Annotated in this window: 47 protein-coding genes and 1 pseudogene (2 of these 48 cut by a window edge); 36 read left to right on the forward strand and 12 right to left on the reverse strand. The window is 71.7% G+C overall.

Features of this window, described 5'->3' with window-relative positions:
- The 5 genes and pseudogenes from ACZ7LU_RS31430 to ACZ7LU_RS31450 form a co-directional block, all read left to right on the forward strand.
- Positions 1–300 carry the 3' portion of a hypothetical protein gene (locus tag ACZ7LU_RS31430; protein ID WP_471918658.1) on the forward strand. 441 nt of this gene lie to the left of the window's left edge, so the window shows 300 of its 741 coding nt (coding positions 442–741); its start codon lies off the left edge, out of view; the stop codon is at positions 298–300.
- Positions 301–354: 54 nt separating this feature from the next.
- The gene (locus tag ACZ7LU_RS31435) at positions 355–1,200 is read left to right on the forward strand and encodes a DegV family protein (protein ID WP_398297696.1); all 846 of its coding nucleotides are present in this window, start codon (positions 355–357) and stop codon (positions 1,198–1,200) included.
- Positions 1,201–1,770: 570 nt separating this feature from the next.
- Positions 1,771–2,414, forward strand: a pseudogene (locus ACZ7LU_RS31440) (ComEA family DNA-binding protein).
- Positions 2,411–5,059, forward strand: coding sequence for a ComEC/Rec2 family competence protein (locus ACZ7LU_RS31445; protein ID WP_471918659.1), 2,649 nt, complete (start codon positions 2,411–2,413; stop codon positions 5,057–5,059). Before ACZ7LU_RS31440 ends, ACZ7LU_RS31445 begins: the two are co-directional and overlap by 4 nt.
- Positions 5,060–5,342: 283 nt before the next feature.
- Positions 5,343–6,227, forward strand: coding sequence for a YceI family protein (locus tag ACZ7LU_RS31450; RefSeq protein ID WP_398298505.1), 885 nt, complete (start codon positions 5,343–5,345; stop codon positions 6,225–6,227).
- 18 nt (positions 6,228–6,245) lie between these two features.
- Here ACZ7LU_RS31450 and ACZ7LU_RS31455 read toward each other — a convergent pair whose 3' ends face one another.
- Positions 6,246–6,491 (reverse strand): hypothetical protein, encoded by a 246-nt coding sequence (locus ACZ7LU_RS31455; protein ID WP_471217748.1) that lies wholly within the window; start codon positions 6,489–6,491, stop codon positions 6,246–6,248.
- Positions 6,492–6,568: 77 nt separating this feature from the next.
- Between ACZ7LU_RS31455 and holA the strand changes: the two genes are divergently transcribed.
- Complete coding sequence (gene holA / locus ACZ7LU_RS31460) at positions 6,569–7,561, forward strand: DNA polymerase III subunit delta (protein ID WP_398297688.1); 993 nt, start codon at positions 6,569–6,571, stop codon at positions 7,559–7,561.
- A 417-nt stretch (positions 7,562–7,978) separates the two neighbouring features.
- Here the strand turns inward: holA and rpsT are convergent, their stop codons facing one another.
- Entirely contained in the window at positions 7,979–8,245 is a 267-nt protein-coding gene (gene rpsT / locus ACZ7LU_RS31465) for a 30S ribosomal protein S20 (protein ID WP_365355753.1), read from the reverse strand.
- Between the two features lie 217 nt (positions 8,246–8,462).
- On the opposite strand from rpsT, the gene lepA reads away from it, so the two are divergent.
- A complete protein-coding gene (gene lepA / locus ACZ7LU_RS31470) occupies positions 8,463–10,334 on the forward strand; it encodes a translation elongation factor 4 (RefSeq protein ID WP_471918660.1) in 1,872 nt (623 codons plus the stop codon).
- A 294-nt stretch (positions 10,335–10,628) separates the two neighbouring features.
- A complete protein-coding gene (locus ACZ7LU_RS31475; protein ID WP_468083017.1) occupies positions 10,629–12,518 on the forward strand; it encodes an AMP-dependent synthetase/ligase in 1,890 nt (629 codons plus the stop codon).
- 58 nt (positions 12,519–12,576) lie between these two features.
- On the opposite strand, the gene ACZ7LU_RS31480 is transcribed toward ACZ7LU_RS31475, so the two are convergent.
- Positions 12,577–13,161, reverse strand: coding sequence for a response regulator (locus ACZ7LU_RS31480; protein WP_471918661.1), 585 nt, complete (start codon positions 13,159–13,161; stop codon positions 12,577–12,579).
- 12 nt (positions 13,162–13,173) lie between these two features.
- Positions 13,174–17,277, reverse strand: a complete 4,104-nt coding sequence (locus tag ACZ7LU_RS31485; RefSeq protein WP_398297682.1) for a HAMP domain-containing protein — start codon at positions 17,275–17,277, stop codon at positions 13,174–13,176.
- 234 nt (positions 17,278–17,511) lie between these two features.
- On the opposite strand from ACZ7LU_RS31485, the gene ACZ7LU_RS31490 reads away from it, so the two are divergent.
- Both ACZ7LU_RS31490 and hemW read left to right on the forward strand, forming a co-directional pair.
- The gene (locus tag ACZ7LU_RS31490) at positions 17,512–19,509 is read left to right on the forward strand and encodes a SpoIIE family protein phosphatase (protein ID WP_471918839.1); all 1,998 of its coding nucleotides are present in this window, start codon (positions 17,512–17,514) and stop codon (positions 19,507–19,509) included.
- Positions 19,510–19,549: 40 nt separating this feature from the next.
- The gene (gene hemW, locus ACZ7LU_RS31495; protein WP_468303567.1) at positions 19,550–20,782 is read left to right on the forward strand and encodes a radical SAM family heme chaperone HemW; all 1,233 of its coding nucleotides are present in this window, start codon (positions 19,550–19,552) and stop codon (positions 20,780–20,782) included.
- 16 nt (positions 20,783–20,798) lie between these two features.
- Here hemW and ACZ7LU_RS31500 read toward each other — a convergent pair whose 3' ends face one another.
- Positions 20,799–21,617 (reverse strand): DUF3097 domain-containing protein, encoded by an 819-nt coding sequence (locus tag ACZ7LU_RS31500; RefSeq protein WP_468715913.1) that lies wholly within the window; start codon positions 21,615–21,617, stop codon positions 20,799–20,801.
- Between the two features lie 35 nt (positions 21,618–21,652).
- The gene (locus tag ACZ7LU_RS31505; RefSeq protein WP_471918840.1) at positions 21,653–22,387 is read right to left on the reverse strand and encodes an MBL fold metallo-hydrolase; all 735 of its coding nucleotides are present in this window, start codon (positions 22,385–22,387) and stop codon (positions 21,653–21,655) included.
- A gap of 155 nt (positions 22,388–22,542) precedes the next feature.
- On the opposite strand from ACZ7LU_RS31505, the gene hrcA reads away from it, so the two are divergent.
- From hrcA to ACZ7LU_RS31585, 16 genes are all read left to right on the forward strand, one after another.
- The gene (hrcA, locus tag ACZ7LU_RS31510) at positions 22,543–23,559 is read left to right on the forward strand and encodes a heat-inducible transcriptional repressor HrcA (RefSeq protein WP_398297676.1); all 1,017 of its coding nucleotides are present in this window, start codon (positions 22,543–22,545) and stop codon (positions 23,557–23,559) included.
- Positions 23,560–24,699 carry a molecular chaperone DnaJ gene (dnaJ, locus tag ACZ7LU_RS31515; RefSeq protein WP_398297674.1) on the forward strand — a complete coding sequence of 380 codons (1,140 nt, stop codon included), beginning with the start codon at positions 23,560–23,562 and terminating at the stop codon, positions 24,697–24,699.
- 294 nt (positions 24,700–24,993) lie between these two features.
- The gene (locus tag ACZ7LU_RS31520) at positions 24,994–26,067 is read left to right on the forward strand and encodes a nitronate monooxygenase (protein WP_398297672.1); all 1,074 of its coding nucleotides are present in this window, start codon (positions 24,994–24,996) and stop codon (positions 26,065–26,067) included.
- Complete coding sequence (locus ACZ7LU_RS31525) at positions 26,064–26,804, forward strand: 16S rRNA (uracil(1498)-N(3))-methyltransferase (RefSeq protein WP_471918662.1); 741 nt, start codon at positions 26,064–26,066, stop codon at positions 26,802–26,804. Before ACZ7LU_RS31520 ends, ACZ7LU_RS31525 begins: the two co-directional genes overlap by 4 nt.
- Before the next feature lie 123 nt (positions 26,805–26,927).
- Positions 26,928–27,554 carry a hypothetical protein gene (locus ACZ7LU_RS31530; protein ID WP_470976295.1) on the forward strand — a complete coding sequence of 209 codons (627 nt, stop codon included), beginning with the start codon at positions 26,928–26,930 and terminating at the stop codon, positions 27,552–27,554.
- A gap of 71 nt (positions 27,555–27,625) precedes the next feature.
- The gene (locus ACZ7LU_RS31535) at positions 27,626–30,871 is read left to right on the forward strand and encodes a S41 family peptidase (protein WP_471918663.1); all 3,246 of its coding nucleotides are present in this window, start codon (positions 27,626–27,628) and stop codon (positions 30,869–30,871) included.
- An 88-nt stretch (positions 30,872–30,959) separates the two neighbouring features.
- A complete protein-coding gene (locus ACZ7LU_RS31540) occupies positions 30,960–31,313 on the forward strand; it encodes a histidine triad nucleotide-binding protein (RefSeq protein ID WP_398297664.1) in 354 nt (117 codons plus the stop codon).
- A gap of 14 nt (positions 31,314–31,327) precedes the next feature.
- A complete protein-coding gene (locus ACZ7LU_RS31545) occupies positions 31,328–32,233 on the forward strand; it encodes a ribonuclease Z (protein WP_471918664.1) in 906 nt (301 codons plus the stop codon).
- A 31-nt stretch (positions 32,234–32,264) separates the two neighbouring features.
- Positions 32,265–33,266 carry an adenosine deaminase gene (locus ACZ7LU_RS31550; protein ID WP_471918665.1) on the forward strand — a complete coding sequence of 334 codons (1,002 nt, stop codon included), beginning with the start codon at positions 32,265–32,267 and terminating at the stop codon, positions 33,264–33,266.
- A gap of 166 nt (positions 33,267–33,432) precedes the next feature.
- Entirely contained in the window at positions 33,433–34,623 is a 1,191-nt protein-coding gene (locus tag ACZ7LU_RS31555) for a macrolide family glycosyltransferase (protein ID WP_471918666.1), read from the forward strand.
- Positions 34,624–34,688: 65 nt separating this feature from the next.
- Positions 34,689–36,002 carry a glucarate dehydratase family protein gene (locus tag ACZ7LU_RS31560; protein ID WP_471918667.1) on the forward strand — a complete coding sequence of 438 codons (1,314 nt, stop codon included), beginning with the start codon at positions 34,689–34,691 and terminating at the stop codon, positions 36,000–36,002.
- A gap of 24 nt (positions 36,003–36,026) precedes the next feature.
- Entirely contained in the window at positions 36,027–37,130 is a 1,104-nt protein-coding gene (locus ACZ7LU_RS31565) for a carbohydrate kinase family protein (protein WP_398297655.1), read from the forward strand.
- Between the two features lie 148 nt (positions 37,131–37,278).
- A complete protein-coding gene (locus tag ACZ7LU_RS31570; protein ID WP_362995693.1) occupies positions 37,279–38,295 on the forward strand; it encodes a PhoH family protein in 1,017 nt (338 codons plus the stop codon).
- A 12-nt stretch (positions 38,296–38,307) separates the two neighbouring features.
- Positions 38,308–38,805, forward strand: a complete 498-nt coding sequence (gene ybeY / locus ACZ7LU_RS31575) for an rRNA maturation RNase YbeY (RefSeq protein WP_398297653.1) — start codon at positions 38,308–38,310, stop codon at positions 38,803–38,805.
- A 4-nt stretch (positions 38,806–38,809) separates the two neighbouring features.
- Entirely contained in the window at positions 38,810–40,123 is a 1,314-nt protein-coding gene (locus ACZ7LU_RS31580) for a hemolysin family protein (protein ID WP_471144851.1), read from the forward strand.
- A complete protein-coding gene (locus ACZ7LU_RS31585; RefSeq protein ID WP_471918668.1) occupies positions 40,120–40,476 on the forward strand; it encodes an MmcQ/YjbR family DNA-binding protein in 357 nt (118 codons plus the stop codon). Before ACZ7LU_RS31580 ends, ACZ7LU_RS31585 begins: the two co-directional genes overlap by 4 nt.
- 206 nt (positions 40,477–40,682) lie before the next feature.
- Here ACZ7LU_RS31585 and ACZ7LU_RS31590 read toward each other — a convergent pair whose 3' ends face one another.
- The gene (locus ACZ7LU_RS31590; RefSeq protein ID WP_398297647.1) at positions 40,683–40,814 is read right to left on the reverse strand and encodes a hypothetical protein; all 132 of its coding nucleotides are present in this window, start codon (positions 40,812–40,814) and stop codon (positions 40,683–40,685) included.
- A gap of 424 nt (positions 40,815–41,238) precedes the next feature.
- On the opposite strand from ACZ7LU_RS31590, the gene ACZ7LU_RS31595 reads away from it, so the two are divergent.
- Both ACZ7LU_RS31595 and ACZ7LU_RS31600 read left to right on the forward strand, forming a co-directional pair.
- Positions 41,239–42,138 (forward strand): helix-turn-helix domain-containing protein, encoded by a 900-nt coding sequence (locus ACZ7LU_RS31595; RefSeq protein WP_398297645.1) that lies wholly within the window; start codon positions 41,239–41,241, stop codon positions 42,136–42,138.
- Between the two features lie 157 nt (positions 42,139–42,295).
- A complete protein-coding gene (locus ACZ7LU_RS31600) occupies positions 42,296–42,508 on the forward strand; it encodes a DUF397 domain-containing protein (protein ID WP_471918669.1) in 213 nt (70 codons plus the stop codon).
- A gap of 33 nt (positions 42,509–42,541) precedes the next feature.
- On the opposite strand, the gene ACZ7LU_RS31605 is transcribed toward ACZ7LU_RS31600, so the two are convergent.
- A complete protein-coding gene (locus ACZ7LU_RS31605; protein WP_471918670.1) occupies positions 42,542–43,981 on the reverse strand; it encodes an MFS transporter in 1,440 nt (479 codons plus the stop codon).
- 91 nt (positions 43,982–44,072) lie between these two features.
- Between ACZ7LU_RS31605 and ACZ7LU_RS31610 the strand changes: the two genes are divergently transcribed.
- The 3 genes from ACZ7LU_RS31610 (at position 44,073) to era (ending at position 46,440) form a co-directional block, all read left to right on the forward strand.
- The gene (locus tag ACZ7LU_RS31610) at positions 44,073–44,978 is read left to right on the forward strand and encodes a helix-turn-helix transcriptional regulator (protein WP_471918671.1); all 906 of its coding nucleotides are present in this window, start codon (positions 44,073–44,075) and stop codon (positions 44,976–44,978) included.
- Positions 44,979–45,040: 62 nt separating this feature from the next.
- Positions 45,041–45,394, forward strand: coding sequence for a cytidine deaminase (locus ACZ7LU_RS31615; protein WP_398297637.1), 354 nt, complete (start codon positions 45,041–45,043; stop codon positions 45,392–45,394).
- 83 nt (positions 45,395–45,477) lie between these two features.
- Positions 45,478–46,440 carry a GTPase Era gene (gene era, locus ACZ7LU_RS31620; protein ID WP_372459912.1) on the forward strand — a complete coding sequence of 321 codons (963 nt, stop codon included), beginning with the start codon at positions 45,478–45,480 and terminating at the stop codon, positions 46,438–46,440.
- A 7-nt stretch (positions 46,441–46,447) separates the two neighbouring features.
- Here era and ACZ7LU_RS31625 read toward each other — a convergent pair whose 3' ends face one another.
- The 4 genes from ACZ7LU_RS31625 to ACZ7LU_RS31640 form a co-directional block, all read right to left on the reverse strand.
- Complete coding sequence (locus ACZ7LU_RS31625; RefSeq protein WP_471918672.1) at positions 46,448–47,686, reverse strand: MFS transporter; 1,239 nt, start codon at positions 47,684–47,686, stop codon at positions 46,448–46,450.
- On the reverse strand, positions 47,683–49,041 hold the full coding sequence (locus ACZ7LU_RS31630) for a GH1 family beta-glucosidase (protein ID WP_471918673.1): 1,359 nt from the start codon (positions 49,039–49,041) through the stop codon (positions 47,683–47,685). Before ACZ7LU_RS31630 ends, ACZ7LU_RS31625 begins: the two co-directional genes overlap by 4 nt.
- 87 nt (positions 49,042–49,128) lie before the next feature.
- The gene (locus ACZ7LU_RS31635; RefSeq protein ID WP_398297632.1) at positions 49,129–49,395 is read right to left on the reverse strand and encodes a protealysin inhibitor emfourin; all 267 of its coding nucleotides are present in this window, start codon (positions 49,393–49,395) and stop codon (positions 49,129–49,131) included.
- Positions 49,396–49,446: 51 nt separating this feature from the next.
- On the reverse strand, positions 49,447–50,523 hold the full coding sequence (locus tag ACZ7LU_RS31640) for a M4 family metallopeptidase (protein WP_398297630.1): 1,077 nt from the start codon (positions 50,521–50,523) through the stop codon (positions 49,447–49,449).
- Positions 50,524–50,814: 291 nt separating this feature from the next.
- Between ACZ7LU_RS31640 and leuA the strand changes: the two genes are divergently transcribed.
- From leuA to ACZ7LU_RS31665, 5 genes are all read left to right on the forward strand, one after another.
- Positions 50,815–52,536 (forward strand): 2-isopropylmalate synthase, encoded by a 1,722-nt coding sequence (leuA, locus tag ACZ7LU_RS31645; protein WP_471918674.1) that lies wholly within the window; start codon positions 50,815–50,817, stop codon positions 52,534–52,536.
- Between the two features lie 170 nt (positions 52,537–52,706).
- Positions 52,707–53,447: a TerB family tellurite resistance protein gene (locus ACZ7LU_RS31650; protein ID WP_468083045.1), complete on the forward strand. Its 741-nt coding sequence runs from the start codon at positions 52,707–52,709 to the stop codon at positions 53,445–53,447.
- Between the two features lie 179 nt (positions 53,448–53,626).
- Positions 53,627–55,726: an MMPL family transporter gene (locus ACZ7LU_RS31655; RefSeq protein ID WP_471918675.1), complete on the forward strand. Its 2,100-nt coding sequence runs from the start codon at positions 53,627–53,629 to the stop codon at positions 55,724–55,726.
- 62 nt (positions 55,727–55,788) lie between these two features.
- On the forward strand, positions 55,789–57,042 hold the full coding sequence (locus tag ACZ7LU_RS31660; protein ID WP_471918676.1) for a sensor histidine kinase: 1,254 nt from the start codon (positions 55,789–55,791) through the stop codon (positions 57,040–57,042).
- On the forward strand, positions 57,039–57,671 hold the 5' portion of the coding sequence (locus tag ACZ7LU_RS31665) for a response regulator transcription factor (protein ID WP_471918677.1). Its footprint extends 51 nt past the window's final position; 633 of the gene's 684 nt are visible here — the first part of the coding sequence; its start codon is at positions 57,039–57,041; its stop codon lies off the right edge, out of view. The genes ACZ7LU_RS31660 and ACZ7LU_RS31665 overlap by 4 nt, the downstream gene beginning before the upstream one ends.

A 57,671-nucleotide genomic window follows, 5' to 3' on the forward strand; every position in this document is an offset into this window, starting at 1 on the left:
TCGGCGCGCGACCGGGCCCGCCGGTTCGCCAACGACGACCTGGACTCGCTGAGCACGCAGATCGACATGGAGGCGGGCGCCCTGCGGCACTGGACGACGGAGCCGCCGTCCGCCGAGGCTCCCGCTGCCTGGCCCGAGCCCGCGGCGGACACCGACAAGGACGCCGAACAGGCCTGGTCCGAGCCGTCCGGGTCCACCCGGCAGCCGGACCGGGAGCAGACGCGGCCCGCGATCACTCCGCCCACCGCCAGGCCGGCGTATCCGTGGGAGAAGAAGACCAAGCCGGAGAGCACGACCTGAGGTGCGCGGGGGCCGGGCTGCCACCCGGCGGCGCAGACAGGTAATCTCCAGCTCATGTCCCGCCATGTCGCGATCGTCACGGATTCAACGGCCTACCTGCCGCAGCCGACGATGGACCGGCACGGCATCACCGCGGTGCCCCTGACCGTGGTCCTCGGGGACCAGGCGCTGGAGGAGGGCACCGAGATCTCGGCCCGCTCGCTCGCCCTGGCGCTGCAGAAGCGGAAGCCGGTGACGACCTCCCGGCCCAGCCCCCAGCTCTTCGCCGAGACGTACCGGAAGGCGGCCGAGGCGGGCGCCACGGCCATCATCTCGCTGCACCTGTCCGCCGAGTTCTCCGGGACGTACGACGCCGCGGTCCTCGCCGCGCAGGAAGCGCCCGTGCCGGTGCGGGTGGTGGACACCGGCATGGTCGCGATGGCCCTCGGCTTCTGCGCCCTCTCGGCGGCGCAGGCCGTGGAGGCGGGCGACTCGGTGGAGGAGGCGGTGGCAGCCGCGGAGAAGCGGGCCGCCGGCACGTCCGCGTACTTCTACGTCGACACCCTCGACTATCTGCGCAGGGGCGGCCGCATCGGCGCCGCACAGGCGTTGCTGGGCTCCGCGCTCGCCGTCAAGCCGCTGCTGAAGCTGGACGGCGGCCGCATCGACATGCTGGAGAAGGTGCGGACGGCGTCAAAGGCGATCGCCCGCCTTGAGGAGATTGTGGTCGAGCGCGCGGGCAGCGGCCGGGTCGACATCGCGGTGCATCATCTGGCGGCGCAGGAGCGGGCTTCGGTGCTCGCCGAGCGGCTCAGGGAGCGGGTGCCGGGCCTCGCGGAGCTGCACGTCAGCGAGGTCGGCGCGGTGATCGGGGCGCACACTGGGCCGGGGTTGCTGGGAGCAGTGGTCTCGCCTCGATGAGGCGCCGTTCAGCCTTGGGCTCTCCCGCTTGAACCCCCTCCCTTTGGGCTCTCTTGCTTGAGCTCCCTCGTGTGGGTGACGGAGTTATCCACAACTGCCGAGTAATCCACGGAATTTGAGCAAGATCAACAGCTTTCTGCCGCTGTGCCTAACGTCGTCGGCATGGCGATTCGATCACTTTCCAGTTCCAGGACAGCTTCCGCGACGAGCGGCCCCGGCCGCGCTCCCGCGTCCGACGGCCGAGCCAACCACCGTCAGGCCCGTGAGCGGGCCCGCCGCAGACGAGCCTCGGCCGCCTCCCCGGCCGCCTCTGCGGAGGCGGTCCGGCTGCGGGCGGAAAGCCTCTTTGCCGAGCCGCAGTCGCCCTCGCGACTGTCGGGGTCTCCGCGGCTGGACGTGGCGGCTGCCGACGCCGAGTTGGTGGGCGGGGCTCCGGTCGGGGGCGGATCGGTACCGCGTGCGTCCCTGCCCGCGCCGGGGTGGGCGCGGGAGGCGGAGGTGGGGGCGAAGGTGGGGGAGCCACCTGACCCAGGTGGGGAGGCCAGGCCGGGGCCCTCGCGGCGGGAGCGGATGGGGCTCGCCCTGCGGGAGCGGCTGCCCGTGTGGCTGCAGTCGCGGTGCGGTCTGGAGCGGCGCAGCGTGGTCGCTCTCGTCGTGGTCCTCGCCGTCGCGGCGGTGTTCGCGGTGCAGCACTTCTGGTCGGGGCGGACCCAGCCCGTGCGGCCGCCCGAAGTGGTGCGTGCGGCGGGCGCCGCCACTGACCGGGGCGCGGAACCGGCTCCGTCGCCGGGCCCTCCGGCGCACGCGGGACGGGCCTCGGGGAGCGGGGGCGGTGCGGGCGGCCCGGGCGGCCCGGGTGGTGCGACGGCCGCCGGTGGCGCCGCGGGCGTGATCGTCGTGGACGTCAGCGGGAAGGTCCGCCGCCCCGGGGTGCATCGGCTGCCCGCCGGGTCCCGGGTGGCCGACGCCCTGCGGGCCGCCGGCGGGGTCAGGCCCGGCACGAAGACGGACGGTCTCAACCGGGCGCGGTTTCTCATGGACGGCCGACCGCCGAGCAGCTCGACCAACTCCCTGGCGTCGGCCCCGTGTTGGCGCAGCACATCCTCGACTACCGCGCGGAGCACGGCGGTTTCCGCTCCGTCGAAGAGCTCCGCGAGGTCAATGGCATCGGTGACCGGCGCTTCGCCGATCTCCAGGATCTCGTACGGCCATGACGCGCCCGGCAGTTCACCTCGCGTCGGGTCACCGGCTCGGTGCCTCGAACCCCCGGCAGGAAGGCCCGGTCGACCTCAGGCTGGTGCCGCCCGCACTGGCGGCATGGGGAGCGGCGGCACTGATGCTGGACGCCCCGATGCGGTGGGCGGTCACCACGGTGGCGGTCTGCGTGCTCGTGGCTGGAGCGCTGATGGTGACGTGGACGGTGGGGCGGCGGCAGTCCGTGGGGCGGCGGGAGCGGACGCGGCGGCGGCAGTGGGGAAGACTCTCGGTGGCCGCGGTTCTGCTCTGCACCGCCGGGGCGACGGTCTCCGCGGCTCTGCACGGCGCGGACCTGAGCCGTGGCCCCGTCCCCGTGCTGGCCGCTGAATACGCGGAAGCGGAGGTGGAGTTCAAGGTCATGTCCGACCCCCGGCGCTCCCGGCCTCCCGTCGCGCGTGCGCACACGATGCCACCCACGGTCGTCCTGGACGCCGAGGTCGTGCGGGTCAGGGAGGCGGACGGGACATCGACCGCGACGCGCACGCCGGTCCTGGTCGTCGTGCGGACGGGGAGCCCGGACTCCGCGAGGAGCGTGGGCAGGGGTGGTGTGGCCGCGCAGCGGGGAGCGGGCTCCGGTGGCGGCGGCGGGGTGGTGGGGCGGGGTGCCGGTCCCGGTGACGTGGCCGGGGAGCGAGGAGGCGGTCCCGAGGGAGGCTGGCTCGCGTTGTTGCCGTCGACACGGGTGCGTGTGCAGGCACGGCTGGCGCCGCCCTTGTCGAAGGGGGAGCGCGTTGCTGCGGTGCTGCGGGTGTCGGGGGAGCGGGCGCCGCGGGTGGTCGGGGCGCCGTCCGGTGCGCAGCGGCTGGCGGGGCAGTTGCGGGGCGGGCTGCGCGAGGCCACGGACGGTTTGCCGGCCGACGCCCGCGCACTGCTCCCCGGACTCGTCATCGGGGACACGTCACGGGTGCCGGCCGAGCTGGACCAGGCCTTCCGGGCGACCGACCTCACGCACCTGCTCGCCGTCAGCGGTGCGAACCTCACGATCGTCCTGGTCCTGCTCATCGGACCGCAGGGCACCGCCCAGCGGGTCGAGCGGCGCGGTCTGGCACCGAAGCTGGGCATTCCGTTGCGGACGACGGCGGTACTCGGCGGGGCGCTCACCCTCGGATTCGTCATCGTCTGCCGACCGGACCCGAGCGTGCTGCGGGCCGCGGCGTGCAGGCTGATCGCGCTCCTCGCCATCGCCACCGGGCGACGCAGGTCCCTCATCCCCGCGCTCGCCGCGGCGGTTCTGCTGCTCGTCCTGTACGACCCCTGGCTGGCCCGGAGTTATGGGTTCCTGCTCTCCGTCCTGGCCACCGGCGCCCTGCTCACCCTCGCGCCGCGCTGGGGGGCCGCACTGTGCGGCCGAGGGGTCCCGCCGCGGTTCGCCGAGGCGCTGGCCGCCGCGGCCGCGGCGCAGGCGGTGTGCGCGCCCGTCGTCGCCGTCCTCGCGGCCCGGGTGAGCCTGGTCGCGGTGCCGTGCAACCTCCTCGCGGAGTTCGCGGTCGCGCCCGCCACCGTGCTCGGCTTCGCGGCGCTGGCGGCGGCGCCGGTCGCGATGCCCGTCGCCAAGGCGCTGGCCTGGGGCGCGAGTTGGCCCACGGAGTGGATCGCGGAAATCGCCCGCACCGGGGCGGCGCTCCCCGGGAGCGGGGTCGACTGGCCGGGCGGCTGGCGCGGCGGCCTCCTGCTCGCGGTGGCCACCGTGGTCGTCGCCCTGGTGGGACGCAGGATCGTGCGGCACCCCTGGCTCATTACGGCCTGTGCCGCGCTCCTCTTCCTCGTGATCGTCCAGCCGCCACCCGTCACCCGGGTGATCGCGGGCTGGCCGCCACCGGGATGGCGCATGGCGATGTGTGATGTCGGGCAGGGCGATGCCATGGTGCTCGCGGCGGGCGACGGCGCGGGGGTGGTGGTCGACGCGGGGCCCGACCCGGTGGCCGTCGACCGCTGTCTGCGTTCGCTCGGGATCACGCGCGTGCCGCTCGTCCTGCTCACGCACTTCCACGCCGACCATGTCGCGGGCCTGCCGGGGGTGCTGCGAGGGCGAGCGGTGGGAGAGGTCCAGACGACGGGGTTCCAGGAACCGCCGGAGCAGGCCGCGTTCGTGCGGGAGCAGGCTGCGGCGGCACGCGTTCCGGTGGTCCCGGCCGTGGCGGGGGAGCGGCGCCGGGCGGGCCCCTTGGACTGGCAGGTGCTGTGGCCCACGGCGGGGCCGGTGCCGCGACCCGAGGGGCCGAACGACGCGAGTGTCACCCTGCTCGTGCGGACGGGAGGGCTGACCTTGCTGCTCCTCGGGGATCTGGAGCCGCCCGCCCAGCGAGCCCTGCTGCGCACCCCGGCCGCCGCGTCGCTCGCCTCCGTGGACGTGCTCAAGGTCGCCCATCACGGCTCCGCCCACCAAGACCCGGAGCTCCTGCGCAGGGCGGCACCGCGGCTGGCCCTCATCTCCTGCGGCGCCGACAACTCGTACGGACATCCGTCGCCGGTCACGCTGGCGGCGCTGCGGGCCGGGGGAGCGCAGGTGATGCGTACGGACACGCAGGGGGCGATCGCGGTGGTGGGGTCGGGGTCCCGGTCGGCGGCACCACGGCTCGAAGTGGCCACCCGGCCGCCTTGAGCAGGGCCTAGCCACCTCCGCGCCCCGCCCAGGCCTCTTGCCAGCGCCTCCCGCCCCCACCTCTCGCCCAGCCTGGGGCTACCGCGGGGAACCCGTCGTGAGCAGGCACGATGTGGAGGAGGGAGGGCCAATTCGGGCCAGTCGCGACACTTCGCGGCGCATCGGCAGCATTCCCGTGATCTGGGTCCGTGTTGCATCGAAAGCCGCAACGGTGATCGAATGCCTCTTCGTTGCAGTTTGCAGGTGTTGTGGTGTTGTCAAGCAAGGCGGGGGTGTGTCGCACGTGTTCGGCCGTTGGCTGGGAAACCGTACGAATCGGGCTGGACGGACGAGACCGTTGTCGGCGCTCACGGTTCCGTCGAGCGCGGGGGTGCTCAGCTGCCGGGTGCTCGACCCGGTCAACGAGCCCGTGCGGAACGCGGAGTTCGCCGTCAGCGACGCCATGGGCCGCAAGGTCGTCAGTGGGGGCACTGACCCCTTCGGATCGTTCGTCACCGCTGTTCCGGCCGGGGACTACCGTCTCGCGGTCTCGGCGGAGGGGTTCACTCCGTACCGGGCGAGCGCCACGGTCGCGGAGGACGCGCACGCCTCGCTCGGCGACGTCACCCTCCAGGTCGCCCCGCCCCCGGCGCTCCCCGAGCCCGGCGACTGGGAGATCGACCCGCTGCACTCCTCGGTGGCCTTTACCGCGCGGCACATCGGGCTCGCCCGCATTCGCGGCCGGTTCAACAGCTTCGCGGGTGCGATCAGGCTGGGCGAGCGGATGGAGGAGTCCGCGATGCACGTCGTCATCGACGCGGCCTCCATCGACACCGCGGTCACGATGCGCGACGACCATCTGCGGTCCGGTGACTTCCTGGACGTGGCGCGCTACCCGACGATGGAGTTCTACAGCGACCGCTTCGTCCACAAGGGCGGCAGCCGCTGGGCGATATCCGGCGGCCTGACGCTGCACGGCGTGACGCGTACGGTGACGCTCGACACGGAGTACCTCGGCATCGGCAAGGGCCTCGAAGGCGAGACCCGCGTCGCCTGCCGCGCCACCACCGAACTGCACCGCGACGACTTCACGATCAGCTGGCAGACGATGCTCGCTCGCGGTATCGCCGCCGTCGGGCACAGCATCACGATCGACCTCGACATCCAGGTCATCCCCAAGACCGGCTGACTTTCCCCAGCGGGGGACCTACGGGGCCTCCAGCCAGCCCTCGTGCTCGGCGGCCAGTTCGTCGAGGGCCGCGGGGTCGAGGCGGGACGCGGGGTCCTCGACGACCACCAGCCACTGGGCGTCCTCGGCGTCGTCCTCGCCGGCGAGGGCGTCGCGGACGAGCTGGGGTTCCTCGGTCACGCCGAAACGGTCGGGGAGCTCTTCGGCCACCGTCTCCGCGGCATCGCGGTCGGGCAGCACCAGGACATGTCGTACGTCGGTCACCGGACCATTCTCCGACAGGGGCCGGGCGGGGTCGGGACGGGGCGGGGTGTCAGTGCCGCGTGGGATGCTTGACCGCGATGGCCAGGAAGACAGATACCGCAGCGTCGGACCCGCTCGCTCCCCTCACGCTCGCCGTGGGGCAGGAGGAGCTGCTCCTCGACCGCGCCGTGCAGCAGGTCGTCGCGGCCGCCCGCGCGGCCGACGCGGACACGGATGTGCGCGACCTCACCTCCGACCAGCTGCAGCCCGGCACCCTCGCCGAGCTGACCAGCCCGTCGCTCTTCGCCGAGCGCAAGGTCGTCGTCGTGCGGAACGCGCAGGATCTGTCGGCGGACACGATCAAGGACGTCAAGGCGTATCTGGCGTCGCCCGTCGAGGAGATCACCCTCGTCCTGCTGCACGCGGGCGGTGCGAAGGGCAAGGGCATGCTCGACGCCGCGCGCAAGGCGGGCGCGCGCGAGGTCGCCTGCCCCAAGATGACCAAGCCCGCGGACCGGCTGTCGTTCGTGCGGAGCGAGTTCCGGACCCTGGGGCGTTCGGCGACCTCGGAGGCGTGCCAGGCGCTCGTCGACTCGATCGGCAGCGATCTGCGGGAGCTCGCCTCGGCGGTCTCCCAGCTGGCGGCTGACGTCGAGGGCACGATCGACGAAGCGGTCGTCGGGCGGTACTACACGGGCCGTGCGGAGGCCTCCAGCTTCACGGTCGCCGACCGGGCCGTCGAGGGGCGGGCCGCCGAGGCGCTCGAAGCGTTGCGCTGGTCCCTTGCGACCGGGGTCGCTCCCGTCATGATCACGAGTGCTCTTGCGCAGGGGGTGCGGGCGATCGGGAAGCTTTCGTCCGCGCGTGGTGGCCGTCCCGCCGATCTCGCCCGTGAGCTGGGCATGCCGCCCTGGAAGATCGACCGTGTCCGTCAGCAGATGCGGGGGTGGACGCCGGATGGCGTGGCTGCGGCGCTTACCGCCGTTGCGGCGGCGGATGCGGGGGTCAAGGGGGGCGGTGATGACCCGGAGTATGCGTTGGAGAAGGCCGTGGTCGCGATTGCTCGGGCGGCGCGGGCCGGGCGCCGCTGAGCGCTGCGCTTGGCTTGGGCGGGGGTGCCTTGCCTGGCTGGCAGTGCCTTGTCGTCTGCGGGCCGTCGTGGCTGTTTGCGCAGTTCCCCGCGCCCCTGGGTGGGCTGGTGGTGCCCTGTCGTCTGCGGGCCGTTGTGGCTGGTCGCGCAGTTCCCCGCGCCCCTGAAGGGGCCCAGCCGCGCCCAGTCACGGCCCCGCGCCACACAACCCCGACGCGAGACTTACCCCCCACACCCCAGCCCCCCAGACCCCCAGACCCCCGGGCACAGCAATGCCCCCGGAGTGGGTCCGGGGGCATTGGCGCAGCGTGGCGTACTGCGTGCGTCTGTCCGCGATTCGAGGTAGAGGGCTCGAATTACCCTCGCGGGAGGATTGATCACCGCCCCGGCGTACTGCGTACTAGCCGGGGAAAGGGCTTCAGCCCTTGAGGGCCGCGGCCTTCGTCGCAAGCGCCGACTTCTTGTTGGCGGCCTGGTTCTTGTGGATGACACCCTTGGAGACGGCCTTGTCGAGCTGGCGCGTGGCCTCACGCGTGAGCTCGGCGGCCTTCTGGGTGTCACCGGCGGCAACGGCCTCGCGGGCCTTGCGGATCGCGGTCTTCAGAGAAGACTTGACCGCCTTGTTGCGCTGACGCGCCTTCTCGTTGGTCTTGATCCGCTTGATCTGGGACTTGATGTTCGCCACGAAAGAGCCTTTTCAGGTTCAGGTACTGCAGAGGTACTGCAGATGAATTTGATGACACGCGCCTCGACGCTTGAGAGGGCTACGAGACACAGCTGTCCACGGTACCAGCCGCCCTCGGACCGGCCCAAACCGAGCGCAGTGCGCCACCCATGGGACGATGGAAGCTACGTATAGATCCGACCCGAGGCTACAGGCGCCTCAAGAGACAGGACCCTGCGTGCCCGCGACCCCTAACAATGTGCCCGAGCCGAGCCGTACCGACCCGGCTCTGATCCGCAATTTCTGCATCATCGCGCACATCGACCACGGCAAGTCCACGCTCGCCGACCGCATGCTCCAGCTCACCGGGGTGGTCGAGCAGCGGCAGATGCGTGCTCAGTACCTCGACCGGATGGACATCGAGCGCGAGCGCGGCATCACGATCAAGTCCCAGGCGGTGCGTCTGCCCTGGGCCCCGAACGAGGGCCCGGACCAGGGCAGTACGCACATCCTCAACATGATCGACACCCCGGGCCACGTCGACTTCACATACGAGGTCTCGCGTTCGCTCGCGGCCTGTGAGGGCACGATCCTCCTCGTCGACGCGGCCCAGGGCATCGAGGCGCAGACTCTCGCCAACCTCTATCTGGCGATGGAGAACGACCTCAAGATCATCCCCGTACTGAACAAGATCGACCTGCCGGCCGCTCAGCCGGAGAAGTTCTCCGAGGAGCTCGCCAACCTCATCGGCTGCGACCCCGCGGACGTGCTGAAGGTCTCGGCGAAGACCGGCATGGGCGTCGAGGCGCTGCTCGACAAGGTCGTCGCCGAGATCCCGCCGCCGGTCGGCGTCGCGGACGCGCCCGCCCGCGCGATGATCTTCGACTCGGTCTACGACTCCTACCGCGGCGTCGTGACGTACGTACGAGTCGTCGACGGCCAGCTCAACAAGCGTGAGCGGATCCGGATGATGTCCACCGGCGCCACGCACGAGCTGCTCGAGATCGGTGTGTCGTCCCCCGAGATGACCTCGGCCGACGGCATCGGCGTCGGTGAGGTGGGCTACATCATCACCGGCGTGAAGGACGTCCGTCAGTCCAAGGTCGGTGACACGATCACCTCCCTGCACAAGGGCGCCACCGAGGCCCTCGGCGGCTACAAGGACCCGAAGCCGATGGTCTTCTCGGGTCTGTATCCGCTGGACGGCTCGGAGTACCCGGACCTGCGCGAGGCCCTGGACAAGCTCCAGCTCAACGACGCCGCGCTCGTCTACGAGCCGGAGACGTCCGCCGCGCTCGGCTTCGGCTTCCGCGTCGGTTTCCTGGGGCTGCTGCACCTCGACGTGATCCGTGAGCGGCTCGAGCGCGAGTTCGGGCTCGACCTCATCGCCACCGCTCCGAACGTGGTCTACCGCGTGATCATGGAGGACGGCACCGAGCACACGGTCACCAACCCGAGTGAATTCCCCGAGGGCAAGATCGACGAGGTGTACGAGCCCGTCGTGCGCGCCACGATCCTCGCGCCGAGCGAGTTCATCGGCTCGATCATGGAGCTGTGCCAGAACCGGCGCGGCGTCATGCTCGGCATGGACTACCTCTCCGAGGACCGCGTCGAGATCCGCTACACGCTGCCGCTCGCCGAGATCGTCTTCGACTTCTTCGACCAGCTGAAGTCCAAGACGCGTGGTTACGCCTCGCTGGACTACGAGCCCACGGGCGAGCAGTCCGCGCAGCTCGTCAAGGTCGACATCCTGCTGCACGGCGACAAGGTCGACGCGTTCTCCGCCGTCACGCACAAGGACGCGGCGTACGCGTACGGCGTGCGGCTCGTCGCCAAGCTGCGCGAGCTCATCCCGCGCCAGGCCTTCGAGGTGCCGGTGCAGGCCGCGATCGGCTCCCGGGTCATCGCCCGCGAGACCATCCGCGCCATCCGCAAGGACGTCCTCGCCAAGTGCTACGGCGGTGACATCTCCCGTAAGCGCAAGCTCCTGGAGAAGCAGAAGGAGGGCAAGAAGCGCATGAAGATGGTCGGCTCCGTCGAGGTGCCGCAGGAAGCCTTCATCGCGGTGCTCTCCAGCGACGACAGCGGCCCCGGCAAGGGCAAGAAGTAGTCGCCCCGCCGCGGTGGAGCGGCAGCCACGCGGGCCCGGTGCGCAGACGCACCGGGCCCGCGGCGCGTTGCGGCGGGCCTGCTCGTTCCGTTTGGGTGTCTGGAGGAAGTGACAGGCAGCTGCCCCTTACGCACGACGCGTCGGAGCTCTACTCTGATCACCACTCGTAGGTTACTCACAAGTTAAACAAGTAGCCGCAGGGACATAAGCAGAGCCAAGAAGCAGACACAAGAAGCAGATACAAGAAGCAGCCGCCAGCCAGTTCGCCGCACCGTCGTGGGCCCGGAGGATGTCGTGAGCGACACACAGACCTTGATCGAGAACCGTCCGCCGTCCGTGGCGCATCTCTTCCTGGAGCGCGTGGCGGCCACGCCGGATGCCGAGGCCTACCGCTACCCCGTCCCGGCGGCCTCCGGCGAGGGCCCCGACGACTGGAAGTCGCTCAGCTGGGCGCAGGCCGCCGAGCGCGTCCACGCCATCGCCGCCGGGCTCGTCGAGCTCGGCCTGCGGTCGGAGGACCGGGTCGCCCTCGCCTCGTCCACGCGCGTCGAGTGGATCCTCTGCGACCTCGCCATCATGTGCGCCGGCGCGGCCACCACGACCGTCTATCCGCAGACCAACGCCGAGGAGTCGGCGTACATCCTGGCCGACTCCGGCAGCCGGGTGCTGATCGCCGAGGACGCCGCGCAGCTCGCGAAGGCCCGCGAGAAGCGGGCCGACCTGCCCGAGCTGCGGCACGTCGTGGTGCTCGACCCCAAGGGCGCGGACCCCGTCGACGGTGACCCCGAGGGCTGGGTGCTCACGCTCGCCGACCTGGAGGCCCGCGGCGCCGCGCACCTGGAGAAGAACCCGGAGCTCATCAAGGAGCGCATCGCGGCGATCACCAAGGATCAGCTCGCCACGATCATCTACACCTCCGGCACCACGGGCCGCCCCAAGGGCGTGCGCCTGCCGCAGGACAACTGGTCGTACATGGCCAAGGCCATCGCCGCGACCGGCCTCCTCGGCCCGGACGACGTGCAGTACCTGTGGCTGCCGCTCGCGCACGTCTTCGGCAAGGTGCTGACCTCGGGCCAGATCGAGCTCGGGCACGTCACCGCCGTCGACGGCCGCGTCGACAAGATCATCGAGAATCTGCCGGTCGTGCAGCCGACGTACATGGCGGCCGTGCCCCGCATCTTCGAGAAGGTCTACAACGGCGTCGCGGCCAAGGCGCGCGCGGGCGGCGGCGCCAAGTACAAGATCTTCCTGTGGGCCGCCGAGGTGGCCCGCGAGTACGCGAAGGTCAGCCAGGACAACTTCCGCAGGACCGGCACGGCCTCGGTGCCCTTCGGGCTGCGCGCCAAGCACAAGGCCGCCGACACTCTCGTCTACTCCAAGCTGCGCGACGCCTTCGGCGGCCGGCTGCGCGCCGCCGTCTCCGGGTCGGCCGCGCTCGCGCCCGACATCGGCTACTTCTTCGCGGGCGCCGGCATCCACATCCTGGAGGGGTACGGCCTGACCGAGTCCTCCGCGGCCTCCTTCGTGAACCCCGGCGAGGCCTACCGCACCGGCACGGTCGGCAAGCCGCTGCCCGGCACCGAGGTGCGCATCGCGGACGACGGCGAGATCCTGCTGCGCGGCCCCGGCATCATGGAGGGCTACCACGGCCTCCCCGACAAGACCGCCGAGGTCCTGGAGTCCGACGGCTGGTTCCACACCGGGGACATCGGCGAGCTGTCCGTCGACGGCTATCTGCGGATCACCGACCGCAAGAAGGACCTGATCAAAACGTCCGGCGGCAAGTACATCGCGCCCGCCGAGGTCGAGGGCCAGTTCAAGGCCGTGTGTCCGTACGTCTCCAACATTCTCGTGCACGGCGCCGACCGCAACTTCTGCGCCGCCCTGATCTCCCTCGACGAGCCCGCGATCCTGGAGTGGGCCAAGGAGAACGGCCTGGAGGGCAAGTCCTACGCCGAGGTGTGCGCGGCTCCCGCGACGGTCGAGCTCATCGACGGCTATGTGCGGCAGCTCAACGAAGGCCTGCAGCGCTGGCAGACCATCAAGAAGTTCCGGCTCCTGCCGCGCGACCTCGATGTCGAGCACGGCGAGCTGACGCCCAGTCTGAAGCTGAAGCGTCCGGTGGTCGAGCGGGAGTACAAGCACCTGATCGAGGAGATGTACGCGGGTTCGCGCGAGGCCTGAACGCGCGGGCACACGGCCCGGGGTCCTGGGGCCTCTCGTGCGCGGCCGGGGCGTCGGCCTAGGCGCCCCGGCCGCGGCGCATCTCCTGCACCAGTTCTTCCATGTGCGTCACGTGGCGGCGCAGTTCGAGGACGTCCTTGAGGCTGCTCGCGGCCATATGGGTCTCGATCGCCGAGAGCCGCGCGGCCAGCTCGTCGAACTGGCGCTGCTCGCGGGCCAGGATCCGCTCCAACTGTCTGTTCTTACGGTGCAGTTCGAGGAAGACGGTGACCTTGGCGCGCAGCACCCAGGGGTCGAACGGCTTGGTGAGGTAGTCCGCCGCTCCCGTCGCGTAACCGCGGAAGGCGTAGCCGGCGTCGTTGTCGGTGCCCGTCAGGAAGATGATGGGCACGTCCTTGGTCTGGTCGAGGCGTTTGATGTTCGACGCGGTCTCGAAGCCGTCCATGCCGGGCATGCGGACGTCCAGCAGGATCACGGCGAATCGTTGCCTCAGAATCGCCTTCATGGCCTCCTCGCCCGAACGGGCCCGCACCAACGGCTCGTTCAGTGATCCGAGGACGGCTTCGAGCGCCATCAGGTTGTCCTCCATGTCGTCGACCAGGAGGATGCTCGCGCGGTTGTCGGTTGGGGCCTCTGCACTCATGGTCACGGTGCCTCACTCGGTTGTCGGCGGAACAGCGCCTTCTCCTCGAGTGCTGGTCTGTTCCGGAGCGACAGTCTCTGGATCGGGGGATTCGGCGGAAGCGGGCTGCTCGGCGGTGGCCGAGCCGGCGGGGTCCAGGAGGGCACAGACGACGCCGAGCAGCTGGTCCACGTCCACGGGTTTCGGTACGTAGTCGGTGGCGCCCTGGGCGATGGCCTTCTCGCGGTCCCCGGGCATGGCCTTGGCGGTGAGGGCGACGATGGGCAGGCCCCGCCAGCGCGGACTGCGACGGATCGCGGCCATGGTTTCGTAGCCGTCCATCTCCGGCATCATGATGTCCATCAGGACGATGTCGACGTCCGGATTGCGCTCCAGCGTCTCGATGCCCTCGCGGCCGTTCTCCGCGTACAGGACGGGCATGCCGACGCGGCTCAGCACATGGGTGAGCGCGAAGACGTTGCGGATGTCGTCGTCGACGATGAGCACCCTGCGGCCCGGCAGTATGCGGCCCGGGCGCCCTTCCTTCCACTCCTCCAGCTTGGTGGGCGCGGGCCAGCTGTCGTCGGGTTCCAGGCTGGTGTGCGGCCGCAGCGCGGCCTGTTCCATCGGCTCCGGCAGGTGCTGCGTGTGCGTCGCCGCGTACGCGATGGCGGCCGCGCCGTGGCCCGGATGCACCACGGGAACGTACAGCGAGAAGGTCGAACCCTGGCCGGGGGAGCTCTCCGCGGTGATGCGGCCGCCGAGCAGGCCCGCGATCTCGCGGCTGATGGAGAGGCCGAGGCCGGTGCCGCCGTACTTGCGGTTGGTGGTCCCGTCGGCCTGCTGGAACGCCTCGAAGATGACCGGCAGCTGCTCGGCGGGGATGCCGATGCCGGTGTCCCTGACGGCGAAGCAGAGCAGGTCTTCGTGGTCGTGCACCAGCCGGTCGCGGGCGGTCTCCTTGACGCGGCTGACGCGCAGCTCGACGCTGCCCGCCGAGGTGAACTTCACCGCGTTCGACAGGAGGTTGCGCAGGATCTGCTGGAGGCGCTGCTCGTCCGAGAACATCTCGCGCGGCACGTCCTCGCCGACCGACACGTCGAAGGCGAGCCCGCGGTCGAGGGTGAGCGGGCGGAACGTCGCGTGGACGTAGTCGAGGACCTTGATGAGCGGGAGCTTCTTGGGGCGCACGTCCATGCGGCCGGCCTCGATCTTCGACAGGTCGAGGATGTCGTTGATGAGCTGGAGCAGGTCGGATCCCGAGCGGTGGATGGTCGTCGCGAACTGCACCTCTTGGTCGGAGAGGTTGTTGTCGGGGTTGTCGGAGAGCAGCCGCGCCAGGATCAGCAGGGAGTTGAGCGGGGTGCGCAGCTCGTGCGACATGTTCGCGAGGAACTCCGACTTGTACTGCGAACTCGTGGCGAGCAGCGCCGCCTTCTCCTCCAGCTCCGCGTTCGAACGGCGCAACTCGGCCTGCTGGCGCTGGAGTTCGTCCGAGCGCTCCTGGAGCTGGGTGGCCAGGCGCTGGGACTCGCCAAGCAGCGACTCCGTACGGGAGTTGGCGATGATGGTGTTGATGGCGACGCCGATGGTGTTCACGAACTGGTCGAAGAACGCCAGGTGGACGTCGGAGAAGCGGGAGAACGTGGCCAGCTCGATCACGCCGAGCAGCTTGTCCTCGAAGAGGATCGGGATGATCACGACGGTGGCGGGAGCCGCGTCGCCGAGCCCCGAATGGATCTTGATGTAGTCCCGCGGGACCTCTTCGACGAGGATGCGCTTCTTCTCCAGCGCGGCCTGGCGCACCAGGCCCTGCGCGGGCATCCCACCGGTGTCGACGACCGAGCCCTGCGCCGCGCCGTACCCCGCGATGAACGCGAGGCCCTTCGCGGTGACCTGGGTGGGCGCCGGGCTCTCCGCGGTGTCCGGGTCGGCGAGGAAGAACGCGCCGTACTGCGCGTTCACCAGCGGGGTCAGCTCGCGCAGGATCAGGTCGGCGACCTCCATCAGGTCGCGGTGGCCCTGCATCAGGCCCGCGAGACGGGCGAGGTTGGACTCCAGCCAGTCCTTCGCACGGGTGGTCTCGCGGAGGTTGGACACCATCAGGTTGATGTTGTCCTTGAGGTCGGTGACCTCGCCGCGCGTCTCGACCGTGATGGCGCGGGTCATGTCGCCCTGGGCGACGGCGGAGGCGACCTCGGCGATGGCACGGACCTGGGTGGTGAGGTTCAGCGCCAGTTCGTTCACGTTCGTCGTCAGGCGCTTCCACGTGCCGTACACGCCCTCGACCCGGGCCTGGCCGCCCAGCTGCCCCTCGGAGCCGACCTCGCGGGCCACACGCGTGACCTCGGAGGAGAACGAGGACAGCGTGTCCACCATGGTGTTGATGGTGGTCTTCAGCTCCAGGATCTCGCCGCGTGCGTCCACGTCGATCTTCTTGGAGAGGTCGCCCTGGGCCACGGCCGTCGCGACCTGCGCGATGTTGCGGACCTGACCCGTGAGGTTGTCCGCCATGTAGTTGACGTTGTCGGTGAGGTCCTTCCACACGCCCGATACGCCGAGGACCTGCGCGCGGCCGCCGAGCCTGCCGTCCGTGCCGACCTCGCGGGCGACGCGGGTCACCTCGTCGGCGAAGGCGCGCAGCTGCTCCACCATGGTGTTGACGGTGTCCTTCAGCTCCAGGATCTCGCCGCGCGCCGTCACCGTGATCATCTTGGAGAGGTCGCCGTTGGCGACGGCGGTGGTGACCTGGGCGATGTTGCGGACCTGGGAGGTGAGGTTCGACGCCATGAAGTTGACGTTGTCGGTGAGGTCCTTCCACACGCCCGAGACGCCGCGGACCTGGGCCTGACCACCGAGGTTGCCCTCGGTGCCGACCTCGCGGGCGACGCGGGTGACCTCGTCGGCGAAGGCCGACAGCTGGTCGACCATCGTGTTGATCGTCGACTTCAGCTCCAGGATCTCGCCCTTCGCCTCCACCGTGATCTTCTTGCCGAGATCGCCCTGGGCGACGGCCGTCGACACGAGCGCGATGTTCCGCACCTGGGAGGTGAGGTTGTCGGCCATGAAGTTGACGTTGTCGGTGAGGTCCTTCCAGACACCGGAGACGCCCCGCACCTGGGCGCGCCCGCCCAGATTCCCCTCGGTGCCGACCTCGCGGGCGACGCGGGTGACCTCGTCGGCGAAGGCCGACAGCTGGTCGACCATCGTGTTCACCGTCGACTTCAGCTCCAGGATCTCGCCCCGGGCGTCGACGGTGATCTTCTGGCTCAGGTCGCCGTTGGCGACGGCGGTGGTGACCTGGGCGATGTTGCGGACCTGGGAGGTGAGGTTGGACGCCATGAAGTTGACGTTGTCGGTGAGGTCCTTCCACACGCCCGAGACGCCCCGCGCCTGCGCGCGGCCGCCCAACTGCCCCTCGGTACCGACCTCACGCGCCACGCGCGTCACCTCGGCGGCGAACGCGGAGAGCTGCTCCACCATCGTGTTCACGGTCAGCTTCAGTTCGAGGAGCTCACCCGTGGCCTCCACGGTGACCGTGCGGGTCAGGTCGCCCTGCGCCACCGCCGTGGTGACGAGGGCGATGTCCCGCACCTGGGCCGTCAGCCGGGCCGCCATCGTGTTGACGGCCTCCGTCACGTCCCGCCAGCTGCCCGAGAGCCCCCGCACCTTGGCGCGCCCGCCGAGCCGCCCCTCCGTGCCCACCTCGCGGGCGACACGCGTGACTTCACCCGTGAAGAGGGACAGCTGATCGACCATCGTGTTGACGGCACGTCCCAGACGGCGTAAATCTCCCCGGAGTTCACGGGTGCCGTCGTGCAGGTCCACGCGCTGCGTCAGATCGCCGCCCGCCACCGCGTTCAGCACCCGGGTGGCGTTCGCCGCCGGCGCGACCAGCGCGTCCAGCAGGGTGTTGACCTCCGAGACCCGCGCCGCCCAACGGCCCTGTCCCGGGCTCGCGCCGAACCGCTCGTCCAGACGACCGTGCCGTATGATCTCGCGGCGCACGCGGACCAGTTCGCCGTCGAAGTGGAGCGAACGGTCGAGCATTTCGTTGAAGACCGCGTACAGCTCGGCGGTGATGCCCTCGCCGACCGGTGCGACCTTGGTGAAGTCGCCGTCCCGTGCGGCGCGCATGGCAGCGAGAAGCGGACGCAGCTGACTGGTGACCGATTCCGTGCCGGAGCCGGTCATCTGCGCCGGAACCGGAAGCCGATCTCGCGGGGACACAGGCATAGCACTGTTCTCACTCATAACGGCCCACTTCGGTGACTCGGTGCTTATGGGCGTGGCCAGTCTGTCACTCTGTCGGTGTCGCCTGAGGCGCATTCGCCCGAACTGCTCAGGAGCCGCACCGTGGGGTCCATTCCGATGCAACGGAAGAACGATTTCCGTGCCTCCGCCACGGACCCGGACCCGGCCGGGCCACCGGCGGTGGTGCGCACCTCGCTGCCCGGGAACCCGCTGGCGCCCGCCGCCGCGCGCCGGTTCGTGCGGGCGGCGCTCGCCGACTGGACCGAACTGGGCGTGCCCGCCGCCGCGGGCATCACCGACCGCCTTGCCGACGACTCCGTGCTGCTGGTCAGCGAGTTGGTGACCAACGCCGTCGTGCACGCGGGCACCGCCGTCGAGCTGCTGTGCCGGCTCGACGACGCGCTGCCCGACGAGAGCTCGGACGCCGTCGTCATCGAGGTCTCCGACCACCACCCCTCCCGCGCCGTCCGCAGCGAACAGGGCCCGCCGCCGTCCTCCGGCACCCCCGAGTACGGCCGTGGCCTGCAACTCGTCGCGACCCTCTCCGGCTCCTGGGGCATCACCTACCGCACGGGCGTCAAGACGGTCTGGGCCCGGCTGCCCGTCGAAGGCGTCCGGGCCGCCCACGAGATCGAGTCGTACGCGAGCGAGCAGGCCCTGCAGCGCGGCCTGCGCGCCGCCGAGATCCTCGCCCCGCTGCCCAAGCGGATCTCGAACGACATGGAGTGGGTCAACAGGGGCGCGCTGACCTTCCTCGCCGAGGCGTCCGACCTGCTGGCCGGACAGTTCGACGAGGACATGGTGGCCGCCCTCGCCGGGCAGCTGCTCGTGCCGCGCCTCGCGGACTGGTGCGCGGTGTGGCTGGAGGACGCCTCGGAAGGGCCGGCGCGCGGGGGCCCGGGGGCGTCGGGGGCGCGCCTCGCCCGTGTGTGGCACACCAGCGAGCACCGGATAGAGGAACTGCGCCGCGTCCTGGAGAAGGAGCCGCCCCGGCTGCCCGAGGCGGCGGGCTCGGGCGCGTTTCCTGTTCCCTGGCCGGGGGAGGCGCTGGTGGGCGGGGCGGGTGAGCCGGCGCCCGGTGGGTCCGGTGGGTCCGGCTCCGGGGCGACCGCTGTGTTCGACGCTTCCGCGGCGTCCGGCTCGTCCGGCGCGGCACTCGCGTACCGGCTGACCGCGGGCGGGCGCGCGCTGGGCACGCTCCTCATCGGCCGGGCCGGTCTCGTCCGGTTCCCCGACGAGGTCACCGGCCTCGTCGAGGACTTCAGCCGCCGGGTCGCGCTGGCGATCAGCACGGCCCGGCGCTACCAGCGCCAGGCCAACATCAGCCAGGTCCTCCAGCGCGGGCTGCTGCCCAGCAAGGTCGCGGAGATCCCCGGCGTCGAGAGCGGCCTGGTCTACGAACCCCGGGACAAGGGCGGCCCGGGCGGCGACTTCTACGACGTGTTCCAGGCGGGGGAGGGCCGCTGGTGCTTCGCGCTCGGCGACGTGCAGGGCAAGGGGCCGGAGGCGGCCGTCGTCATCGGGCTCGCCCGGCCCTGGCTGCGGCTCCTCGCCCGCGAGGGGTACCAGGTCGCGGAGGTCATGGACCGCCTCAACCAGCTCCTCCTCGACGACGCGACCGAGGCGGCGGACGCGGCGGCGGCGGTCGTCGCGGTGGCGGGCGGGCAGGGCGTGCCCCCGGACGGGCCCACCTCGCGCTTCCTCTCGCTCCTGTACGGGGAGCTCGTGCCGTACGAAGGGGGCGTGCGCTGCACGATCGCGTGCGCCGGGCATCCGTTGCCACTCCTGCTCTCCCCGGAGGGGGAGGTGCGGGAAGCGGCCACTCCGCAGATGCTGCTCGGGGTCGTCGACGACGAGACGTACACGAGCGAGAGCTTCGAGCTGCGGGCCGGCGAGACGCTGCTGTGCGTCACGGACGGCGTGACCGAGCGCCGGACGGGGCGGCGCCAGTTCGACGACGGGAACGGGCTCGCGGCGGCGCTGGCCGAGTGCGCGGGGCTCGACGCTCCGCTGGTGGCGGAGCGGATCCGCAGGCTCGTCCACGAGTTCTCGGAGCGGCCGCCGGACGACGACCTCGCGTTGCTGGTGCTTCGGGCTCAGGGAGCGAATGAGTGAGCGGCGCGGGGTTGCCCGAGGGTGCGGGACAATCGAAGACATGCCTTCCGCACTGCCCGATGGTGAGCCCATGCCCGAGGACGGGGCGCTGCCCGCGTCCGCCCTGGACGGCGCGGCCTCCCGCCCGCTCGGCTTCTACCTGCACGTCCCGTACTGCGCCACGCGCTGCGGCTACTGCGACTTCAACACGTACACCGCCACCGAGCTGCGCGGCTCCGGTGGCGTGCTCGCCTCCCGGGACAACTACGCGGACACCCTCGTCGACGAGGTGCGGCTCGCCCGGAAGGTCCTCGGGGACGACCCGCGGCCCGTGCGGACGGTGTTCGTCGGGGGCGGTACGCCGACGCTGCTCGCCGCCGGGGATCTGGTGCGGATGCTGGGCGCCGTGCGGGACGAGTTCGGGCTCGCGGTCGACGCCGAGATCACGACCGAGGCCAATCCGGAGTCCGTCGACGCGGCGTATCTGAGCGAGCTGCGGGAGGGCGGGTTCAACCGGGTCTCCTTCGGCATGCAGAGCGCGAAGCAGCACGTCCTGAAGGTGCTCGACCGTACGCATACGCCCGGGCGGCCCGAGGCATGCGTCGCCGAGGCGCGGGCGGCCGGGTTCGACCACGTGAACCTGGACCTGATCTACGGCACCCCGGGCGAGACCGACGACGACTGGCGGGCCTCGCTCGACGCGGCGATCGGGGCCGGTCCCGACCACGTGAGCGCCTACGCGCTGATCGTGGAGGAGGGCACGCAGCTGGCTCGGCGGATCCGGCGCGGGGAGGTGCCGATGACCGACGACGACGTCCACGCGGACCGGTACCTCATCGCCGACGAGGTGCTGGGCGGCGCGGGCTTCGACTGGTACGAGGTGTCCAACTGGGCGACGTCCGAGGCCGGGCGGTGCCTGCACAACGAGCTGTACTGGCGCGGGGCCGACTGGTGGGGCGCCGGGCCGGGCGCGCACAGCCACGTGGGGGGCGTGCGGTGGTGGAACGTCAAGCATCCCGGGGCGTACGCGGGGGCGCTGGCGGGCGGGGGCTCGCCCGGGGCCGGGCGTGAGGTGCTCTCCGCCGAGGACCGGCGGGTGGAGCGGATCTTGCTGGAGCTGCGGCTGCGGGAGGGATGTCCGTTGTCGCTGCTGAGGGAGGCCGGGCTGGCCGCCTCCCGGCGGGCGCTGACGGACGGGCTGCTCGAGGCCGAGCCCTATGCCGCCGGGCGGGCCGTGCTGACGCTTCGGGGACGGTTGCTGGCCGACGCGGTGGTGCGGGACCTGGTCGACTAGCTCCCGCACCACCGCGTCACGGCAAGGTGACGAAGTCGATCAGTTCTTCCACCCGGCCCAGGAGCGGGGGCTCCAGGTCCTTGTAGGAGTGGACCGAGTTCAGGATGCGCTGCCAGGCCGCGCCGGTGTTCTCCGGCCAGCCCAGGGCTCTGCACACACCCGTCTTCCAGTCCTGGCCGCGTGGCACGCGGGGCCAGCCGGGGATGCCGACGGAGGCGGGTTTCACCGCTTCCCACACGTCGATGTAGGGGTGGCCGACCACCAGGGCGTGGGCGCTGGTGACCTCCGCAGCGATGCGGGACTCCTTGGAGCCGGGGACCAGGTGGTCGACGAGGATGCCGAGGCGGGCGTCGGGGCCGGGGGCGAACTCGGCGACGATCGCGGGCAGGTCGTCGATGCCTTCCAGGTACTCGACCACGACGCCCTCGATGCGGAGGTCGTCGCCCCAGACGCGTTCGACGAGCTCGGCGTCGTGACGGCCCTCCACGTAGATACGTCCCGCGCGGGCGACCCGGGCCCGCGCCCCGGGGACGGCCACCGAACCGGAGGCGGTGCGGGAGGGACGTACAGGAGCAGAAGCCCGCGTGGGCCGGACCAGGGTGACCGGGCGGCCGTCCAGGAGGAACCCGCGGGGCTCCATCGGGAACACGCGCTGCTTGCCGAAGCGGTCCTCCAGCGTCACCGTCGGGCCCTGCGCCGTCTTCTCGCAGCGGATCACCGCCCCGCAGAAACCGGTGCTCAGCTCCTCGACCACGAGGCCGGCGTCCGCCGCCACCTCCGGTACGGGCTTCGGCTTCTTCCAAGGGGGCGTGAGGTCGGCGGAGTACTGGCGCATTCCGGTGACGATAGGAAGAGCGGAAGGCGTTGCGGTCACGACACGCCGAAGCGGGCTGCCAGTGTGGCGCGTTGCGCGCGGACAAATGCCGCATTCACCGTGGCGCCGTGTCCGGGGACGTACAGCGCGTCCTCGCCGCCCAGGTCGAGGAGGCGGTCCAGCGCCGCAGGCCACCGCTTCGGCACCGCGTCCGGGCCCGCCTGCGGTTCGCCCGACTCCTCGACGAGGTCGCCGCAGAAGACGATCTCCGGTGCGCCGTCGCTGCCGGGGACGAGGACCGCGAGGTCGTGGCCCGAGTGGCCGGGGCCGATGTTCGCGAGCAGCACCTGGAGGCCGCCCAGGTCGAGCGTCCACTCCCCGCACACCAGGTGGTGCGGGTGGACCAGCAGGTCGGCCGCCTCCGCCGCCGCGTCCGCGTCCAGGCCGTGGCGTACCGCGTCCTCGCGCAGTTCCTCGTGGCCCTTGGTGAAGACCGTCTCGATGCCCACCGCCCCGTACACCTCCACGCCCGCGAAGGCGGCCGCGCCGAGGACGTGGTCGAAGTGCGGGTGGGTCAGCGCGAGATGGGTGACCCGGCGGCCCCCGCCGAGGATTTGCCGGGCCTGAGTCCGCAGGGCCGCGCCCTCCGCGAGGCTCGACCCGGCCTCGATCATGAGGGCCGCGTCGTCCCCGACGACCAGCCCCGCCGTACAGTCCCAGCGGGGCAGGCGGCGCCGCCCCACGCGCGGTGCGAGCCGCTCCCAGCCCGCCGCTTCCCATGCCGGCGTCACGTTCATACGGTGACGCTATCCGCACGCGCGGTGTTCGGCAGCCGCTGTCTTGCCGGGGCCGTACCCGACGGCCGTACACTGACCCTTTGAAAGGCTGGCACTCGCCCGCGGTGAGTGCCAGGCGGGGCTCACAGAGACAGCTGGAGGTGTGCGCGATGCTCAGTGAACGCAGGCTCGAAGTGCTGCGCGCCATCGTCCATGACTATGTGGGGACGGAGGAGCCCGTCGGCTCGAAGGCGCTCACCGAGCGGCACCGTCTGGGGGTCTCCCCGGCCACCGTCCGCAATGACATGGCGGCGCTGGAGGAGGAAGGGTTCATCGCCCAGCCCCACACCAGCGCGGGGCGCATCCCGACGGACAAGGGGTACCGCCTCTTCGTCGACAAGCTCGCCGGCGTCAAGCCGATGACCGCGCCCGAGCGTCGCGCCATCCAGAACTTCCTCGACGGCGCCGTGGATCTCGACGACGTCGTGGGGCGTACGGTGCGGCTGCTCGCGCAGCTGACCCGGCAGGTCGCCGTCGTGCAGTACCCGTCGCTCACCAGGTCGACGGTGCGGCATGTGGAACTTCTCTCGCTCGCTCCGGCCCGGCTGATGCTCGTACTGATCACCGACACGGGACGGGTCGAGCAGCGCATGATCGACTGCCCGGCGCCGTTCGGCGAGAGTGCGCTCGCGGACCTGCGGGCCAGGCTGAACAGCAGGGTCGCGGGGCGCCGGTTCGCGGATGTGCCACAGTTGGTGCAGGACCTGCCCGAGGCCTTCGAGACCGAGGACCGCGGCACGGTCGCGACGGTCCTCTCCACCCTCCTCGAAACGCTCGTGGAGGAGACCGAAGAACGGCTGATGATCGGCGGCACCGCCAATCTCACCCGCTTCGGACATGACTTTCCCCTCACCATCCGGCCCGTTCTCGAAGCCCTTGAGGAGCAGGTCGTGCTCCTCAAGTTGCTTGGTGAGGTGCAGGATTCGGGCATGGCCGTACGGATCGGTCACGAGAACGCCCATGAGGGGCTCAGCTCCACGTCCGTGGTCTCGGTCGGCTACGGTTCGGGAAGCGAGGCAGTCGCCAAACTCGGCGTGGTCGGACCGACCCGCATGGACTATCCGGGAACGATGGGAGCAGTACGCGCAGTGGCACGTTACGTCGGACAGATCCTGGCGGAGTCGTAAGTGGCCACGGACTACTACGCCGTACTCGGCGTGCGCCGCGACGCTTCCCAGGACGAGATCAAGAAGGCCTTCCGGAGGCTGGCGCGTGAGCTTCACCCGGATGTGAATCCGGATCCGAAGACTCAGGAGCGCTTCAAGGAGATCAACGCCGCGTACGAGGTGTTGTCGGACCCGCAGAAGAAGCAGGTCTACGACCTCGGCGGTGACCCCCTGTCCCAGTCGGGCGGCGGCGGAGGCGCGGGTGGCTTCGGCGCCGGCGGCTTCGGCAACTTCTCCGACATCATGGACGCGTTCTTCGGGACGGCGTCGCAGCGCGGCCCGCGCTCGCGCACGCGTCGCGGCCAGGACGCCATGATCCGTCTGGAGATCGACCTCGAAGAGGCCGCCTTCGGGACCACCAAGGACATTCAGGTCGACACGGCTGTCGTCTGTACGACCTGCAGCGGCGAGGGTGCCGCGCCGGGGACGTCCGCCCAGACCTGTGACATGTGCCGCGGCCGCGGCGAGGTGTCGCAGGTCACGCGGTCCTTCCTCGGGCAGGTCATGACGTCGCGGCCGTGCCCGCAGTGCCAGGGCTTCGGCACCGTCGTGCCGACGCCGTGTCCCGAGTGCGCGGGCGACGGGCGGATCCGCTCGCGCCGGACCCTGACGGTCAAGATCCCGGCCGGTGTCGACAACGGCACGCGGATCCAGCTCGCGGGCGAGGGCGAGGTCGGCCCCGGCGGCGGCCCCGCCGGTGACCTCTACGTCGAGATCCACGAGCTGCCGCACGCCGTCTTCCAGCGGCGCGGCGACGATCTGCACTGCACGGTGACGATCCCGATGACCGCGGCGTCGCTCGGCACGAAGGTGCCGCTGGAGACGCTGGACGGCCTGGAGGAGATCGACATCCGGCCCGGCACGCAGTCCGGCCAGTCGGTACCACTGCACGGGCGCGGCATCACGCACCTGCGCGGCGGCGGACGCGGCGACCTCATCGTGCACGTCGAGGTCCTCACGCCGACGAAGCTCGACCCCGAGCAGGAGCGGCTGCTGCGCGAGCTGGCGCAGCTGCGCGGGGAGGAGCGGCCCACGGGGCAGTTCCAGCCGGGGCAGCAGGGGTTGTTCTCCCGCCTCAAGGATGCGTTCAACGGGCGGTAGCGCCTTGAGCGGTTCTCCGGTGCCCCCGGGGCGGGATCTTCCCGTGCCGGGGGCTCTGTCGTTCGCCTGCGGGGCGGTGGGGGCTGGGCGCGCAGTTCCCCGCGCCCCTTGAAGGCCCGTTCCGGGCCCCTTCAAGGGCGCGGGGCGGTTGTCTTTAGGGGCGCGGGGAACTGCGCGAGCAACCCGGGACGGCCCGCAGTCGCCGACGGCGGTCGATGGGGCAGACGAGGCGGCGCACACCCGGCGCGGGGCACGCGATTCGGCGCGACCGAAGGACCGTGGCACGATGCGTGCATGTCCTCCGCACTGACCGCTCTCTGCCGCCATCCGATCGTGCAGGCCCCCATGGCGGGCGGCGCCTCCGGGCCGCAGCTGGCCGCGGCCGTCGCCGAGGCCGGCGGGCTCGGGTTCCTCGCCGCCGGGTACAAGACGGCCGACGGGATGTACCAGGAGATCAAACAGTTGCGGGGGCTGACCTCGCAACCCTTCGGCGTCAACCTCTTCATGCCGCAGCCCGACACCGCGGACCCCGCGGCCGTCGAGGTCTACCGCAGCCAGCTCGCCGGCGAGGCCACCTGGTACGAGACGGAGCTCGGCGACCCGGACAGCGGGCGGGACGACGGGTACGACGCCAAGCTCGCGATCCTCCTCGACGACCCGGTGCCGGTGGTCTCCTTCACCTTCGGGTGCCCCACCCGCGACGTCCTCGACGCCTTCGCGCGCGTCGGCACCCTGACCGTCGTCACCGTCACCACGCCGGAGGAGGCCCAGACCGCGCAGTGGGCCGGCGCCGACGCCGTGTGCGTGCAGGGCATCGAGGCGGGCGGACATCAGGGCACGCACAAGGACAACCCCGAGGCCGACGGCTCCGGGATCGGGCTGCTCTCCCTCATCACCCAGGTCCGCGAGACCGCGCAGATCCCGATCGTCGCGGCCGGCGGGCTGATGCGCGGCGCGCAGATCGCCGCGGTGCTCGCGGCGGGCGCGGACGCGGCGCAGCTCGGCACGGCGTTCCTCGTCACCCCCGAGTCGGGCGCCAACGCCCTGCACAAGCAGGCCATGACCAACCCGCTGTTCGTACGGACCGAGCTGACCCGGGCGTTCTCCGGGCGCCCCGCGCGCGGCCTCGTCAACCGCTTCATGCGCGAGCACGGCCCGTACGCCCCCGCCGCCTACCCGCAGGTCCACCACCTCACCAGCGGTCTGCGCAAGGCCGCGGCGAAGGCCGGTGACGCGCAGGCCATGGCGCTCTGGGCCGGACAGGGCCACCGGCTCGCCCGGGAGCTGCCCGCCGGGCAGCTCGTGGAGGTCCTCGCCGCCGAACTGGCCGAGGCCAGGGCCTCGTCGACGGCGGAGGGCGCCGCGTGACCGCCCCCGTCTTCGTCGTCGAGGACCTCACCGCGGGCGCCGACGGGCGGTACGTACTGGACGGCCCGGAGGGGCGGCACGCCGTCTCCGTGAAGCGGCTGCACGCCGGTGAGGACGTCGTCCTGACCGACGGCGCCGGGCGGTGGGCGCAGTGCGTGGTCCTCGACACCGAGGGCAAGGACCGGCTCGTCGTGCGGATGGACTCCGTGGCCGAGGAGCCCGAGGAGTCGCCCCGCATCACCGTCGTGCAGGCGCTGCCCAAGGGCGACCGCGGCGAGCTGGCCGTGGAGACCATGACCGAGACCGGCGTCGACGCCGTCGTGCCGTGGACCGCGTCCCGCTGCATCACCCAGTGGAAGGGCGACCGCGGCCTCAAGGCCCTCGCCAAGTGGCGGGCCACCGCACGCGAGGCGGGCAAGCAGTCGCGCCGGGTCCGCTTCCCCGAGGTCGCCGACGCCGCGTCGACCAAGCAGGTCGCGGCGCTCCTCGCCGGCGCCGACCTCGCGGCCGTCCTGCACGAGGAGGGCAGCGAACCGCTGGCCACGGCGGAGCTCCCGACGGCCGGGCACATCGTGCTGGTGGTCGGCCCCGAAGGGGGCGTGTCCCCGGACGAGCTCGCGGTGTTCGCCGAGGCGGGCGCGAAGCCGTACCGCCTCGGGCGCAGCGTGCTGCGCACCTCGACCGCGGGGACCGCGGCGACGGCGCTGCTCCTTGGGCGTACGGGGCGCTGGTCCTGACCCCACCTCGCGTCAAGCGGCGGGGGTTGAGCCGTTTCCGGTCGACGTGGCTCCCGGCCGGAAGGGGACAGATGGCCGCAAGGGGCCTACCGCACCGGCGTACGCGGTGGCACTCTGCCGCCCATGGGGGCATTGAGACGGTTACGCGGCCGGGTGACGGGCAAGCGGCGTCCGACGATCCTGTACGCCGTCGGGCTGGCCGGCGCCGCCGCGCTCGGCGTCACCGCGTGCGATCCCGTGGACGGTGAGCTGAACACCTCCGCGGTCGCGCTCACCACGGACGAGATGGCCACCAAGGAGCTGGAGCGGCAGAAGGCCGACGTGGCGTGGCTCAGCTGTACCGCCAGCTTCGACGACAGGGTCACCCCGCGCGGCAGGTCGGCGTCGGCGGACGCGGTGGTCGACGTGGACTGCCAGGGCGAGACCGACGACGGCAAGGACATCGGCGTCAAGGGCAAGGTGCACTCCGTCGCCGACGGCCGCTGTGTACGCGGCGACCTCACCGCCAAGGTCGACGGCAAGCAGTGGTTCCGCGTCGACGTGCTGGGCAACTGCGGTGCGGACGACGGCAATGGCGACGGTGACGGTGGTGACGACCAGCCCTCCGACCAGCCCTCCGATCCGCCCGACTCCCACCGGCCGCCGCCCTCCCACGACCCGCCCGACCCCGCACCCACCACCACCGTCACCGTGACGGTCACCCCGGACCCGCCGCCCCACCCGACCTGCCACTGCGTCCCCGGCAAGTGATCCGCCCTCTGTCGGCCACCGGGTGATCCGCCCTCTGTCGGCCCGCCGAGACCGTGCCTAGGCTGGTCGGCGTGACAGAGGCAGCGCACTCCGCGTATCTCCGGTTCCCGCACATCCACGGCGAGTTGGTCGCGTTCACGGCCGAGGACGACGTCTGGGTCGCGCCCCTCGACGGGGGCCGTGCCTGGCGGGTCAGCGCCGACAACGTGCCCGTGAACCACCCCAGGATCTCCCCGGACGGCACGACCGTCGCCTGGACCTCCCGCCGCGACGGGGCACCAGAAGTGCACATCGCGCCCCTTGAGGGCGGCCCTTCCAAGCGGCTGACGTACTGGGGGAGTTGGCAGACCGCCGTGTGCGGCTGGACGCCCGACGGGCAGGTGCTCGCCGTCAGCGCGGCGGGGCAGGCCTCCCTGCGGCGCAGCTGGGCACGGGCCGTCCCGCTCGACGGCGGACCCGCGGCCACCCTGCCGTACGGCATCGTCGGCGACGTCGCGCACGGCCCCGACGGGCAGGTCCTGCTGCTCTCCGCCCCGATGGGCCGCGAGGCCGCCCGGTGGAAGCGGTACCGGGGCGGCACCGCGGGCAAGCTGTGGATACGTCGGCCCGCCGGGGGCGACGAGGACGGCGGCGAGGGGCTCGCGGAACCCTTCGTGCGCGTCCACGAAGAACTCGACGGGAACATCGAGTACCCGCTCTGGGTCGGCGACCGCATCGCCTTCCTCTCCGACCACGAAGGCGTCGGCGCCCTCTACTCCTCGCTGCCCGACGGCACCGACCTGCGGCGCCACACCCCGCTCGACAGCGGCTTCTACGCACGGCACGCCGCCACCGACGGCACCCGCGTCGTCCACATGTCCGCCGGTGAACTGTGGCTCCTCGACGACCTGGTGGACGCCGAGCCGCGCCGCGTCGGCCTCCGCCTCGGCGGGCAGCGCACCGACCTGCAGCCGCACCCCGTGTCCGCCGCCCGCTGGTTCGGGGCGGCCGCGCCCGACCACACCGGGCGCGGCAGCGCCGTCTCCGTGCGCGGCTCCGTGCACTGGGTCACGCACCGCGAGGGCCCCGCCCGCGCGCTCGCCGCCGAGCCGGGGGTGCGCGCCCGGCTGCCCCGCACCTTCCGCGTCGAGGGCGAGGAACACGTCGTGTGGGTGACGGACGCGGAGGGCGACGAGGCGCTCGAATTCGCGCCGGCCACCGGCCCCGCGCCCGGCACCACCCCGCGCAGGCTCGCCGCGGGACAGCTCGGCCGGGTCCTCGGGCTCGCCGTGGCGCCGGACGGTTCCCGGGCCGCCGTCGCCTCGCACGACGGCCGGGTGCTGCTCGTCGAGCGGGAGAGCGGCGAGGTCCGCGAGGTCGACCGGAGCGCCGACGGCGAGGTCACCGGGCTCGTCTTCTCGCCCGACTCCGCCTGGCTCGCCTGGTCGCACCCCGGGCCGAGCCCGCTGCGCCAGCTGAAGCTCGCCAACACCGCGGACCTGTCGGTCGCCGAGGCGACCCCGCTGCGCTTCCGCGACTACGCGCCCGCGTTCACCCTCGACGGCAAGCACCTCGCCTTCCTGTCCGCGCGCGCCTTCGACCCGGTCTACGACGAACACGTCTTCGACCTCGCGTTCGTCGGCGGCTCCCGGCCGCACCTGCTCACCCTCGCCGCGACCACACCGTCCCCCTTCGGACCGCAGCGGCACGGCAGGCCCTTCGACGCGCAGGACTCCGGCTCCGAGACGCCCGACAGCGAGGGCGCCCCCGTCACCCGCATCGACTTCGACGGGCTCGCCGACCGCATCGTGCCGTTCCCCGTCGAGGCCGCCCGCTACACCACGCTGCGGGCCGCCAAGGACGGGCTGCTCTGGCTGCGCCACCCGGTGCGCGGCGTGCTCGGCGCCTCCCGCGCCACCCCGCACGACCCCGCCCCCAAGACGGAGCTGGAGCGGTACGACCTCGCACAGCACCGCGTGGAGGGGCTCGCCGCGGACGCCGACCACTTCGCCGTCACCGGTGACGGCAAGCGGGTCCTGCTGTGGACCGACGGCAAGCTGAAGGTGGTGCCGAGCGACCGGCGCGCCTCCGGCGACGAGGACAGCGACTCGAACATCACCGTCGACCTCTCCCGGGTCCGCTACACCGTCGACCCGGCCGCCGAGTGGCGTCAGATGTACGAGGAGACGGGCCGCCTCATGCGCGACAACTTCTGGCGGCCCGACATGGGCGGCGTCGACTGGGACGCCGTACTGGACCGCTACCGTCCGGTCCTCGACCGCGTCGCCACCCACGACGACCTCGTCGACCTGCTGTGGGAGGTGCACGGCGAGCTCGGCACCTCGCACGCGTACGTGGTCTCCGGCGGCGGGGGCGGCGCACACCGGCAGGGGCTCCTCGGCGCGGACCTCTCGCGCGGCGAGGACGGGCTGTGGCGCATCGACCAAATCCTGCCCTCGGAGACCTCCGACCCGGCCGCCCGGTCCCCGCTCGCCGCGCCCGGCGTCGCCGCCCGCCCCGGCGACGCGGTCATCGAGGTCAACGGCCGGCCCGTCGACCCGGTCGCGGGCCCCGGGCCGCTGCTCGTGGGCACCGCGGGCAAGCCGGTCGAGCTGACCGTCTCGCCGTCCGGCGGCGGCGACCCGCGGTACGCCGTGGTGATCCCCGTCGACGACGAGGAGCCGCTGCGCTACCACGCCTGGGTCGCCGGCCGGCGGGCGTACGTCCACGAACGCTCCGGCGGCCGCCTCGGCTACCTCCACGTGCCCGACATGCAGGCGCCCGGCTGGGCGCAGATCCACCGTGACCTGCGTATCGAGGTCGCCCGCGAGGGCCTGGTCGTGGACGTGCGGGAGAACCGCGGCGGGCACACCTCGCAGCTCGTCGTGGAGAAGCTGGCGCGCCGGGTCGTCGGCTGGGACGTGCCGAGGGGGGCCCGCCCGTTCAGCTATCCGATGGACGCGCCGCGCGGCCCCGTCGTCGCCGTCGCCAACGAGTTCTCCGGCTCCGACGGGGACATCGTCAACGCCGCGATCAGGGCGCTCGGCATCGGACCCGTGGTGGGCACCCGCACCTGGGGCGGCGTCGTCGGCATCGACAGCCGCTACCACCTGGTCGACGGGACGCTGGTGACGCAGCCGAAGTACGCGTTCTGGCTGGAGGGCCACGAGTGGGGCGTCGAGAACCACGGCGTCGACCCGGACGTGGAGGTCGTCACCACCCCCGACGACCATGTGGCGGGCCGCGACCCGCAGTTGGACGAGGCGGTCCGCATCGCGCTGGCCGCTCTGGAGGAGCACCCGGCGAAGACACCGCCGCTCCTGCCCGGCACGGAGTGACCCGGCCGGGGCCCGGCCCCCGGCCTCTTGACGCGGCGGCCGATAGCATGCCGGACGTACTGATCTTTCCGTTTCCAGGAGGCGGCCCATGGCGGGCGAAGCGCAAAGCGACTGCTTGTTCTGCAAGATCGTCACGGGTGAGGTGCCCGCGACCGTCGTCCGGGAGACCGAGACGACCGTGGCCTTCCGCGACATCAACCCGCAGGCGCCCACCCACGTCCTGGTGATCCCCAAGGCGCACTACCCGGACGCGGCCTCCCTCGCCGCCGCCGAGCCGCAGATCGCCGCGGACGTGTTGCGCGAGGCGGGCGAGGTCGCCGCGCAGGAGAAGGCGGAGAGCTACCGCATCGTCTTCAACACCGGCGCCGGCGCGGGCCAGACCGTGTTCCACACGCACGCGCACGTCCTGGGCGGCCGCGGCCTCCAGTGGCCTCCCGGATAGCGGGGCCGCACTCCTTGTCCGTACGTGAACTGGTGGTGCTCGGCACCGCGAGCCAAGTCCCCACCCGGCACCGCAACCACAACGGCTACGTCCTGCTCTGGGACGGCCAGGGCATCATGTTCGACCCCGGCGAGGGCACGCAGCGGCAGATGCTGCGCGCCGGGGTCGCCGCCCACGACCTGCACCGGATCTGCGTCACGCACTTCCACGGCGACCACTCCCTGGGGCTCGCCGGGGTGATCCAGCGCATCAACCTCGACCGGGTCCCGCACCCCGTCACCGCCCACTACCCGGCGTCGGGGCAGCGCTTCTTCGACCGCCTGCGGTACGCGACGGCGTACCGCGAGACCGTGCGGCTCGCCGAGGAACCGGTCGCCGCCGACGGACCGCTGGCCGTGACGGACTCCTACACCCTCGACGCGATCAAGCTCTCGCACCCGGTCGAGTCGTACGGCTACCGGATCACCGAGCCCGACGGGCGCCGGATGCTGCCCGCACTGCTCGCCGAGCGCGGCATCAAGGGGCCCGACGTCGGACGGCTCCAGAAGGAGGGCAGCCTCGGCGACGTGACCCTCGACGAGGTCAGCGAGGTGCGGCGCGGGCAGCGGTTCGCCTTCGTGATGGACACCCGCCTCTGCGACGGCGTGCACGCGCTCGCCGAGGGCTGCGACATGCTCGTCATCGAGTCGACGTTCCTCGACGAGGACGAACAACTGGCCACCGACCACGGCCATCTGACGGCCGGGCAGGCCGCCCGCGTGGCCGTCGACGCGGGCGTGCGGCACCTCGTCCTCACCCACTTCAGCCAGCGCTACCCCGACCCGGCCCTCTACGAACAGCAGGCCCGCGCCGCCGGCTTCGACGGCGAACTCACCATCGCGCGCGATCTGTCGCGCGTACCCCTCCCCAAACGAACCTGAACCACCCCCCCGAACTGAGCGAGACCGCACCATGCCGATCCCCAAGGCCGAACTCCACCTCCACATCGAAGGCACCCTCGAACCCGAGCTCGCCTTCGCCCTCGCCGCGCGCAACGGCGTCGAACTGCCCTACGCCGACACCGAAGAGCTCCGCAAGGCCTACCTCTTCGACGACCTCCAGAGCTTCCTGGACCTCTACTACAGCCTCATGGCCGTGCTGCGCACCGAGGCCGACTTCGAGGAGCTCGCGGACGCCTACCTCGCCCGCGCCGCCGCACAGGGCGTCCGGCACGCGGAGATCTTCTTCGACCCGCAGGCGCACACGGCCCGCGGCGTCCCCATCGCCACCGTCATCGAGGGCCTCTCCCGCGCCCTGGACCGCAGCGAGGAGCGGCACGGCGTCTCCACGCGGCTGATCATGTGCTTCCTGCGCGACCAGTCCGCCGACTCCGCCCTGGAGACCCTGAGGGCCGCCGAACCCCACCTCGACCGGATCATCGGCATCGGCCTCGACTCGGCCGAGGTCGGCCACCCGCCGGCCAAGTTCAAGGAGGTGTACGAGGCCGCCGCCGCGCTAGGCCTGCGGCTGGTCGCCCACGCGGGGGAGGAGGGCCCGCCCGCGTACATCACGGAGGCCCTCGACGTCCTGCGCGTCGAGCGCATCGACCACGGGCTGCGCTGCATGGAGGACCCCGAGCTGGTGGAGCGGCTGGTCCGCGACCGCGTGCCGCTCACGCTCTGCCCGCTCTCCAACGTCCGGCTGCGCGCCATCGACGTCCTGGAGGAGCACCCGCTGCCGCAGATGCTGGACGCCGGCCTGATGTGCACGGTCAACTCCGACGACCCGGCCTACTTCGGCGGGTACGTCGACGACACCTTCCACGCCGTGCGCGAGGCGCTCGGGCTCGACCAGGAGCGGCTGCGCACGCTCGCGCGGAACTCCTTCGAGGCGGCCTTCCTGGACCGCGACGCGGCGGACGAGGCGCTGCGGGCCCGGTACCTCGCCGAGGTCGAGGCTTATTCGTTCGACTGACCGTCGGTGCCGGGTTACGGTCCTCGGCATGGACTCCATCGCGCAGATCTACGGCTGACACGGCCTCGCAGGCCCCCGCCCGCCCCTCAGGGGCCGAGGCGGCGGGCCGCCGTGTCCCCGTCAGATCCACAGCTCTCTTTAGCTGTCCGTACGCGAAGGAATTCCCATGTCATCCCGACGGCTCTCCCGTCGCCCTGCCCACATCGCCATGATCGGCGTGCCGATGGTCAGCCACGTGCTGCCGGGCCTCGAGGTCGTCCGCGAGCTCGCGGCCCGCGGCCACCGCGTGACCTACGCCAACGACCCGGCCACCGCGGGCCTCATCGAGCCCACCGGCGCCGAGTTCGTCGCGTACGAGTCGACGCTCCCGCACCGCGACAACATCTGGCCCGATGACCCGATCGAGGCGAGTGCGCTCTTCCTCGACGACGCGATGGCGGTGCTCCCGCAGCTCCACGCGGCGTACGACGACGACCCCGCCGACCTGTACCTGTACGACATCGGCGCCTACGTCGCCCGTGCGCTCGCCGAGGCGCAGGGGCGGGCGCTCGTGCAGCTGTCGCCCACCTTCGTGGCGTGGGGCAGCTATCAGGAGGACGTCGGCGCGCACCTCGCGCAACTGCCGGGCGCCGACGCCCTGGAGGCCCGCTTCAAGGAGTGGCTCGCCGGGTGCGGGGCCACCACGCCGGACGTGGCGGAGTTCTCCGGCGTGCCGCCGCGCGGCATCGCCACGATCCCGCGCGCCATGCAGCCCCACGCCGACACCGTCGACCCGGAGCGGATCGACTTCGTGGGGCCCTGCCTCGGTGACCGCGCCCGGCGCGAGAGCTGGACGCGGCCCGAGGGCGCGGAGAAGGTGCTCCTGGTCTCGCTCGGCTCGGCGTACACCGTGCAGCCGGAGTTCTACCGGCAGTGCGTGGCCGCGTTCGGGGACCTGCCCGGGTGGCACGTCGTCCTCCAGATCGGCAGGCACGTGGATCCCGCGGAGCTGGGCGATGACGTTCCGGGCAACGTCGAAGTCTGCTCCTGGGCACCGCAGTTGGCGATCCTGGAGCAGGCCGACGCGTTCGTCACCCATGCGGGCATGGGGAGCAGCGGGGAAGGGCTGTTCTGCGGGGTGCCGATGATCGCGGTGCCGCAGGGAGCCGAACAGCCCATGAACGCGGACCGGTTGGTGGAGTTGGGGGTGGCTCGGCGTGTCGACACGGCCGACGCGACGGCGGCCGTGCTGCGGGGTGCGCTGCGGGAGCTGACCTCTGACCCCGAAGTCGCGCGCCGGTGTGCGGAGTTGCGGGAGCAGGTCCGTGCCGAGGGCGGGGCGCGGCGGGCCGCCGACCTGATCGAAGCGGAACTCTAGAGCTCCGCTGGGGCGGTGACTCCCCCCATTGACGCTCGCTGTTCGCGTACCTAGTCTCCGTTCTCATGTATGGACACCGCTCCGGCAGTCTCGTCATCACGGACGTCCGTCTCACGCCCGTCCTCGTCGCCGATCCGCCGCTCCTCAATACGCAGGGCGTGCACCAGCCCTACACGCCCCGGCTGATCATCGAGGTGGTCACGGCCGGTGGGGTGACGGGGATCGGGGAGACGTACGGGGACGGGAAGTACCTGGAGATCGCGCGGCCGCTCGCCCGGCGGCTGGTCGGCCACGCGGTCTCCGAGCCGAACCGGCTGTTCACACTCGCGGACGAGACGGCCGTCGACGCCGCCCGCGTCGACGACTCCGTGGACGTCGGAGGCCTGCGCGGCGTGCAGACCGCCGACAAGCTGCGGCTCTCCGTCGTCTCCGGGTTCGAGGTGGCCTGTCTGGACGCCCTCGGCAAGACGCTCGGGCTTCCCGTGCACGCGCTGCTCGGCGGCAAGGTGCGCGACGCCGTGGAGTACAGCGCGTACCTGTTCTACAAGTGGGCCGAGCACCCGGCGGGGATCGCCAGCGAGAAGGACGACGGGTGGGGCGCCGCGCTCGACCCGGCCGGGATCGTCGCCCAGGCCCGGCTCTTCGCCGAGCGGTACGGCTTCTCGTCCTTCAAGCTCAAGGGCGGCGTCTTCCCGCCGGACGAGGAGGCCGCCGCGATCCGCGCCCTGGCCGACGCGTTCCCCGGCCGCCCGCTCCGGCTCGACCCCAACGGCGCCTGGTCCGTGGAGACTTCGCTGAAGGTCGCGGACGAGGTCGGTGACGTACTGGAGTACCTGGAGGACCCCGCGCTCGGCACGCCCGCGATGGCGGAGGTCGCCGCGGGCACGCCGGTGCCGCTCGCCACGAACATGTGCGTGACGACCTTCGAGGAGATACCCGAGGCCTTCGCGAAGAAGGCCGTGCAGGTGGTGCTCTCCGACCACCACTACTGGGGCGGGCTGCGGCGCACCCGCGAGCTGGCCGCCGTCTGCCGCACCTTCGGCGTGAGCGTGTCCATGCACTCCAACACGCACCTGGGCATCAGCCTCGCCGCGATGACACACGTGGCCGCGACCGTGCCCGGACTCGACCACGCCTGCGACACGCACTACCCGTGGCAGGCCGAGGACGTGCTCACCTCGCGGCTGCGGTTCACCGACGGGAACATCGCCGTCACCGACACCCCGGGCCTCGGCGTCGAGCTCGACAGGGACAGGCTCGCCGCCCTGCACGCACGCTGGCTGGACGACGACTTCCGCGCGCTGCGGGAGCGGGACGACGCGGCGGCGATGCGGGTGACCGACCCGGCGTGGACCACCCCGGCCGTGCCGCGCTGGTAGCCCCTCGTCCGTTACGTTGCCTGCATGGTCGTACCCGAACAGCCCACCGTCGACCCGCTGAAGGCGGCCCGCAGAGCCGGGGATCCGGACTGCGACGTCTACCTCACCGGCACGGTCTTCCTCGACATCATCTTCACCGGCCTCGACTCCGCGCCCGTGCGCGGGACCGAGTCCTGGGCGCGCGGCATGGGGTCGAGCCCCGGCGGCGTCGCCAACATGGCGACCGCGCTCGCCCGGCTCGGCCTGCACACGTCGCTCGCCGCGGCCTTCGGCGACGACCACTACGGGGAGTACTGCTGGGACGCCCTCGAACAGGGCGAGGGCATCGACCTCACCCCGTCACGGACCGTGCCGGGCTGGCACTCGCCGGTGACGGTCTCCATGGCGTACGAGGGCGAGCGGACCATGGTCAGCCACGGCCACGAGCCGCCGCCGGACGCCGACGCGCCGGACGGGGGCGCCCCCTCCTGCCCGCCACGCGCGCGTGCCGCCGTCGCCTCGCTGACGCCCGGCGTCCACGCCCCCTGGATCGAGCGGGCCGCGCGGAGCGGCACCCGCATCTTCGCCGACGTCGGCTGGGACGACACCGGGCGGTGGGACCTCGCCGCTCTGCCCGACCTGGAGCACTGCGAGGCGTTCCTGCCGAACGCGGAGGAGGCGATGCGGTACACGCGCACGTCGTGCCCCCGCGCCGCGGCCCGGGCGCTCACCAAGCACGTGCCGCTCGCCGTGGTGACGCTGGGAGCCGAGGGCGCGTACGCCGTGGACGGGCGGACCGGCGAGACCGCCGAGGTCCCCGCCATCGAGGTCGAGGCGCTCGACCCCACCGGCGCGGGGGACGTCTTCGTCGCGGGATTCGTCACCGGGACGCTCGCGGAGTGGCCCCTCGCGGACCGGCTCGCCTTCGCGGGCCTCACGGCGGCGCTCTCGGTGCAGGAGTTCGGCGGGTCCCTGTCGGCGCCCGGGTGGGCGGAGGTCGGCGCCTGGTGGCGCCGGGTGCGGGAGCTGGACGGCCAGGATCCGGTCGCGCTGCGGCGGTACGCGTTCCTGGAGACGCTGCTCCCCGCGGCGAGCCGCCCGTGGCCCCTGCGGCGGGCCGTGCCGACGATCGGCTTCCGCTCGGCATGACGGGCCGGGCCCGGGGGGACGTGTGGGACGGACGGGGGAAAAGGCCTACGGCCTCGGGCGTGGCGCGTCGTACTCTTGGCAGTGCAAGGCTGTCGAGCGGCCACCGAGCCCCGCATGAGGAGGATGAGCAGGCCTTCAGAGCCGGCCCATGACTCAGACACCCACAACTCACACCGATGCCCAGGGCCAGTCCCGAGCGCACTTCACCGTCCCGGCGAAACATCCCATGGTGACGGTCCTCGGCTCCGGCGACGCCCTGCTGCGGGTGATCGAGAAGGCCTTCCCGGCGGCCGACATCCACGTCCGGGGCAACGAGATCAGCGCCGTGGGCGCGGCCCGCGAAGTCGCCCTCATCCAGCGCCTGTTCGACCAGATGATGCTGGTGCTCCGCACCGGTCAGCCGATGACGGAGGACGCAGTGGAACGCTCGATCGCCATGCTGAGGGCGGACGAGAACGGCGACGGCGCGGAGGAGACCCCCGCCGAGGTCCTCACCCAGAACATCCTCTCGTCCCGCGGCCGCACCATCCGCCCCAAGACGCTGAACCAGAAGCGGTACGTCGACGCGATCGATAAGCACACCATCGTCTTCGGGATCGGCCCCGCCGGCACGGGCAAGACCTACCTCGCCATGGCCAAGGCCGTGCAGGCCCTGCAGTCCAAGCAGGTCAACCGCATCATCCTGACCCGCCCCGCGGTCGAGGCGGGCGAGCGGCTCGGCTTCCTGCCGGGCACGCTGTACGAGAAGATCGACCCGTACCTCCGCCCGCTCTACGACGCCCTGCACGACATGCTCGACCCGGACTCGATCCCGCGCCTGATGGCGGCGGGCACGATCGAGGTGGCGCCGCTCGCGTACATGCGCGGCCGGACGCTGAACGACGCGTTCATCATCCTCGACGAGGCGCAGAACACCAGCGCCGAGCAGATGAAGATGTTCCTCACCCGCCTCGGCTTCGACTCGAAGATCGTCATCACCGGTGACATCACCCAGGTCGACCTGCCGGGCGGCACCAAGAGCGGTCTGCGCGAGGTGCAGCAGATCCTCGACGGCGTGGAGGACATCCACTTCTCGCGGCTCACCTCCCACGATGTCGTTCGGCACAAGCTCGTCGGCCGTATCGTCGACGCGTACGAGCAGCACGACAGCCGCGACGGGAAGTAGACGAGCACCACCATGTCGATCGACGTCAACAACGAATCCGGAACCGAGGTCGACGAGCAGGCGATCCTCGACATCGCCCGCTACGCCCTCGCGCGGATGCGCATCCACCCGCTCTCCGAGCTCTCGGTGATCGTCGTGGACGCCGACGCCATGGAGCAGCTGCACATCCAGTGGATGGACCTGCCGGGGCCGACGGACGTCATGTCCTTCCCGATGGACGAGCTGCGGCCGCCCATGAAGGACGACGGCGAGCTCCCGCAGGGCCTTCTCGGCGACATCGTCCTCTGCCCCGAGGTCGCCACGCAGCAGGGCAAGGACGCCCCGACGCAGCACTCCATGGACGAGGAGCTCCAGCTCCTCACCGTCCATGGGGTGCTGCACCTGCTCGGGTACGACCACGAGGAGCCCGACGAGAAGGCCGAGATGTTCGGTCTGCAGGCCGCGATCGTCGACGGCTGGCGTGCCGAGAAGGGCCTGACAGGCCCGTCTCCGGCGCCCACCGTCTCGTAGCGCCATGAGTCCTCAGCTGATCGTCGGTGCGGTCGCCCTCGTCGTCGTGGCCTGGCTCGCGGCGTGCGCGGAGGCGGGCATCGCCCGGGTCTCCAGCTTCCGCGCGGACGAGGCGGTCCGCTCGGGGCGGCGCGGCAGCGCGAAGCTCGCGCAGGTCGCCGCCGACCCGACCCGCTATCTGAACGTGGCGCTGCTCGTGCGGGTGGCCTGCGAGATGGCCGCGTCGGCCCTGGTGACGTACGCCTGTCTGCGGGAGTTCGACGAGACCTGGCAGGCCCTCGCGGTCGCCATCGGCGTGATGGTCCTCGTCAGCTATGTGGCGGTGGGTGTCTCCCCGCGCACCATCGGCCGCCAGCACCCGCTGAACACGGCGACCGCCTCGGCGTACGTCCTGCTGCCGCTGGCCCGCGTCATGGGCCCCATCCCGCCGCTCCTGATCCTGATCGGCAACGCCCTCACGCCCGGCAAGGGCTTCCGGCGCGGCCCGTTCGCCTCCGAGGCCGAACTGCGCGCCATGGTGGACCTCGCCGAGAAGGAGTCCCTGATCGAGGACGAGGAGCGCCGCATGGTGCACTCCGTCTTCGAGCTGGGCGACACCCTGGTGCGCGAGGTCATGGTGCCCCGCACCGACCTCGTCGCCATCGAGCGGTTCAAGACGATCCGCCAGGCCCTCACCCTCGCGCTGCGCTCCGGCTTCTCGCGCATACCCGTGACGGGGGAGAGCGAGGACGACGTCGTCGGCATGGTGTACCTGAAGGACCTGGCGCGCAAGACGCACATCAACCGCGACAGCGAGTCCGACCTGGTGTCGACGGCGATGCGCCCGGCCACCTTCGTCCCGGACACGAAGAACGCGGGCGATCTGCTGCGCGAGATGCAGCAGGAGCGCAACCACGTGGCCGTGGTCATCGACGAGTACGGCGGGACGGCCGGCATCGTCACCATCGAGGACATCCTCGAGGAGATCGTCGGCGAGATCACCGACGAGTACGACCGTGAGCTGCCCCCGGTGGAGGAGCTGGCGGACGGCTGCTACCGCGTGACGGCGCGGCTCGACATCGGCGACCTGGGGGAGCTGTTCGGCCTCGACGAGTTCGACGACGAGGACGTCGAGACCGTCGGCGGTCTGCTCGCCAAGCGCCTCGGCCGCGTCCCGATCGCGGGGGCGTCGGCGGTGGTGCCGCTGCCGGACGGGCGGGATCTCAAGCTCACCGCGGAGTCCGCGGCCGGCCGCCGGAACCGCATCATGACGGTCCTTGTGGAGCCCGCCCCGGCCGATGCCGAAGGCGGCGCCGTGAAGGCGGAGGATTCCGGGTGACGCCCGAGAAGCTGCGCGCCTTCTGCCTGTCCTTCAACGGCGCGGTGGAAGACTTCCCGTTCAATCCGGAGACGTCGGTCTTCAAGGTGGCCGGGAAGATGTTCGCGCTCACGGCACTCGACGCGCGTCCGCTCACCGTCAACCTCAAGTGTGAGCCGGACATCGCCGTCCGGCTGCGGGCCGAGCACCCGGAGATCGTGCCGGGCTGGCACATGAACAAGCGCCACTGGAACACCGTGACGGTCGACGGCGGACTCACCGACCGGCAGGTCAGGGAGCTCATCGAGGACTCGTACGACTTGGTGGTCGCGGGTCTGCCCCGGGCGGAGCGCCTGCGGCTCGACCGCCCCTGAGGGGCGTACGCGGCGCGGGGTGCTCCGCGCAGAGTGTCCCCAACAGCCCCTCGCCATCGGGGTGGTGGGGCGGGCAGAATGGAGTGAAGGGCGGATCCGAAACGCTCCCACTCCGGGCTGCCGGCCAAGGGAACTCGGAGTGGAAACGTCAGTGCGATGGCGTCCGCCGCAGCTGGCCCCGGCCTCAGGTCGGGGCCAGTTCGCGTTCACACGTGGGGCAGCACCCACTTGTCGATGATCTCCTGGACCATCACCAAGAGGCTCACCCACGGGGCCGACAGTGCGACCCGATCGGTCCACGTGCGGATGGTGCGGCGCCCGTCAGGCTCCTCGGCCATCGGGCTGTACTCCTTCCTGGTTCCACACACGTCGTGGATACCGCGGCGAGCCACGAACGGGTGGCGCCAGGAAGGGGGAACTCGGCGGTGTCGACGGCCCTCGATGGAGTGAGGCCGCATCGAATCGACTCTGCTCTCAACCTCCTTGCGGCGGCGGACAGTTGGCAGGCTACCCTCTGCCATATCGTAGCTCGGACGTGGCGACATGGGTAGTACTGTCGGACACATCGCGCTTCGTGGGCTCGCCAAGTGCGATATAGCTACTCGGCAACTGTCGGCCTCGGCTCGCCCGCTGCGGTTGCGCGCCCCCGCGCTTCGAGGTCTCCTGACAGTGGCGTGAACTGTCGTCCCGGAAGGTCTCGATGAGTAAGCTGCTAGTCTGCTATGTTGCACCTCGCACGGTCCGGTTGGGGGTGGAGCCATCATGAGCGCGCCAAGTGCGGCACTTCAGCGGCTGCGGCTGCGCACAGAGCTCCGAAAGGCGCGGACCGCCGCGCAGCTGACCCAGCGCCAGGTCGCCGCGAAGATGGAGTGGAGCCCCTCCAAGCTGATCCGCATCGAGGCCGGCGAGGTCGGTATCTCGGTCAACGACCTGCGGCCCCTCCTGGAGACGTACGGGATCCGGGACCGCCGCAAGATCGAGGAGCTGCTCGACCTCGCCCGGGGCAGCCGGAAGATGCCGTACGCGGAGTACCGCGACCTGTACAGCAAGGAATTCCTGCAGCTCCTCGCCCTGGAGTCGTCGGCATCCATCGTCCGGGCGTACAACTCGCTCCAGGTGCCGGGACCCTTGCAGACCGAGGAGTACGGCCGCGCCATCATGCAGGCCTACGACAAGGGCATCGACAACGAAGCCGTCGAGCGGGCCATCGAGGTGCGGCTCTCCCGCCAGGAGACGCTGACATCGGGCGACCGCGAGGTCTTCTACATCCTCGACGAGTCGGTCGTGCGCCGTCAGGTCGGTGGACGCGGCGTCATGCGCGCCCAGTTGGAGCGCCTCGCGGAGCTGGCCGCCCTGCCGAAGGTCAGCATCCAGATCCTTCCCTTCAGCGTCGGAGCGCATCCCGGGATCCAGGGCCCCTTCATGCTCTTCGAGTTCGAGGCGGACGAGATGCCGGACACGCTCTACCTGGAGAACCCGCGCGGTGACTCCTACAGCACCAACGCGCCCGAGGAGAGCGGGCGTTACCTGGAGCGGTTCTGGGAGCTGGAGGACCTCGCCATCAAGGAGCGCAACGTGGACATGCTGAGAATGCTGGCGGCCAGGGCCGAGGAGGGCGTCGACGACCTGGAGCGGCTGTTCTCGCCCGTCGAGGTGACCTGACACACCATCAGTCCCGCGTGTCACAAGGGACCTTGGCGCGAAACGGGCCGTACAGATCTGTGTGACGCGCCGTTATTCTGGAAGAGGTGCTGCGTCCCTCTGCACCAGCCGTGCTGGGCCGGCTGGCCTTCCGCACCCGGGGTGGAGGAGAAGCGTGGTGAGTACGTGGGCATGGCGCAAGAGCAGTGCGAGCGGGTCGGCCAACGACGAGTGCGTGGAGATCGCCTGGACCGGCAGGACAGTCCTCGTCCGTGACTCCGCGCGGCCCCGGGGCGCGGTCGTCGCGGTGGGCCCGGACGCCTGGGACGCCTTTCTCTCCTCGGTCGCCGGCAACGACCCGGCGCATGACGTGGCAGCGGCCCGGCCCTGACGGGGCCGGGCCGGTTCGCGCCGCTCGCGGGGCTCAGGCGCGCTTGCGTCCGCCGAGCCCGACCGCCACCGCGGCCGCCGTCACCAGCACCACCGCCGCGTCGATCGCGAGCACCGTCCGCGTGCCCGCCAGCAAGTCCGTGTTCGTCGTCGCGAGGACGCCGAGCAGGGGGATGCCGATGGTGATGCCGACCTGCTGGGTGGAGGTGACCAGGCCCGTGGCCAGGCCCTGCTCCTCGTCGGGGACGCCCGACGTGACCGTCAGGCCGTACGAGATGATCGCGCCCAGGTGGCACATGCTCGCCAGCGACACCGCGGCCGTGGCGAGCCAGACCGACCAGCCGCTCTCACCGATGCCGAGCAGCGCCGCGCCCAGCACGCCCTGACCGGCCAGCGAGCCGACCAGGGTGCGGCGGGCGCCGAAGCGGCCGATGACCTTCGGCGCGTACACGCCGGCGACCACCGAGAGGACGCCCTGCACGCCGAAGACGAGACCGGTCTCGAAGGCGGAGAGGCGCAGGACCTCCTGGAGGTACAGCGTCAGCACGAACACGACCGTCGACATCATCGAGAACGTGACCAGGCCGCCCAGATTGCCCCACGCCACCGTGCGGCGGCGCAGCATCGGCAGCGAGACGAGCGGGGACGCGGCGCGCGACTCGACGTATCCGAACGCCACGAGCAGGGCGACGCCCGCCACCATCGCCACGATGACGTCCGTGCCGCCGAAGCCGCGCTCGGCCGCCGTGGAGAGGGCGTAGATCAGGGAGAGCAGTCCGCCGGTGACCGTCACGGCACCCGGGATGTCCAGGCGGGGGCGGTCCGGGGTGCGGGACTCCGGCAGCAGCCCGGGGGCCAGCGGCAGCACGATCAGCGCGAAGAGCGTAAGCAGGCCCATCGTGGAGCGCCAGCCGAGCGTGTCGGTCAGTACGCCGCCGAGCACCATGCCGACCGTGAAGCCGAGCGACAGGAGCGTGCCGGAGATGCCGAGCGCCCGGTCGCGCTGCGGCCCCTCGGGGAACGTCGTCGTCAGGAGCGACATGCCGGTCGGCACGATCGCCGCCGCGCCGATCCCCTGCAGCGCACGCGCCGTCAGGAACGACGCCGGGTCCCACGCGAACGTGGCGAGCAGCGAGGCGAGGCCGAAGAGCGCGAGGCCCGCGAGGAACAGCTTCCGGCGCCCGAAGAGGTCACCGGTCCTGCCGAAGAGGAGCAGGAACCCTCCCGAGGGCAGGGCGAAGGCGGTCACCGCCCACTGCAGCGCGGAGTGGCTCATGCCGAGGTCGGCGCCGAGCACGGGCAGCGCCACGTTCAGTACGGAGAAGTCGAGCGCGACCATGAACTGTGCGGCGCAGAGCACGAAGAGGACGAGCTTGTCGCGGACGGAGAGCCTGGGTCCTGGCTCGGATTTCCGCGGTTGCGGCGCCGGCGGCGCGGCCTGGGGGGACGGGGCAGTGGTGGTGTCGATCGCCATGGTCAAGAGCTTGCGGCGGCCGGAATAGACGTGGGGAGCGGGAACTTATGCTGGTGGTCGGAACACCAGTCAGGGCTTGGGGGAGCGCCACATGGCAACACCGTCGGTCGCGGCGTCGGACACGGAGGCGTCCAAGGCGCGCCGCCTCGGGGAGCTGCGGGAGTTCCTGATGAGCCGCCGCGCGCGGATCAGCCCCGCGGAGGCCGGACTCCCGGACGGCGGGGCCCGGCGGCGCACGCCGGGGCTGCGCCGCGAGGAGGTCGCCGTGCTCGCCGGCGTCGGGGCGTCCTGGTACCAGTGGCTGGAGCAGGGCCGCGACATCTCCGTCTCGCCGCAGGTCCTGGACTCCGTGGCGCGCGTGCTGAAGCTGAGCGGCGCCGAGCGGCGGCATCTGTACGTCCTTGCCGGGCTCAACCCGCCGCGGCCCGAGGTGGCCAGGGACGACGCGGAGATGTGCGAGGGGCTGCACCGGCTCATCGACACGTGGATGCCGCAGCCGGCGCACATCATGGACGCGTACTGGAACTGCGTCATGTACAACGACGCGGCCGCTTCGGTGCTCGGCATGCGCTCGGAGACCTCCGAGAACTGTCTGCTCACCTTCTTCACCGACCCCATCTACCGTGCACGCACGAAGAGCTGGGAGCGGAACGCTCCGGGGCTCGTGGCGATGTACCGGGCCGCGTGCTCGGAGCACCCCGACGACGACGGCTTCGCCGCGGTGATCGCCGAGGCGCAGTCGGTGAGCCCCGAGTTCGCGGAGCTGTGGGAGCGGCGGGACATCCTGCCCGGCGGGCAGGTCGCCAAGGAGATCGAGCATCCGGTGGTGGGCGCGCTGTTCCTGGAGTCGACGCAGCTGAAGGTGCCGGCCAGGCCCGACCTCACCATCGTGCTGCACACGCCGCTGCCGCACGCCGAGGTGGACACGGCGGGCAAGCTGGCGTGGCTCGCCTCGCCCGAGGGGCGCCGGGGCTCGATCTATCCGGTGGCGGTGTGAGCAGGTCTGCGAGCGGTCCATCCGGTGGCGGGGCGGCGGTGCCTGCTCCGTATGCTCGGGGCATGACTGAGAGCGCCGCGCTTGGCCCCGAGGACCGCAAGATCGTCACCCTGGCCCGTTCCGCCCGGGCCCGCAATGGCGTGCCCGAGGGGGCGGCCGTGCGGGACGAGACCGGTCGGACGTACGTCGCCGGGACGGTGGCTCTCGACTCGCTCCAGCTGTCCGCGCTGCGGACGGCGGTGGCGATGGCGGTCGCGTCGGGGGCGGAGTCCCTTGAGGCGGCGGCGGTCGTCTCCGGCGCGGAGAAGGTTTCCGACGAGGATCTGGCCGCCGTGCGGGACCTGGGCGGGGCCGGTACGCCCGTCTTCCTGGCGGGGCCCGACGGCGAGGTCCGGGCGCGGGTCGAGGCGGGCTGAGCGCTCCGCTCCCGCCTCCGGGCAGGTCCCGGCTTCCCCCCTTCGGGCCGGGCGGTGCGGCGGGGCTCCGGGGATCAGGGACAATGGGCGCCATGAGCGTTCGTACCCCGTCATCAGCCGAGCCGTCCGAGGCCGCCCACCGGGCCGGCTTCGCCTGCTTCGTCGGCCGCCCCAACGCGGGCAAGTCCACCCTCACGAACGCTCTGGTCGGCAAGAAGGTCGCGATCACCGCGAACCAGCCGCAGACCACGCGGCACACGGTCCGCGGCATCGTGCACCGGCCGGACGCCCAGATGATCCTGGTGGACACCCCCGGGCTCCACAAGCCGCGCACGCTGCTCGGCGAGCGGCTGAACGACGTCGTGCGGACCACCTGGGCCGAGGTCGACGTGATCGGCTTCTGCCTGCCGGCGAACGAGAAGCTCGGCCCCGGTGACCGGTTCATCGCCAAGGAACTCGCGTCCATCAAGAAGACGCCGAAGATCGCGATCGTCACCAAGACCGACCTGGTCGACAGCAAGACGCTCGCCGAGCAGCTCATCGCCATCGACCAGCTCGGCACGGAGCTGGGCTTCGAGTGGGCCGAGATCGTGCCGGTGTCGGCCGTCGGCGACCAGCAGGTCGGCCTGCTCGCCGATCTCATCGTGCCGCTGCTGCCGGAGGGCCCCCCGCTCTACCCCGAGGGCGACCTCACGGACGAGCCCGAGCAGGTCATGGTCGCCGAGCTGATCCGCGAGGCGGCGCTGGAGGGCGTGCGGGACGAGCTGCCGCACTCCATCGCGGTCGTCGTGGAGGAGATGCTGCCGCGCGAGGATCGCCCCGCCGACAAGCCGCTCCTCGACATCCACGCGTTCGTCTACATCGAGCGGCCCAGCCAGAAGGGCATCATCATCGGCCCGAAGGGCAAGCGCCTGAAGGACGTCGGCATCAAGTCCCGCAAGCAGATCGAGGCGCTCCTCGGCACGCCCGTCTTCCTCGACCTGCACGTCAAGGTCGCCAAGGACTGGCAGCGGGACCCTCGCCAGCTCCGCAAGCTCGGGTTCTAGGGCGCGTCTATCTGACCCCCTTGATGCGGCGTACCAGCACCGCCCCCGCCAGGCCGATCACCGCCGCCGTCAGGTACAGCGTCCGGTAGCCGCCCAGGTGGGTGACGAGCGGGGCCGCCAGGGCGGGGGCCGCGACCTGGGGGAGTGAGTTGGCGATGTTGATGATGCCGAGGTCCTTGCCGCGGTCCATGGTCGTGGGCAGGACGTCCGTCATCAGGGCGAAGTCCACGGACGTGAAGACGCCGAAGCCGACGCCGAGGACCGCCGCCGCGACGAGCGCGCCGGGCCAGGTCTGCCAGAGCGCGAGCAGTCCCGTCGCCGCCGCCATCAGCGCCCCCGACCAGAGCACGAACGGCTTGCGGCGGCCCACCCGGTCCGACCAGGCCCCGCCCACCACCACGGTGGCCAGCATCGTCGCGCCGTTCACGGCCGTCAGGATCAGCACGCCCTCCTCCGGGTCCCCGTACTCCAGGCGGTCCCGCAGGAAGTAGAGAAGGTAGAGCAGCACCAGCGCGTTGCTGACGTTGATCAGGAAGCGGGTCAGCCAGGCCCAGGCCAGGTCGGGGTGGCGGCGCGGGCTCAGCAGGAAGCCGGCGAGGAAGTCGCGCCGGTTCCACGGCGGACGGTCGGCCGGTGACAGGCGCAGGTCCCGGTGGCGTACGACGTAGGGCAGCACGCCCGCCACGGTGAAGAGCGCACACGCCGCGTACCCCGCGACCGTCCCGCCCGCCACCGTCGCGAGCCCTGTGCCGACGACCACGCCGAGCAGCTGTGCCGCGCCGAGCCAGCCGCCCACCGAGCCCCGCTGCCGGTGCGGCACCCGGTCCGGTACGGCCGCCGTGACCGCGGCGAACGCGGCGTTCAGGGCGAGTTGGACCAGGCACCAGCCCGCCGCCAGCCACCACACCGAGCCCGCCGCGGAGAGCAGCAGGAGCGCGGCGGCGCCGCCCGCCGCCCCCGCCACGATCCACGGGGTGCGCCGGCCGAGCCGGGACGTGGTGCGGTCCGAGAGCGCGCCGAAGAGCGGGTTCGCGGCGAGGGAGACGACCGCGCCCACGCCCGTCACCCAGGCCAGGACCGTCTCCTTCGACGTGCCCGCGGGGGCGAGCTCCTCCGCCTGGACGGCCAGCAGGATCTGCAGCGGGCCGTACCAGCCCACCCAGATCGCGCCGTTGGCGAGCGACAGCGAGGCCGTCCAGCCGCGGCCGACCCGCTCGGTCGGCTCCCGCAGCGCGGTGGCGGTCATGGGCGGCGCGCCCGCAGCACCTCGCGCAGCCAGTGGTACGACGCCTTCGGGGTGCGCCGCTGCGTGGCGTGGTCGACGTGGACGAGGCCGAAGCGCTGCCGGTAGCCCTCCGCCCACTCGAAGTTGTCGATCAGGGACCAGACGAAGTAGCCGCGCACGTCGACGCCCGCCTCCAGGGCGCGGTGCAGGGCGCGGAGGTGACCGTCCAGGTAGGTGATGCGGTCCCGGTCGTCGAGTCCTTCGTACGAGCAGCCGTTCTCGGTGATGACCAGGGGCGGCAGCCGGTCGCCGTACCGGTCGCGGAAGGCGGTGAGGAGTTCGGTGAGGGCGTCGGGGGCGACGGGCCAGCCGAAGTCCGTGACCGGATAGCCCTCGATCCGCCGGGGGGAGAAGGGGAGTTCGGGCGGGAGCGTGACGCCGGCGAACTCGGCGGCCGTGCCCTCGGGGAGCGGGGCGCCCACCTTCGTCGGCTGGTAGAAGTTGATCCCGTACCAGTCGAGGGGCTCGGAGACGACCTTCAGGTCTGCCGCGAGGTCCTTGGACGGCATCAGTTCGCCGATGCCCTCCGGGTAGGCGCCGAGCAGCAGCGGGTCCGCGAAGAGGCGGTTGAGGAGCACGTCGTAGAAGTCCGCGGCGGCGGTGTCCTCCGCGCCGGCGGAGGCGGGCCAGGTCGGGCCGTGCGAGTTGGCGATGCCGATGTCGTCGGCGCCCGCCGCGCGCAGCGCCCGTACGGCGAGGCCGTGCGCGAGAAGTTGGTGGTGGGCGGCGGGCAGCGCGTCGAAGAGGAGCCGCTCGCCGGGGGCGTGCTGGCCGAGGGCGTGGCCGAGAAGGGTGTGTTCCGCCGGTTCGTTGAGGGTGATCCACTTCGTGACGCGGTCGCCGATGCGGGCCGCGACCACGGCCGCGTAGTCGGCGAACCGCTCGGCGGTGCTTCGCTCCAGCCAGCCGCCCGTCTCCTGCACGGCCAGCGGGGTGTCCCAGTGGAAGAGGGTGGGGACGGGGCGCACGCCCGCCGCGCACAGCTCGTCGACGAGCCGGTCGTAGAAGTCGAGGCCCGCCCGGTGCACCGCGCCCGCGCCGGTGGGCAGCACGCGCGGCCAGGAGACCGAGAAGCGGTAGGCATCCACGCCGAGGTCGCGGATCAGCGCCACGTCCTCGCGGTAGCGGTGGTAGTGGTCGCAGGCGACCGCGGCGGTGGTGCCGTCCTTCACGTTCCCCGGCACGGCCGTGAACGCGTCCCATACCGAGGCGCCGCGCTCGTCGACGGCGCCCTCGATCTGGTGGGCCGATGTGGAGACGCCCCACAGGAAGTCGCGGGGGAAGTCGGGTATCGGGCTCGCCGCAGTCGCTGCCATGGGCGGGATCCTCCGTACCGGCGAGTACGGAAGTCAATGGGCGTGCCGCAAGAAGATGAACAAAGCTCAGGTTTTATCCGGGGTGCGTCACGAGCCCTCCTTCAGCACCCGCGAGATCAGCTTCCGCTGCGGCTCCGTCAGCCGCGGGTCCGCGCAGTACACCGTCCGCCCGTCCACCGTCAGCTGGTAACTGAAGCCGTCCGGCACCCCTATGGGCGGCGTGCTCCGCCCCTCGGCCACGGCCTGTTCGGCCAGGGCATGCCATTCCGGGGCATCGGCCAGCTGCGAGGTGTCCACCTCGGCATGCCGGTCGATGCCCGCGAATCCTCCGGTCCGCTTCACCTGGATACGCATGGGTCCTGTCTACTCCACCGGGCGGGCGGCCGGTAGCACGCCGTCAAGCCGTCACTCGCTCGTCGGCACCTTGACCGTCGACCAAGCGTCGACGACGGCCTTGAGCTCGTCGCCGTCGCCGAACTTCTGGCGCGCGGCGGCGACCGTCAGCTTGGCGAAGTCGGTGAAGGACGCGTCCTGCGCCAGCTCGCCGCCGGTCAGGACGGCGTACCAGATCTGTCCGGCCCGCTCCCACGAGTGCCCGCCGAGGGCGTCGGCGACCAGGTAGAACGCGCGGTTGGGGATGCCGGAGTTGATGTGCACGCCGCCGTTGTCGCGGCCCGTGCGGACGTAGTGGTCCATGTCGGCGGGCTGCGGGTCCTTGCCGAGCACGTCGTCGTCGTAGGCCGTGCCGGGCTCCTTCATGGAGCGCAGCGCCTTGCCGGTGACGCGCGGGGCGAGCAGGCCCGCGCCGATCAGCCAGTCGGCCTCCTGGGCGGTCTGGCCGAGCGTGTACTGCTTGATCATCGAGCCGAAGACGTCCGCCATCGACTCGTTCAGCGCGCCGGGCTGGCCGAAGTACGTCAGGTTCGCCGTGTACTGCACGACGCCGTGGGTGAGCTCGTGGCCGATGACGTCCACGGGGATGGTGAAGTCGAGGAAGATTTCGTTGTCGCCGTCGCCGAACACCATCTGTTCGCCGTTCCAGAAGGCGTTTCCGTAGTCCTCGCCGTAGTGGACGGTCGCGTTCAGCGGGAGGCCGTTGCCGTCGATGGAGTTGCGGTCGTACGACTTCTGGAAGAGCTCGAAGGTCGCGCCGAGGCCTGCGTAGGCACGGTTGACCGTGGCGTCCTTGCCGGGCTTGTCGCCCTCGCCGCGCACCTTGCGGCCCGGCAGCTCGGTGCGGTGCTTGGCGTCGTAGATCGTGCGGTGCGGTTTGCCGGCCGTGGCCTCCTTGGGCGGGGTGACGGAGGGCGCGCCGATGACGGTCGTCAGGCGGCGGTGGGTGCGCTCGATGGAGTCCCGCTCCAGGGTGCGGCGGGCGGGTGCGGCGAGCGCGGGGTCCTGGCTCTGGGCGAGGGTGTCCAGGACGTGGGGCGGCACGATGGTGCAGAAGACGGGCTCGAAGCCCGTGGGGTTGGCGGTCATGGCGGCAATGTGGCACTGGGTCATGCCGCTGTCACTACCTGCAACCATGATTGCTGAAATAGAGGGATAGATCACCACTGGGGGTTTATCCGGCCACGGTCCCGCATACTGATACGGGCCCGCGCACAGAGCGCGGCTCGGCTAGGCTGCGGCACATCATGCGATTCGGGCTGCTTCTCCTTAGCTGCCGCGGCGAGGGCCTGTAGTCGAGGCCGACCCCCTCCCCGCGGAGTTCGGCGTTGCGCTAAGACCGTCGGCCGTCCTTCAGGACACTTCCGAGGAGCCCCGCACATGCCGAACTTCCAGCGCCCCACTTCCATGCCGGTCCACAAGTACGGGCAGTACGAGCAGGTCGACATCCCCGACCGCACGTGGCCGGGCAAGCGGATCACGGTCGCTCCCCGCTGGCTCTCCACGGACCTGCGCGACGGCAACCAGGCGCTGATCGACCCGATGTCGCCGGCCCGCAAGCGCGCCATGTTCGACCTGCTCGTACGCATGGGCTACAAGGAGATCGAGGTCGGCTTCCCCTCCTCGGGCCAGACCGACTTCGATTTCGTACGGTCGATCATCGAGGACGAGGACGCGATCCCCGAGGACGTGACCATCTCCGTCCTGACGCAGGCGCGCGAGGAGCTCATCGAGCGCACGGTCGAGTCCCTGAAGGGCGCCCGGCGCGCGACGGTCCATCTGTACAACGCGACCGCACCCGTGTGGCGCGATGTCGTCTTCCGCGGCTCGCGCGACGCCGTGAAGCAGATCGCCGTGGACGGCACGCGCCTGGTCATGGAGTACGCCGACAAGCTGCTCGACGACCGCACGACGTTCGGCTACCAGTACAGCCCCGAGATCTTCACCGACACCGAGCTGGACTTCGCCCTGGAGGTCTGCGAGGGCGTCATGGACGTCTGGCAGCCCGACGCCGAGCGCGAGATCATCCTCAACCTGCCCGCCACGGTGGAGCGTTCGACGCCCTCGACCCACGCGGACCGCTTCGAGTGGATGTCGCGCAACCTGTCCCGGCGCGAGTTCGTCTGCCTCTCCATCCACCCGCACAACGACCGCGGCACCGCCGTCGCCGCCGCCGAGCTGGCCGTCATGGCCGGCGGCGACCGCGTCGAGGGCTGCCTGTTCGGCCAGGGCGAGCGCACCGGCAACGTCGACCTGGTCACCCTGGGCATGAACCTCTTCAGCCAGGGCGTCGACCCGCAGATCGACTTCTCGGACATCGACGAGGTCCGGCGCGTGTACGAGTACTGCACGCAGATGGAGGTCCACCCCCGCCACCCGTACGCGGGCGACCTCGTCTACACCGCCTTCTCCGGCTCCCACCAGGACGCCATCAAGAAGGGCTTCGACGCGCTGGAGAGCCGGGCCGCGGCGGTGGGCAAGACCGTCGACGACATCGAGTGGGCCGTGCCGTACCTGCCCATCGACCCCAAGGACGTCGGCCGCTCCTACGAGGCCGTCATCCGCGTCAACTCGCAGTCCGGCAAGGGCGGCATCGCGTACGTCCTGCAGAACGACCACAAGCTGGACCTGCCGCGCCGCATGCAGATCGAGTTCTCGAAGATCATCCAGGCGAAGACGGACGCCGAGGGCGGCGAGGTCACGCCCGACGCGATCTGGAGCGTCTTCCAGGACGAGTACCTGCCCAACCCCGAGAACCCCTGGGGTCGTATTCAGGTCAAGAACGGCCAGACGACGACCGACAAGGACGGCGTCGACACCCTCACCGTCGAGGCCTCCCTGGACGGCGCGGACACCGTCCTGACCGGTTCCGGCAACGGACCGATCTCCGCGTTCTTCGACGCGCTGCAGGGCATCGGCATCGACGTACGCCTCCTGGACTACCAGGAGCACACGATGAGCGAGGGCGCGTCCGCGCAGGCCGCCTCGTACATCGAGTGCGCGATCGGCGACAAGGTGCTGTGGGGCATCGGCATCGACGCCAACACGACGCGCGCCTCCCTGAAGGCCGCCGTCTCCGCCGTCAACCGCGCGGCGCGCTAGTCACCCGACCGGTTCCGCCCGGCCCCGTCCGCCGATCCGGCGGGCGGGGCCGCGTCGTCTCCCGGCCATGTCCGGCTCGCTCTCCTGTACGAGATGCTGACGCCGCATCATCGATGTGGCTAACATCACGCCAACGCGGCAATGCAGCCGGGAAGTTACGGAGGTGTGTGGTGCTGCCAGATCGTGGACGAAACGGCCGGAATTCCCGCATCCCCGCCAAGCCGGTCTCCCGTGGGCGGGCGCTGTGCAGGCGCGTGGTCGGCATGCACACCGCCTGGGACACCGTCGGCGACGGCGAGTTCTTCTGCCCGGCCTGCGGCGGCGACCGCAACTACCAGCGCCTCACCGGCCGGCGCCGCTTCGTCCTGCTCGGCCTGCCCGTCGTGCCGCGCGGCACCCGCGGACCCGTCATCCAGTGCGCCGCCTGTCAGGACCTGTTCGACCCGGACGTCCTGGACCACCCCACCACCACCCGGCTCTCCGCGATGCTCCGCGACGCCGTGCACGCGATCGTCGTCGCCGTCCTCTCCACGGGCGGCACCGGCTCCCGCGCGGTCATCGAGACGGCCGTCTGCGCGCTGAGCGGGGCCGGGCACGAGGACTGCTCCGAGGAACGGCTCGTCGCCCTCGTCGACACGCTCGCCACCGAAGCGGGGCACACCGGCGACTCCGACTGCGGCCCCGGCCTCCCCGGACTCGCCATCGAACTCCACGAGGCGCTCGGCCCCCTGGCCCCGCACCTCGCCCCCGCGGGCCGCGAGGCCCTGCTCCTCCAGGGCGCCCGCATCGCCCTCGCCGACGGCCCGTACACCCCCGCGGAGCGGGACGTGCTCACCACGGCGGGCTGCGCGCTCACGATCTGCTCGGAGGACGTCGCCCGCCTCCTGGTGGCGGCGCGGACGCCGTCCTGAGCGGAGGCGCGCTCTCCGGCCGTCGCCGGGAGACACGGCACCTACTCCCCGGGGAGTAGGTGCGGCCCGCCGCCTCCCCGGGCCGTACCGCCCAACTCGCCCGTCGGCCCGACGGATTGCGGGCGCGGTCCCGGCAGGGTTGACCCCGAAAACGTCACCCCTGCCGAAGGAGGCCCGTCATGGGGCCCGCACAGACCTCTGCCGCGCCGCGACGGCGACGGCGCGCCGTGCCCTGGGTGTTCCTGGGGCTGTGGATCGTCGTGCTCGCACTGGCCTCGCCGTTCGCGGCGAAGCTCGCCGACGTCCAGAAGGACCGGGCCGTCGACTATCTGCCGGCGAGCGCCGCGTCCACCGAAGTCGCGAAGATCCAGGAGCGGTTGCCGGGCGGCGAGGCCACCGAGCTGGTGCTCGTCTACCACCGGGACGGCGGGCTCACCGCCGCCGACCGGACGACCGCGGGCAACCAGGTCGCCGAGATAGCGGGCGCCCACCGGCTCGTCGCGAAGCCCGAGGCCGTGCCCTCCGAGGACGGCACCACCCTCATGTACCCGATCGCCACCACCGAGCCCGGACAGGACGAGGAGAAGCGGGACGCCCTCGTCGAGGACGTCAGGGAGACCGCCCGCGGCGAGGACGGGCTGAGCGTGGACGTGGGCGGGGCCGGAGCCCTCGACACCGACGCGAGCGAGGTCTACAACTCGCTCGGCGGACCCCTGCTCTACACCACCGCGGGCGTCGTCGCCCTGCTGCTCATCCTCATCTACCGCAGCCCCTTCCTGTGGCTCGTGCCCCTCGCCGTCGCGGGCGTCGCCGACTACCTCGCGATGGGCGTCGCGTACGGACTCAACCAGGGCTTCGGGACCTCCGTCTCCGGGCAGAGCTCGGGCATCATGACCATCCTCGTGTTCGGCGCGGGGACGGACTACGCGCTGCTGCTCGTCTCCCGCTACCGGGAGGAGCTCAGGCGCATCGAACAGCCCTACGACGCGATGGTCGCCGCCCTGCGCGGCTGCGGGCCCGCCGTCCTCGCCTCCTCCGGGACCGTCGCCGCCGGACTGCTCTGCCTGCTCGCCGCCGACCTCAACAGCAGCCGCGGCATGGGCCCGCTCGGCACGGTCGGCGTGCTCTGCGCCCTCGTCACGATGCTGACGCTGCTGCCCGCCGTGCTCGTCCTGCTCGGACGGCGCGTGTTCTGGCCGCTCGTACCCGCGTTCGGGAGCACCCCGAAACAGCGGCGCAGTCTCTTCGCCGCGATGGGCAGCTCGGCCGGGCGCAGGCCCCTCACCGTGCTCGCGAGCGGCGCCGTGCTGCTCGGCGCGCTCGCCCTCGGCGCGCTCAACCTGCCGGGCGCGCTCAAACAGGAGGACTCCTTCACCAAGACCCCCGAATCCGTGTCCGCCATGGAGACCCTCGCCACCGCCTACCCCGAGCGCGGCACCCAGCCCATCACCGTCATGACCCCCGCCGACCGGGCCGACGCCTCCCTGGCCGAGATCCGCGGCACGAAGGGCGTCGACAGCGCAGAACGGGGACGTACCGCCGAAGGCTGGACCGAGATCACCGTCACCGCGGCGTCCGCCCCCGAGTCGGCCGGGGAGACCGCGACCATCGAGGCGCTCCGCGACGGCCTCGACGCCTCCTACGTGGGCGGCCCCAGCGCCCAACAGCTCGACCTGAAGGACACCAACGCCCGCGACCGGAACATCGTCGTCCCGCTCGTCCTCGGCGCGGTCCTGCTGGTCCTCGTCGCCCTCCTGCGCAGCCTCGTCGCGCCGCTGCTGCTGCTCGCCGCGGTCGTCGCCGTGTGGGGTGCCTCGCTCGGCATCGCGGGCCTCGTCTTCGAACCGCTCTTCGGGTTCGAGGGCACCGACCCGGGGCTCGGGCTGCTCTCCTTCGTCTTCCTCGTCGCACTCGGCGTGGACTACGGCATCTTCCTGATGCACCGCATGCGGGAGGAGTGCCTGAACGGGGCCGAACCGGGGACGGCCGCGCTCACCTCCCTGCGCACCACCGGCGGTGTCGTCGCCTCCGCGGGGCTCGTCCTCGCCGCGACGTTCGCCGTGCTGACCAACATGCCGCTGGTCCAACTCGTCGAACTGGGCTTCGTCATCGCCGTCGGCGTGCTCCTCGACACCTTCCTCGTCCGCACGTACCTGGTGACGAGCGCGAGCGTGGCACTCGGCAGGAAGGTGTGGTGGCCGGGACCGCTCTCCAAGGCCCCCGCCGCGCCCGCCCCGCCGCCCCGCGAGGCCGAGCCTGTGCGGGTCGCGTCGCCTTGAGCCGCAACTTCAGGGTGCCCCTCCCCTCCCGGAGGGGCACCCGCGTGCTGGAGGATGCAGCCGTGGAATCTCCCGAGACCGGTCAGGGCACAGGGCGTGGCCTCGTCCGCCGCAACCTCGTCGAGCGTGTTCTCGGACCGGCCGCGCCCGGCGAACGCCTGCGCACGGACGCCTTGTTCGCCCTCGCCATGGCAGTCAGCGCCGTCGTGATCGTGCGGGTCGTGCGGGACAACGGGCAGGTGCCGGACGTGGCCGGCTGGGCGCTGCTGCTCGTCGCCCACATCGTCGTCGTGTGGCGGCGCCGCGCCCCGGTGCGCGTCATGGTCACCCTGATGGCGATCCTGCTGACCTACCACTCCCTGGACAACAACCACACCGCACCCATGGCCGTGTCGATGGTCGCGCTGTTCACCGTGGCCTCCCGCACCCGGCCCCGCAACACGCTCCTCATCGGCGCCGGTGTCATGGGCGCCATGCTGAGCGTGAAGTTCCACGAAGGCATGGCCGAGGGCGCGCAGTCCCTGCGCATCTCCGGCTGGATCGTCGCCTTCCTGCTCCTCGGCGTATACGTCCGCATCCACCGCCAGTACGTCAGCTCCGTACTGGAGCGGGCCGAACGCGCGGAGCGCACCCGCGAGGAGGAGGCGCGCCGCCGCGTCGCCGAGGAGCGGCTGCGGGTCGCCCGCGACCTGCACGACCTGCTCGCGCACAGCATCACCCTCGTCGGCGTCCAGACGTCCGTCGCCGCGCACGTCCTGGCCGCCGACCCGGACCGCCTCGACCGCGCGGCCGTCGCCAAGGCGCTCGACGACGTCGCCGAGACCTGCCGCAGCGCCCGCGGGGAACTCCGCGCCACCCTCCAGGTGTTGAGGTCCGGCACCGAGGACGAGGCGGGCGAGGCCAGAGGACCGCTGCCCGGTCTCGACGGGCTGCCCGACCTCGCCGCCGCGGCCCGCACCGCGGGCGCCCGCGTCGAGTTGGCGGTGGCCGAGTGCCGGGCACCGGCCGCCGTGGGCGCCGCGGCCTACCGCATCGTGCAGGAGGCGCTCACCAACGTCGTACGGCACGCGGGCCCCGGCATCACCGTCCGGGTGTCGGTGCGCACCGAGGACGCGGCGCTGTGCGTGCGCATCACGGACGACGGTTCCGGCACCGCCCAGGAGACCGGCCACGCGCCGGGGTACGGGCTCGTCGGGATGCGGGAGCGGGCCCGCACGGTCGGCGGCACCCTGGACGCGGGTCCGCGCCCGGAGGGGGGTTTCATGGTGTCCGCGGTGCTGCCCCTCGCACCCGTGTCTCTGGGAGGACTGTCATGACGGTGCCCATCCGTGTGCTGCTCGCCGACGACCAGACGCTGGTGCGCGCGGCGTTCGCGATGCTCGTCGACTCGGCGCCCGACATGGAGGTCGTGGGGCAGGCGGGCACGGGCCGCTCGGCGGTCGACCTGGCCCGCTCCGAGCGCGCCGACCTCGTCGTCATGGACATCCGCATGCCCGACCTCGACGGCATCGAGGCGACCCGGCTGCTCGCGGCCGACGAGGACCTGGCGGGCGTGAAGGTCCTGATGCTGACGACGTACGACACGGACGAGCACGTCGTCGACGCGCTCCGCGCGGGCGCGTCCGGCTTCCTGGTCAAGGACACCAAACCGGCCGAACTCCTCGACGCGATACGCACGGTGGCGGCCGGCGACTCTCTCCTGTCGCCAGGACCCACGGCGCGCCTCATCGCCCGCGTGCTGCGGGCCCCGGACGCGGAGATGCCCCTCACCGGCGGGCCCGAGAACCTCTCGGAGCGGGAGCGGCAGGTCCTGCGGCTCGTCGCGCGCGGCTTCAACAACCAGGAGATCGCCGACACGCTGGGCCTGAGCCCCCTGACCGCGAAGACCCACGTCAGCCGCATCATGGGAAAGCTGAGGGCCCGCGACAGGGCCCAACTGGTCATC

Source organism: Streptomyces sp. NPDC039462 (assembly GCF_055639375.1).

Bases quoted from the DNA above. Each gene is read 5' to 3' on its own strand.
- ACZ7LU_RS31480 (WP_471918661.1), bottom strand. From the start codon at position 13,161: ATGAGTGCAGAGGCCCCAACCGACAACCGCGCGAGCATCCTCCTGGTC.
- ACZ7LU_RS31580 (WP_471144851.1), top strand. From the start codon at position 38,810: ATGAGTCCTCAGCTGATCGTCGGTGCGGTCGCCCTCGTCGTCGTGGCC.
- ACZ7LU_RS31570 (WP_362995693.1), top strand. From the start codon at position 37,279: ATGACTCAGACACCCACAACTCACACCGATGCCCAGGGCCAGTCCCGA.
- ACZ7LU_RS31555 (WP_471918666.1), top strand. From the start codon at position 33,433: ATGTCATCCCGACGGCTCTCCCGTCGCCCTGCCCACATCGCCATGATC.
- ybeY (WP_398297653.1), top strand. From the start codon at position 38,308: ATGTCGATCGACGTCAACAACGAATCCGGAACCGAGGTCGACGAGCAG.
- ACZ7LU_RS31540 (WP_398297664.1), top strand. From the start codon at position 30,960: ATGGCGGGCGAAGCGCAAAGCGACTGCTTGTTCTGCAAGATCGTCACG.
- ACZ7LU_RS31605 (WP_471918670.1), bottom strand. From the start codon at position 43,981: ATGGCGATCGACACCACCACTGCCCCGTCCCCCCAGGCCGCGCCGCCG.
- ACZ7LU_RS31520 (WP_398297672.1), top strand. From the start codon at position 24,994: ATGTCCTCCGCACTGACCGCTCTCTGCCGCCATCCGATCGTGCAGGCC.
- era (WP_372459912.1), top strand. From the start codon at position 45,478: ATGGGCGCCATGAGCGTTCGTACCCCGTCATCAGCCGAGCCGTCCGAG.
- hrcA (WP_398297676.1), top strand. From the start codon at position 22,543: ATGCTCAGTGAACGCAGGCTCGAAGTGCTGCGCGCCATCGTCCATGAC.
- ACZ7LU_RS31565 (WP_398297655.1), top strand. From the start codon at position 36,027: ATGGTCGTACCCGAACAGCCCACCGTCGACCCGCTGAAGGCGGCCCGC.
- ACZ7LU_RS31530 (WP_470976295.1), top strand. From the start codon at position 26,928: ATGGGGGCATTGAGACGGTTACGCGGCCGGGTGACGGGCAAGCGGCGT.
- hemW (WP_468303567.1), top strand. From the start codon at position 19,550: ATGCCTTCCGCACTGCCCGATGGTGAGCCCATGCCCGAGGACGGGGCG.
- ACZ7LU_RS31655 (WP_471918675.1), top strand. From the start codon at position 53,627: ATGGGGCCCGCACAGACCTCTGCCGCGCCGCGACGGCGACGGCGCGCC.
- ACZ7LU_RS31590 (WP_398297647.1), bottom strand. From the start codon at position 40,814: ATGGCCGAGGAGCCTGACGGGCGCCGCACCATCCGCACGTGGACCGAT.
- ACZ7LU_RS31615 (WP_398297637.1), top strand. From the start codon at position 45,041: ATGACTGAGAGCGCCGCGCTTGGCCCCGAGGACCGCAAGATCGTCACC.
- leuA (WP_471918674.1), top strand. From the start codon at position 50,815: ATGCCGAACTTCCAGCGCCCCACTTCCATGCCGGTCCACAAGTACGGG.
- ACZ7LU_RS31625 (WP_471918672.1), bottom strand. From the start codon at position 47,686: ATGACCGCCACCGCGCTGCGGGAGCCGACCGAGCGGGTCGGCCGCGGC.
- ACZ7LU_RS31560 (WP_471918667.1), top strand. From the start codon at position 34,689: ATGTATGGACACCGCTCCGGCAGTCTCGTCATCACGGACGTCCGTCTC.
- holA (WP_398297688.1), top strand. From the start codon at position 6,569: ATGGCCAGGAAGACAGATACCGCAGCGTCGGACCCGCTCGCTCCCCTC.
- ACZ7LU_RS31490 (WP_471918839.1), top strand. From the start codon at position 17,512: ATGCAACGGAAGAACGATTTCCGTGCCTCCGCCACGGACCCGGACCCG.
- ACZ7LU_RS31485 (WP_398297682.1), bottom strand. From the start codon at position 17,277: ATGCGCGCCGCACGGGACGGCGACTTCACCAAGGTCGCACCGGTCGGC.
- ACZ7LU_RS31500 (WP_468715913.1), bottom strand. From the start codon at position 21,617: ATGCGCCAGTACTCCGCCGACCTCACGCCCCCTTGGAAGAAGCCGAAG.
- ACZ7LU_RS31550 (WP_471918665.1), top strand. From the start codon at position 32,265: ATGCCGATCCCCAAGGCCGAACTCCACCTCCACATCGAAGGCACCCTC.
- ACZ7LU_RS31435 (WP_398297696.1), top strand. From the start codon at position 355: ATGTCCCGCCATGTCGCGATCGTCACGGATTCAACGGCCTACCTGCCG.
- ACZ7LU_RS31595 (WP_398297645.1), top strand. From the start codon at position 41,239: ATGAGCGCGCCAAGTGCGGCACTTCAGCGGCTGCGGCTGCGCACAGAG.
- ACZ7LU_RS31610 (WP_471918671.1), top strand. From the start codon at position 44,073: ATGGCAACACCGTCGGTCGCGGCGTCGGACACGGAGGCGTCCAAGGCG.
- ACZ7LU_RS31445 (WP_471918659.1), top strand. From the start codon at position 2,411: ATGACGCGCCCGGCAGTTCACCTCGCGTCGGGTCACCGGCTCGGTGCC.
- ACZ7LU_RS31640 (WP_398297630.1), bottom strand. From the start codon at position 50,523: ATGACCGCCAACCCCACGGGCTTCGAGCCCGTCTTCTGCACCATCGTG.
- ACZ7LU_RS31635 (WP_398297632.1), bottom strand. From the start codon at position 49,395: ATGCGTATCCAGGTGAAGCGGACCGGAGGATTCGCGGGCATCGACCGG.
- ACZ7LU_RS31630 (WP_471918673.1), bottom strand. From the start codon at position 49,041: ATGGCAGCGACTGCGGCGAGCCCGATACCCGACTTCCCCCGCGACTTC.